Raw genomic sequence first — 57,671 nt, 5'->3', positions numbered from 1 at the left:
GGAATAAGATTTATCGGAATAGAGAAGAATTCCGTTTTAAGCGCTAAAGCACCCCCCATCATATTGACTATATTGGGGTGGATTAAAGCCCCGCCAATTGCCATACCAACATAAGGGTTACCACCAAATTTTTTCACCGCAGAAAAACCTAAAATTAGTGGTAAGTAGTAAAAAGGCGCATCAGCAATGGCAAATAAAAAATTATAGGTTGGTGTCGCAGGCTGAACAAGATTCAATACTTGCAATAATGATATAAGGCCTTTTAAAATACCGCCCGCAACGATGATAGCTAATGCAGGGATAAATATACCAGAAACTAAATCAATTAATTTAGATAAAATGCCTGATTTTTTACCCGATGAGCTGTTTGGTTGAGAAATTTCATTTAATTTGGTTAACTCCATAATATCGTTGAACACATCAGCGACATTGTTACCAATAACGACCTGAAATTGCCCACCACTTTGCACTACAGTAATCACACCTTTTTGTTTTTTTAAAATATCGGCATCAGCTTTATTATCATCTTTCAATACAAAGCGTAATCGAGTTGCACAATGCACTAAACTGGTAATATTCTCTTTACCGCCAACATGTTGAATAATTATTTCGGCAAGCCCTCTGTTTTTCATACCTTATCCTTATTAAAAGCAAAAAAAAACCTAACCGCCTTTGTTCAAGGCGGTTAGGTTTTGCTTGCATAATTCATTGCTATATTATGCAATAACAATCCAAAAATTATGGAGTTAGGCTAACATAAATTGCAACTAGTGAATATATATTTTTAAAAGTCATCACAAAAATGTGATCTGTTTCACATTATTGCTTTTTAAGTTCATTACGTAATCGTTCAATGTGAATGGTTAAATATAAACTTTCATCATCAGTAAGTGGATGTTGGTATTGTTGAATTAAATGTAAGTCTATTTGTTTAGTACAGAGGTAAGCATGTTCATATTTTTGCCGTATTATCTGATACAATGAAGCATCTTGTTGTACTTGTTTGCTTTGGCTTAAAATTCGGTGAGCAAAAAATTTTAAATGCGTTATAAATCGCTGATAAGATAAGCTGTCTTCATCATATTCAAAGTTAAAATGATATTTTACAATATTAAGAATTTCACGCATGATTTTTGTCATTGTCACAATATTCGGCATGGTATCATTTAGTTGTGCATTAATAATATGAAAAGTGATAAAGCCGGCTTCATCTTCTGGTAATTCGATATTTAGGCGATCTTTTATTACCGATAAAGCATATAAACCCATCTGGAATTCTTTAGGATAAAGTTTTTTAGTTTCCCATAAAAAGTTATTTGGGATGTCAAATCCTTGCTTGTGACGCTCTATGGCAAAATGAATATGATCTGTGAGTGAAATATAAATACTATCTTGTAGTTTACCTTCCATAAATTGCTTGGCATGATTAATAATAATTTCTGAAGTGGTGAGTACTTCAATTGGAATTTCAGAAAGTAATTCAGCAAATTTGGGCAAAGTTTCTTTATTGGTTAATGAAAACTGCTTTTCAATTAGGGTAGAATCAATTAAATCACCTTCACGTTTTTTAAAGCCAACGCCTCGGCCTGTTATAATTAATTCATTGCCTTTTTCATCAAGGGTAACGACTACATTATTATTAAGTATTTTATGAACTTTCATAGCTTAGGATTTAATTTTTCGGTTAAAGTATTATGAATAGCTAATCGAAAATAGAAAGTTAAAATATCAAAAAATGTGATATTTATCATAATTCCAATAAAATATTATTGCTTTTTGATAAAAAATAAAAACCCGATACTTTGCAAATATCGGGTTTACACTTTAAGCTAAGATTAAAAGATTATTGTGCAAGTAACTTATTCATGGTCTGAATAAATTTACTTGGATCACTTAGCGAACCTTTTTCGGCAAGCAGTGATTGATCTAATAATAATTCGATCCAATCTTTAAAGGCAGCTTCATCTTGGGTATCGGCAACGCGTTTAACCAAGCTGTGATCAGGATTGATTTCGAATGTATATTTTATCTCTGGCGCTTTTTGTCCTGCTGCTGCAAAGAGTTTAGCCATTTGTGTTGTCATTTCATCAGCTGCGGTAGTAACAATTGCTGGCGTATCAGTTAAGCGATGTGTTAATTTGACTTCTTTAACTTTATCACCTAATACTTTTTTAACTCTTTCAATAAATGGTTCAAGTTCTTTTTCAACTTGTTTTTGCTCTTCACTGTCTTGATCGGCTAATTTTTCGATTGATTCGTCTGATTTGCTGATTGATTGGAATTGTTTACCATCAAATTCAGTTAAATTGCTCATCATCCATTCATCAATACGATCAGAAAGTAATAAAACTTCAATGCCTTTTTTACGGAATAACTCAAGATGAGGACTATTTTTCGCTGCGCCATAACTATCAGCAGTAATATAGTAAATTTTTTCCTGACCATCTTGCATACGGCTAATGTAGTCTTCTAATGAGACAGTTTGCGCATCACTATCAGTATGGGTTGAAGCAAAACGCAATAATTTAGCTATCGCTTCACGATTAGCGAAGTCTTCACCTGTACCTTCTTTTAATACTAAACCAAACTCACTCCAGAATTGTTGATACTGTTCTTTGTCGTCTTTTGCTAATTTTTCAAGCATCTGTAATACACGTTTGGTACACGCATTACGTAGACTTTGGGTAATTTTATTGTCTTGCAGAATTTCACGCGATACATTTAGTGGTAGATCATTTGAATCAATTAATCCTTTCACAAAACGTAAATAGTTAGGCATAAATTGTTCTGCATCATCCATAATAAATACGCGTTGAACATAGAGTTTTAAGCCGTGTTTGTTATCACGATTCCACATATCCCAAGGTGCTTTAGATGGGATATAAAGTAAACTAGTATACTCTTGTTTACCTTCAACGCGATTATGACTCCAGCTTAAAGGATCGGCAAAATCGTGAGAAATATGTTTATAAAACTCTTTATATTCTTCATCAGTAATTTCAGATTTGCTTCTTGTCCAAAGCGCTTGAGCTTTATTAACTTTTTCCCATTTAACTTCTTTACTTTCTTCGTCTGTGGTTTGTACTTCAACAGGAAGAGATATGTGATCAGAATATTTACTGATAATCGAGCGTAAACGCCAGTCATCTAAAAACTCTTTTTCATCGTCTTTTAAATGTAAAGTGATTTCTGTTCCTCGGGTTTCTTTATGATCATCAGAAATAGTGTATTCACCTTCTCCCGCTGATTCCCACATGACAGCTTCATCTGCATTTGCAGTAGCAGCGCGCGTTCTAACCGTTACTTTATCAGCAACGATAAACGCGGAGTAAAAACCGACACCAAATTGACCAATTAACTGACTATCTTTAGCTTGATCACTACCAATTGATTCTAAAAATGCTTTGGTACCTGATTTAGCAATAGTGCCAAGGTTTTCAATGACTTCGTCACGAGTCATACCAATACCGTTATCCGAGATTGTTAGCGTACCAGCATCTTTATTGGTTGAAATACGTACGCCTAGTTCACCATCACCGGCGTATAGATTTGGGTTTTCTAATGCTTTAAAGCGAAGTTTATCAGCAGCATCAGATGCATTAGAGATTAGTTCACGTAAAAATATCTCTTTATTAGAATATAAAGAGTGGATCATTAAATGAAGAATCTGTTTAACTTCGGATTGAAATCCTCGTGTTTCGGTTCCTTGCTTACTCATTGACTAGTACCTCTTACTCTATTAAGTAAATTCAATTAACGATTGTGACCATAATGATTGTTAACTGATTGTTATACTTTAACAATTATTTTCAAAAAAATATCAATACAATAAGGCATTAACGTTAATCGAATAACATTGTTTTAAACATATGATTTATTGTTGTATTGCTATATGGGAATAAAAAAATAGTTTTCAATAGAAGTTTGCAAATTTAGTCGGTAGTTTGCTGGTTTTTTGTAAAGTTGCCAAAAAAAAGCCCTGACATTACTTCAGGGCTGATTAACAACATTTCTAATGATTATTCTGGTGTAAATCCAAAAATAAGAATAGCGATAATTGCTACCGGAATAACAAATCGTGTTAATAACGTCCAAACCATAGTCCAGAATGGATTTAAGTTAAGCTCTTGACGGATGCGTTTTTGATTCATCATCCATGCACCAAAAATAACAGTACCAAGTCCTGTGACCGGCAACATAATTTTACTGGTTAAGTAGTCAAGAATATCAAAAATATTTTTGCCAAATAGTGTGACATCGGCCCATTTGTTGAACGATAAAATACAGGCAATACCTAATGCCCAAATAATGATACTACTAACAGCGGTTGCTGTTTTGCGGCCCATATGTGTTTTTTCTTCTAACAATTCAACTGTTGGTTCAAGTAAAGAGATAGAAGAGGTTAACGCGGCAAAAGTTAAAAAGATAAAGAATAAAATACCTAAAATTAAACCACCACCCATATTACCAAATGCAATTGGTAACGTAACAAATATTAAGCCTGGACCAGAACCTGGAGTCAGATTATTAGCAAAAACTAATGGGAAAATAGCTAAGCCAGATAAAACAGCAACAATAACATCTAATATTACTACTGTACGGGCGGTTGATAACAAGTTAACATCCTGTCCTAAGTAAGAGCCATATGCCATCATAATGCCCATACCTAATGATAGACTGAAAAATGCATGTCCTAATGCCGCTAAAATAGCTGTGCCGTTTAATGCTGACCAGTTAGGTGAGAATAAGAATTCACAAGCCACACCAAAAGACGGTCCACTTGCATAAGCCGCATAACCAACTAAAACTAATAGTAAAATGCCTAAACCTGGCATCATTATTTTACATCCACGTTCTAAGCCGGCGCCGACACCTAATGCCACAATAAATGCAGTTGCAAACATAAACACGGTATGCCAAGTAAGTAGGCTAGTCACATTACCAAGGAAGTTAGTAAAAATTTGACCGGTAATTTCGCCTGTTGCGTTTTCAAATGTCCCTTCTGCTGCTAGCACAATATAATCTGTAGCCCATCCACCGATTACACTGTAAAAAGATAAAATTAAAAATGAGCCAAGTACACCTATAATACCAACCCAACGCCATGATTTAGAACGTCCTTCAGAAGCGGCGACATCTTCCATTGTGTGAATCGGATTTTTTTGTCCACGACGACCAATCAACCATTCTAAAACTAAAATTGGTAGTCCAATCATGAACATGAACAGTAAATAGGTGAGTACAAATGCTGAACCACCCATTTCACCTGCCATATATGGAAACTTCCAAATATTACCTAGACCCACTGCAGAACCAGCCGCTGCAAGCATAAATCCCATGCGAGAGCTCCACTGTGAGTGATTTTTCTTCATAGTACCTGTACTCATGAATATTTTTTCCTTTACTCTTAATTAAACGTTTAATTTTAGTGTAAACAAATGCTCAAAAAGCTTTTTTATTAAATAAATTAAGCGTTAGATCATGCCATGAAACCAAGCTATAAACAAGAAAACATTACTTTATTTACTATATCTGTCTAAAATTTTAGCTTGACGTTATTAGTAAATTAGCATCTATTACTGAATAATTTCCATATTAATTATTCTATTAGATTGACTTTTCTCATTAAATTAATGTCAGTAAATATAACCCACAAGTAGAATATAAAAAACTTATTTTGATAATAAAAATAAAAGATAGAGTGCGTGTATAGCTAGCTGTAATCTCTATTAGGTTTTTATTATAGTCGTCATAATTAATGAAATGAGAATAGTTTGGGCTATTTGTTGATAATTACTGATAGTTAGAATATAGTAATTTTCAGTTTTGATAATCTTATAAAACATAATCATGTCACAAAATATCGATATTAATGAAATCAATAAATTTTCACAGATGGCTGCCCAATGGTGGGATCCCAATGGTAAATGTAAGCCACTACATATTATTAATCCATTACGCGTAGACTATGTTAAGCAAAAATGTGGCTCATTAGAGCAAAAAAATGTATTAGATGTAGGCTGTGGTGGGGGTATTTTATCTGAAAGTTTAGCTAAACTCGGTGCTAATGTTACGGCAATCGATCTTGCTGATGAATCATTACAAGTGGCTAAATCTCATGCACAACAAAGTGGTCTTTCTATTACATACTTAAAACAGACCGTTGAACAGCATGCTGACCAAAAAAGTGATTACTATGATATGATTACGTGTATGGAATTATTAGAACATGTTCCCGATCCCTTTTCTATCATTAACGCTTGTGCAAAATTACTTAAACCCGGCGGAAAACTATTTTTATCAACTATTAATCGCAATTATAAAGCTAAAATGATGTTGATTTATGGCGCTGAATATATTGCAAGACTAGTCCCAAAGGGCACACATGACGCCAATAAATTTATTCGCCCGTCAGAGTTAATGCTATGGGTAGAACAATCAGGTTTAGAGGTTAAAGATATTATTGGAATGGAATATCATCTACTTAAAAATCAATTTACATTAGGATCGAATGTCGATGTAAATTATATTATGATGGCGCAAAAAGAGGTTAGTAACAATTGTTAACAAATTAAATTTTTATATGGTTGTGAACAAACACTCAATAAAATATTAAATTTAACTAGTTTTTCATAAAAAAGAAAGGTAGAATACGTCGGCAATATTTTATCAACAATTCAACTCAATGGTGAATATTGTCATGTCTCGTATCGTAAAAGAAGCCCTCACATTTGATGATGTGTTATTAGTTCCCGCTCACTCATCTGTATTACCTAACACTGCTAATATCAGTACTCAATTAACGAAAACAATAAAACTTAATATTCCAATGCTGTCAGCTGCAATGGATACTGTTACCGAATCCGATCTGGCTATAGCCCTTGCTCAAGAAGGTGGAATTGGTTTTATTCATAAAAATATGCCAATAGACGTTCAAGCAAATCATGTCAAGCGTGTTAAAAAGCATGAAAGTGGTATTGTACAAGATCCAGTTTCAGTGTTACCAACAGCAACAATACAGCATGTTATTGATCTTGCTAAAGAGTATGGCTTTGCCGGTTTTCCTGTTGTTACAAAATCGCAAGAATTAGTGGGGATTATTACTGCTCGGGATGTGAGATTTGCCACCGATTTGTCGTTACCTGTTACTGCGGTGATGACCCCTAAAGAACGTTTAGTAACTGTCAATGAAGGTGAAAAACGTGAAAGTGTTCTGCAAAAAATGCATGAGCACCGTGTTGAAAAAGTATTAGTTGTTGATGATAAATTCCACTTAAAAGGCATGATCACCGTTAAAGATTACAACAAAGCAGAGCAAAAACCGAATGCTTGTAAAGATGAAAAAGGACGCTTGCGTGTCGGGGCTGCGGTAGGTGCTGGTGCTGGAAACGAGGAGCGCATCGCTGCCTTAGTTGAAGCAGGTGTAGATGTGCTGTTAATTGACTCTTCACATGGTCACTCCGAAGGCGTTCTTGAACGTATTCGTCAAGCTCGCAAAGCGTATCCTGATTTACAAATAATAGGTGGTAATGTTGCAACTGCCGAAGGTGCAAAAGCCTTGATCGAGGCGGGTGTGAGTGCTGTTAAAGTTGGGATTGGTCCTGGTTCAATTTGTACAACGCGTATTGTCACTGGTGTGGGCGTGCCACAAATTACTGCGATTATGGACGCTGTAGAAATGGCTCAAAAATACAATATTCCAGTTATTGCCGATGGTGGCATACGTTTTTCCGGTGATATTGCTAAAGCGATTGCAGCAGGTGCTTCATGTGTTATGGTTGGATCGATGTTTGCTGGAACCGAAGAAGCACCCGGCGAAATTGAATTATTTCAAGGTCGAGCTTATAAATCTTATCGTGGAATGGGGTCATTAGGTGCAATGGCGAAAGGTTCTTCAGATCGATATTTCCAAACTGATAATGCTGCTGATAAATTAGTACCTGAAGGGATTGAAGGACGAATCGCTTATAAAGGTTTATTGAAAGAAATCGTCCATCAACAAATGGGCGGATTACGCTCTTGTATGGGGTTAACTGGTTGTGCCACTATTGATGAATTACGCACAAAAGCTAAATTTTATCGTATTACTGGTGCGGGCATGAAAGAAAGTCACGTACATGATGTACTTATTACTAAAGAACCACCTAACTATCGTGCAGGTGTTTAAAATCTAATAATACAGGGATCATTGATCAAATGATCCCAATCTAACATGATTAACTCTCTATAAAACAATGTATTATTTTTAAATAAATTGTTTCAGTCATTGCATATTTGTATTTCCTACTCTTGACGAATCTAGAAAAAATTTAAATATCAATCTATCTGTTATATTCTTTTAAAACTCAAAACGTTTGCCTAATTTACTATCAATCATTTAATAAATCTCACAGTTTGCAAGTAAGATGTCAAAAAATTGTAAACTTAAAATAATTAACAATCATTGACAATTTTTAACTCAAATAACCGTTACAGGTGATATTAATTACTTTATGATACCCAAATCATTTCTGTTTTTATAGTATTGAAATATATAAAGAAAATTAAGTTTCAAATTAAACAAAAATAACCTTATAGATTTCTGCCAAAAACAACTATATCGTTACAAGGAGCGGTAAAAATATGATTAAAAAGGGATATCGTTTTATATTATTTAGTCTTAGATTTTGTTTGATCCCCAGATTTAAAGGTTTAACAAGAAACCTATTATTTACTTACTCTAAAGCGACGTTATTAAAACATTTTTCTATTTCTCTTAAACTTGTTAACAAACCTATACGTTTAATGCGTAATACGCTTGATCTTCATCTCTTTTTTAAAAAGACAACCATAATACTTGTTGGCTTATTGCTATTACCTGTTACTTGTGCCAACGCATTGATCGCAGCGACAGCGAAAGCAATAGAAGGGAATGCGCCGCAAGTCGCCAATATAGATTTGGCCGCTAGTAAACATGGATTTACCGTAGGTGGTGTATTTTATAGTGAAGCAAGCAGCAATTTGAAAGGGAATGGAGTTAATCTTTTTGACGGTAATTTAAAACCATCAAGTTTTTCAGTTAAAAACTTTTACTATGATTCGTTAGATAATAAATTAAATTATGCGGATAAAGATGGCGATGGGATAGATACTTATAAACCTTTTCTACTCAGTTTCACGAGTTCTAAATGGTATGATGCAAATGGTAAAGCTTTAACAAATATTAGTCAAAGATTGGCTTGTGATAATGCTTATACGCTGCCATTAACCTTAGAAATTACCGCACAATTAAAAACTTATTCTAAATATGGCATTCCTAAAGAAAGTGATTATGTGCCAGTGACTAAACGTTATCAAATTTCTCATAAACCGACAGTTTGTTACGCACAACCTAATTTAGCAAACGATTCAAGTAATAATACCGAATATCAAGATTTAGATGGTCCCGATTGGGGCAAAGGAAAAGGATTTATTCCACAAGATATTAATACAGCTGCTAAAAATTTTCCAAGTACTGGTTCAGATAATTTAAGATTTTATTTGTTATTAAGTGGAATAACACCGCAAGAAGTCGTCAATATCAATGGTAGCACAATTAAATCAAGTTCAGGTGATGTTACGTTATTGCTATCAGCGGAAAATACGCCGGGTTGGGGTAATAGTACTAGTGTAAGTGGGGTAAAAATAGTACTAAAAGGACCAACAACTTCAACTGCCCCTAAAAGTTTTTCTCCTGTTACTTTTCAGTTATATTCTGACAAAGCTAAGCAGAATAAACTCTACAGTTTTACTATACAACGTTGGTATATCACCCCATCAGCCGATCTTGTTTCAAATCAAAATGGCGCAATATCTTATTGTCGAGGCATTGGTTATCGACTGCCGAGTGTGGCTGATTATACTAATGCTAATACTTCGATGTGGTCTGGCGGAATACCGGGTCGTAATATAAATGGTTACCGTCGTCAATTAAGTTATAGAGGAACGAACGGCAAATGGATAGGCGGATTATTTAACGAATGGGGAACCATGTTTAATCAACCTATTCATTATCCTGGCACAAACTGGGCAACAAGGCATCCTATTGATTGGTATTGGACTATCGATACTTATCAAGGTAACCCATTAAGAATTGATGCTGGTGATGGTGATATGTGGTATGACGATCCAAGCTATAGCTCACATCAAATTGCTTGTGTTAGTCCATAACTGTGATGATATTATAGCCTCAATTTTGTTATTAATTGTTTTATATACTGAATTGAGGTGGGGTATTACAAAAATAAAAAAACACATTTTGGCTTTATAGACAATTTACCACTTTTCAGATAATTTTGTTGTGTGCTTTATACTCTAAAAAACTTGATAATCGAGCCCTGATGAGGGCAAGATTGCCAACAAACTTAGAATCTATCATTTTAAAATGAGTGAAGTAAAAAATTTGCCCAGACACAAATAGTGATCTGGACAGAATTTTTATTGCGGTACAAATTATTATGAACACGACAAACAACTCAATAACCTTTGCTGATTTTAAGCTAAATCAGCAAAGTATGTGTCAGTTATTTGATAGCTTTGGCAACAATTTCTTGCGCTTCTTTTTGTAATGTTGCTAAATGATCGTTACTGATAAAACTTTCAGCATAAATTTTGTAAGCGTCTTCTGTACCTGAAGGTCTAGCTGCAAACCAACCGTTTTCAGTTATCACTTTTAATCCACCAATCGGTGCATTATTTGCCGGCGCCGTGGTTAAACATTGGGTAATTTTTTCACCTGCAAGCTGATCTGTCGTTAACTGGCTGGCATCAAGTTTAGCTAATTTTTGTTTCTCAGTAAAAGAGGCCGGTGCTTGGAGCCGTCCATAATATGAAACACCAAATTTTGCTTCAAGTTCTTGGTATTGTTCTTGTGGATTTTTTCCTGTTTTTGCCGTCATTTCAGCTGCTAGCAAACATAAAATAATACCATCTTTATCTGTTGCCCAAACTTTTCCATTTGTTCTTAAAAAAGAGGCGCCAGCACTCTCTTCACCGGCAAAACCTAATGTTCCATTGTAAAGACCATCAGCATACCATTTAAAGCCAACTGGATATTCTAAATATGTTTTATTAAGGCTATTAGCAACGCGGTCGATCATTGAACTCGTTACTAATGTTTTACCAATAGCTATGTCTTTATGCCATTGTGGACGATTTTGGAATAAATAATTCACACAAACCGAAAGGTAAGCATTTGGATTCATCAATCCTTTTGGCGTTACAATACCATGACGGTCAAAATCGGTATCGTTACCAAACGCTAAGTCAAACTTATCTTTTAATTGCAATAATCCCGCCATTGCCCAGCGGCTAGAACAATCCATTCTAATTACTTCATCATGATCGAGGTGCATAAAGCTGAAAGTTGGATCGATTTTATTGTTGACAATATTAAGTTTGATACCATATTTGTCAGCAATTCTTGGCCAATAGGTGATACCAGCTCCCCCTAATGGATCAACGCCAATATTAAGATCAGAAGATTTAATTAATGCTAAATCTAAAATGTTTTCAAGATCATTTACATAATCAGTTTCGTACTCTTTAGTATGTATGTAAGAGGAGTTAATCGCTTTTTCTAAAGAAACACGTTTTACACCATTGAGTTTATTTTTTAGTAATTCGTTAGCGCGATTTTCGATTTGCTTAGTGATATGCGTATCGGCAGGGCCACCATTAGTCGGATTATATTTAATACCACCATCTTCAGGCGGATTATGCGAAGGCGTAATTACAATACCATCAGCCAATTGTGATTGTTTGCCAAGATTATAGGTTAAAATAGCATGCGAAATAACTGGAGTTGGAGTAAATCCCCAATCGCGGGCGATAACAACGGTTTGTTCATTAGCGACAAACACTTCTAGTACTGATTTTAATGCTAACTCTGACAAAGCATGAGTGTCTTGACCAATAAAACATGGACCGGTGATATTATTTGCCTGACGATATTCTGCTATAGCTTGAGCAACGGCTAAAATATGATCCTCATTAAAGGTACCTTTGTTAGAACTACCGCGGTGACCTGAGGTACCAAAAATCACTAATTGACTTGCGTTCTCTATATCAGGGCTAATGCTATAGTAATTATTTCTTAACGCTTCAACGTCAATGAGATCAGACGGTTCAGCTAATAATCCTGCCCGGCTATGGTTTGCCATTTTATACTCCTCTTTCATAAATTATCTATTTATATCTATGCTACAAGCTATAGTTGTTTATTCTTTAATAAAAGCATGTGATTTTATTTGTTCTGCGATGAAAAAATTTCAATCACTCGATTAATCATATTTTCTGATATACCCATATCACTCATAATTGATTCAATAATATAGACTTTTCTGGCAGTATTGGTATTGCTGATTACCCAATACGGCGTGCCAATTACTTCACGCGGCTTTGTATTTTTACCGGATGTTTCTAATGACTCTTTATCTTTTGCCAAATATTGCCGTTTACTGCCATGCAATGATGTAGCCGCAATTGAAAATAAAGCTGGGTTATAATTGTAAAGCGCACCAAGCAACAGAATGAACCGATTTATAATTGATTTTTCATTAACAAAAGTATCACTCGTTAGTAATTCATTGAATAAAGTATATTGATTGTTTGCTTGACTGGTAGTATTAATTGTTGTTTTTACAGGTTGATTGATCTTTAACAAACGACGCAAAATACTTGATGCATCTTCACCAATATGTTTAGTTTGTGCTGCAATAAATTGATATAATTCTTCGTCTATTTCGATAGTTTTCATTATGTTAATTATGCCTATTAAGTTATTTTACGGGACACCCTTGCGCTGCAATCGCAATATTGTCGAGTTGATGCAAATTATTGCCTGCATTATCTGATAAACAATCTTTATTTTTACTCTCAACAATTGCTTCATTATCTATTTTTTGTTGTTGATTGGTATCATGGCAGGCACATATCATAACTGATAATATTAATTGAAAAAATAACCGTTTCATATACTTATTGTATGGTAGATAAACTATTAACCTGAGTATAACTCAACTTGCTAAGAAATAATATTATCTAGTGATAAAATAGTGAAAATGATATTGTCGTTTTTATAAAAGAATATTATGCTAAAAAATAGTATGAGCATGCTCATACTCAAATTATATGAGGAATAAATTATGAAAAAAATCGTCACTTTAGCTATTTTAGCAGCAATTTTAACGGGTTGTGGTAATAGTGATATATATTCTGGCGATGTTTATACAACAGATCAAGCAAAACAGGTTCAACAAGTTAGTTATGGTACAGTTGTGTCTGTTCGCCCAGTGAAAATCCAAACTAATGCCTCTGATGGTAGAAGTGAAAATATTTTAGGTTCATTAGGTGGTGCAGTACTTGGTGGCGTTTTAGGTAACACTGTAGGTAATGGTACAGGGCAAGCTGTAGCGATTGCAACTGGAGCAATCGGTGGTGCAGTGTTAGGTAGTGCAATTGAAAATCAAGCTAGCCAAACTAGTGCAGTTGAGCTAGAAATTCAGCGAGAAAACGGCGGCAACATCGTTATTGTGCAAAAAGGATCTGCTAATGATTTTTTTGCAGGGCAAAAAGTACGTTTAGTCAGTAATGGTAAACAAATTAGCGCATCGCCTCGTTATAATAGCGAAATTAAGAAGTAATTTTCCCTTTTTTCTAAATAAAATAGACTTTGCTTGTTAGCGTTCTAAGCGAAGTCTATTTTCGCAAAATTATTCATTTAACTATCTGCAGTAAGTCGTTCACCAATAAAATCTTTACGCTTTCTCTTCAATCCACATCATATATTATCAATATGCAAATTCAGGCATAAAAAATTTGATTGGCTCGTTATGAATATATAAAATTATTGAAATCATCATTACTATAAAAGGAACAATAAAGCGATGCGTATATTACATACAATGATTAGGGTCGGAGATTTACAACGATCAATTGATTTTTATACTCGTGTAATGGGAATGCGTGTGTTAAGAACCAGTGAAAATACTGAGTACAAATATTCATTAGCATTTGTTGGTTATGGCGATGAATCAACAAGTTCGGTAATCGAGTTGACTTATAACTGGGGTACAGACAGCTATGAGCATGGTAGCGCTTTCGGGCACATTGCTATTGGTGTGGATGATGTAGCAAAAATGTGCGAAGACGTTAAACAAGCAGGTGGTAAAGTGACTCGCGAAGCAGGACCGGTAAAAGGTGGCACCACCATTATTGCTTTTGTTGAAGATCCTGATGGTTACAAAATAGAATTAATCCAAAATAGCCATGCAGATAAAGCATTAGGTAATTAATCAATTATTTAAGTTGATATCGCCGAATAAAATCGGCGATAGATTAGCTGATTGATGATGATTAATTCATTTTAATATTCATAGTTAACGGTCAACAATGATAAAAAAATATAAATCAATTTGCGCTATTGATTGCATCATAACAGATGCATAATTATTTGCTGAGTAGCTCTTTTAGTAATTGTTGATTGCTAATACTTTGTTTTTGTTGTTCTAAGCTAGCTGCAGTAATAATGGAATTTAATGCATTTAATGAACAATCGAAATCGTCATTGATAATCACATAGTCATACTCGTTATAGTGTGAAATTTCAGCCTGCGCTTTTTGCATCCGTTTTTGAATCACATTGGCGTCATCTTGTCCTCTTTTTACTAAGCGGTTTTCAAGCTCTTTTAAAGAAGGCGGTAAAATAAAGATACTTTTTGCTGACGGCATTTTTTTTCTGACTTGCTGCGCGCCTTGCCAATCAATATCTAAAAATACATTGATACCTTGCGATAAACTTTCTTCAATTTCGGCTTTTGACGTGCCATAGTAATGATCGAAAACATGGGCATATTCAACAAAAGCTTGATTATCAATTAACGATTCAAAGTGCTTATGATCGATAAAGTAATAGTGTTGGCCATGTTGTTCGCCCGGTCTAGGGTCGCGAGTGGTATGCGAAATTGAGACTTTAGCCGGATGTTGATTATTCTGTGCTAAATAAGCCCGAATTAAACTTGATTTACCCGCACCACTTGGTGCTGAAATAATAAACAAGGTTCCTGTATACATAAAATTTTATCACTTAGTAAGAAAAGGTTGATTAGATAACTAAATTAGATAACTAAAACGAAATAGAGATATTATAACAAAATAATTTGCTGGATTGTGGTATAGCGAACATAAAATTACTTATGTTTATACTTGATGTAATGATATGTTATTAAAATTATTGCAATGTAATGAGTTAACAGTATGCTGACGATACATCAAAACGACTATAAAAAATAATTAAATTTTATTATGTGGATCAGAAAGATAAATTTGATCAACTGCTAATTTTAGCAGCAATTTTTTATGGTATGGATATCACAATATAGTTTTGATGAAAGTATAAATAAAATACTACTCAAAAAATAATAATTGCAAAAATTTTATGTGCCATATGCATGTCTTGGTTATCTTTATTTAGCAATAAAATTTTTAAGTATCATTTAATCTATGGTAAATAATATAGCCCATATACCCCTATAACACTATTTCTATTCGTTTAACCACGTTATATCAAGCAGCGAAAGGCTAAAGATAAAATCACTGGTCAATGTTGAAAAACATAATATTAATTAGAAAGGATAACAATTAATATGACAAATACTAAAATAAAGAGATTAAGTTAATCAACAAAATCAATTTAAAAATAACTAATTAAAATGATTTGATTTGTTACTAATCAAATTTTAGTTAAAACTGTGATGACTCTATGTCATAATACTGTCATTTAAACCAAAGCTAAGTGGAGTGAATTATGCCATTAAAATATTATGGTGCTAATGCAACGCTTTCAACAATAAATACGACCTCATTTAGCCTTTCACCTATAATAAAAACTGAATATAAAGCGAATAAGACTATGACTGAAGATAAAAAAATGCCAATAAATGCCCAATCTAGTCCTGAAGTTGAAAAAAAATCCAATTTATCAGCTACTAAAAATAATTCAAATAAAGTGCCCACATCAAAGTTAGCCATCTTGGCGATTGCTTTAACCATTGGTTTAGGCGGCTTTGTTTTTTATCATGGACATTTGCAAGTCGAAAATCAAAAAAAGACAATTGCAAGTCTACAAGTTGAACTTGCCAATTTGAAACAAAGTACCAAAGATAGTATTGTTCATGATTTGCAAAATAGCATCACCGATGCGGTAAATAAGCAAAACCAACAATTTTCATCTTTGGAACAGCGAGTTGATCGCCAACTTAATGACCAACAAAAAAATCAACAAGAGTTAACCAATCAAATAAATGATGCTTCAAAATTAAATGAACAAAATTTCCATAATTTAAACGAGCGCCTTTCGGCTATGTCAACAACAGATAACAGCGTGTGGTTGATATCTCAAGCAAATTATCTGGTACATTTAGCGGGTAGAAAAATTTGGAATGATCAAGATTATACAACCGCTCGATTATTGCTTAAAAGTGCAGATGAAAGTTTAGCGCAAGCTGATGATCCTAGCTTGATACCGGCAAGACAAGCGATTAATCAAGATATTACTTCACTGTCAAAAGTTAGTTTTATTGACTATGATGGTATTGTGATGAATTTAATTGGACTTTCTGAATCCCTAACAGAGTTACCGTTGGTTGGAAATTACAAAGAAATAGATTTAGGGATGACACAATATAATGATGACATATCATCAGCGCAATCAGTTAATGCTCCATCGACTTCAAAAGAAGTAACCGAAGAGCCAACAGAGAAAAATAATCATCACGAAATAACGTCGTCTGTTTTCGATTGGTCAAAAAATTTATTAACTAATGCTGAGTCATTTTTAGATAAATTCATTACCATTGAAAAAATTGACGAAAATGAGAAAAATTTTGCAACTTGTTTATCTAAAGCTCAAAAAGATGAAAAACAGATTGTGAGATGTCAAATATTGAAAACACCACTAAATTTAGAACAATCACTCTATTTACGTGAAAATATTCGTTTTCGTTTATTGATTGCAGCTCAGGCTGTACCAAGACATCAAGATCTTGTTTACCAACGAGCTTTGAGTGATGCTGCATTATGGGTTAATGCTTATTTTGATGGTAATGCGCCTGATGTTAAGGCTTTCTTAGATGATCTTGAGAATTTACAAAGTCAATCAATCAGTAATCAATCTGTTCCAGATAAATTAGCAAGCGCGACGGAATTAGAAAAATTAATGCAATCGCGTGTGCGTTCAATGTTGGCTAAATAGGAGAATAATAATGCTAAAAATATTGATTATTTTCTTAGTGTTGGTGGCGGGTTTTTTGTTAGGTCCGTTATTACAAGGTCATCAAGGTTCAGCCGTTTTTGAAGTTGCAAATTATAAAGTCAGTATGTCATTTAATTCATTTGTCATACTTGAGTTATTAGCTTTATTTTGCTTATATATTGTTTATTGGTTTTTAAAGAAAATTTTTAATTCCAAAACAATTTTAGGGGAATGGTTACGTTCAAAATCACCTAAAAAAGTTGTTAAACGGCTTGAGATGGCACAAATTTCACTTCTTGAAGGCGATTATCAACAAGCTAGTAAGTTTTTTATGAAATCAGCTAAAGTGTCGAACAATTCGGCATTATCTTATTTGCTTGCTGCACAAGCGCAAATAGATAATGATGAATTGGTTTCAGCCAATCAATCTTTGGAACAAGCTGCACAAAACTGTCAACCTAATGAGATATTTGCTTTCAAACTGGTACAGATACGTTTACAAATTAAAAACCGTGAATATGCTTTAGCGCGAAAAACAATAGAGCAGCTATTGAATGAAAAACCACGTCATCCAGAAGTATTAAGACTTGCCGATCAACTCTTTTATGATATGGGTGATTATCAAGCTGTGATAGATTTAATGCCTGCTATGTACAAAGTTAAGGCTTATAGTGAATCTCAATTAGATCAATTTAAACAAGCCGCTTATATTGGTCGTATTAAGCAATTGTCAGCTGATAGCGATCCATTAGCATTAATAAAATGGTGGAAATCACAACCTAAAGCAATTCTAAATAATATGGCTTACCAAAAAGCAATGGCGAATTACCTTAATCAAGTAGGACAAACAGCCGAAGCTAATAAGATTATAAATGCTATCAATAAGCTTGAAAATAAAGAGAGAACATAATAAGCAGGACGGTTGTCCTGCCTTTTTGTGAAATAACAACTACAACTATTAGTTCAAAAAGTAACGAATTACAGACATCGCACACATGCCTGTTACCACAATTAACATTAGGTTTTTTGTTAATAGTGCCACAATAATTGTTGGAATCGCCGCTAAGCAATATTCAAGATTAAACTCAGGAAACGAGCCAGATCTTACAATAAACAGATTTTGTACAAATAAAGCAGTTAATATACATATCGGAACATAGGATAAAAATCGAATTACCATATCAGGTAATTGTAATTTTCGTACTAATATGAATGGAATAATTCTGGGTAACCAAGTCACTAATCCTGATCCTAATATAATCAGTAAACTATAAATACTCATGCTTTACGCTCCATGGCAACGCCGATAAAACATCCCGCAAACGTACTGACCAGTATTGCCAATTCAGCGGATAAAAATCGTAATAAAAAAATTAATACAATAGTTACAGTCAACATTGCTAATAACCGATTTTTCATGCTTTTATTTTTATCACTTATAAGTTGTAAATATAAAAGACCAATAAACATAGCAACTAAGGCATAATCTAAGCCAAACTGTGCAGGATCGGGTAACCATTTACCAATTAATGCTCCAATCAAACAAGATAAAATCCAAGCAAAGTAAGCGGTTAAATTCAGGCCATGCATCCATGCACAATTGATTGTTTTTTTATTCGCAATTGCATTCATTGCTACCGCAAAACTTTCATCGGTTAATAAGCTACCTATCGCAATATTATTCAATAAAGAATACTTTTTAAACGTTGGTGCAGTTGCCATGCCCATTAAAAAATGGCGAGAATTAACTAAAAAAACAGTAAAAATAATTGCTGAAATTGGTGTTGCAACAATCATTAAACCGGTAATAATAAATTGCGCCGCACCAGCATAAACCATTATCGCCAATAGCGTGACTTCTAAAATTGATAAATTTGCTGCTTTACCTACAGCTCCAGCTGCAATGCCAATACCAATATAGCCAAGTAATGTTGGAATGCATGCTCGAACACCGTCATTAAATGTTAATGCCATCGTACTCTCGTTATCGTTAAATTTTTATAATTCAAAAAATATAGCTAATCAATTAGTAAGTATTTTCGCTTTTATAATATCAAAAGCAATTATTTATTGAGTAACAATATTTGTTAAATTCATTCTATTTTTAAATTTTTAGTTACTTAACCGATGTATTTTTATTTTATTATCGATTAATTCTTTTCGGTATTAATCGGCCATTTGCCTTCTGCATTTAGTTGTTTGATATCACATGGCAGAACTACCTGCGGCATCTTCAATTACGTGGTTTTTATGGTATCCATTTTGGATTTATTTTTATGGTAATTCGCCATTGATGTGATACTTGTGCCGGCATACACAAATTTTGGCAAAATAGTTTTACGTTCCGAATTGCGTCCTTACGCTATGGTGACATGTGTGATGAATATTTACTTACAAGGTAAAAATGTATCGCGATATTCGTGACTTTACCAAAATCACTGCTGGCTGATGGGGGGGGGTGGTGGCAATGGCATTTTGGTCGAATCACTTTCATCATGAGCTAAATTCATGCTAAATTAATTTAACGCGTTTATTCTCTAACCTAGATATGGTAAGACTACCCAATAAATCTTCATTGTCATACTGGACGTCCATTTAGCTCTTAATGCCGCAGTGCTACAGTTTGATCCGCACCATCCCTTTGCCACATCATAATCAACAATTTCTAGGGGGTCTGGGAAGCAACCACCATCAACTCTGCCACCACTAAGATTTTCGTAATTATATTCAATCGCTTCCACTGGTGCGGCATAGGTTTTGTTTTTACCGGAAGTGATGCCAACAAATGGTTCAAATTGATTTGAGCAACCTGTCATTGCTAGCGGTACAAGCAGTAAGGTAAGCCAGCACCAGTAGGTTTTTAATTTAGCACTTTTAAAAGTTACTGTTTGATTTGTGATCTTCATGACTCTTTCCTTATATCGCTTATTTTTTATCGCTCACATCAGCATTTATATCATTTTATTATTTGTTGTAATGATTATTTTTTAAGTTACTTTATTGTTTTGCTATCACCGCTATTTTTTATCACTACTAACGGGTAATTTACCGTCTTGTTCTAATTGTTTGATATAGCGTGGTAAAATGATTTGTGGGATTTTTTCTCGTTCGGCTTTAATGGCATCCATTTTGGCTTTGTTTTTTCGATAATCTGCCATTGATTTAATGCTTGGACGCGGCGTGCATAGTTTTTGGCTTTCAGCAAATAGTTTCCAGTGTACTGGATTACGTCCTTCTTCTATGGTGCCATAAGTAATAAATATCTGATTACATGGTAGAAAGTGCACGGTGATATTAGCGACCTGACCAAAATCATCGCCGGCTGACGGTGGTGGTGGAGGTAATGGGATTTCAGTTGAATAATATTCTTCATACTTAAGGATAATCTCTTTCTCTTTTCGATCTACGTTTACTCCTGGTAGATTTAATGCTTTAGGTCGCCATCCAGGATAAGGTAATAAATCCCATGAAATTTTCATGCTCATGCCGGGGGTCCATTTTGCCCGCAAAGCGGCTGCACCACAAGTTGAACCACCACCGTAGCGTTTTTTACCAACTAAATAATCATCAATTCCTGGTGTATTAGGAATACAACCACCACCAATACTGCCGCCACTAAGATTTTCATAATTGTATTCAATCGCTTCCACTGGTGCGGCATAGGTTTTGTTTTTACCGGAAGTGATGCCAACAAATGGTTCAAATTGATTGGAACAACCAGTTATTGCTAGCGGTATAAGCAGTAAGGTAAGCCAGCACCAGTAGGTTTTTAATTTAGCACTTTTAAAAGTTACTGTTTGATTTGTGATCTTCATGACTCTTTCCTTATATCGCTTATTTTTTATCGCTCACATCAGCATTTATATCATTTTATTTTTTGTTGTAATGATTATTTTTTAAGTTACTTTATTGTTTTGTTGTCACCGACTATTTTTTATCACTACTAACGGGTAATTTACCGTCTTGTTCTAATTGTTTGATATAACGTGGTAAAATGATTTGTGGGATTTTTGCTCGTTCGGCTTTAATGGCATCCATTTTGGCTTTGTTTTTTCGATAATCTGCCATTGATTTAATGCTTGGACGCGGCGTGCATAGTTTTTGGCTTTCAGCAAATAGTTTCCAGTGTACTGGATTACGTCCTTCTTCTATGGTGCCATAAGTAATAAATATCTGATTACATGGTAGAAAGTGCACGGTAATATTAGCGACCTGACCAAAATCATCACCCGCTGACGGTGGTGGCGGTGGCAAAGGTATTTCGGTAGAATAGTATTCATCATATTGATGAATTAAATTGGCTTCGTTTCTATCAACATTTAAACCTGCTGTATTTAAAATTCTAGGTTTCCAGCCTGGATAGGGTAATAATTCCCATGAAATCTGCATGGTCATGCCAGGTGTCCAATGCGCACGCAGAGCAGCTGCGCCACAGGTTGAACCACCGCCATAGCGTTTTTTACCAACGTCATAATCATCAATTCCTGATGTATTGGGAATACAACCACCACTAAGATTTTCGTAATTATATTCAATCGCTTCCACTGGTGCAGCATAGGCTTTATTTTTTCCGGAAGTAATACCAACAAATGGTTCAAACTGATTGGAACAACCAGTTATTGCTAGCGGTATAAGCAGTAAGGTAAGCCAGCACCAGTTAATTTTTAATTTAGCACTTTGAACGGTTACTGTTTGATTTGTGATCTTCATGACTCTTTCCTTATATCGCTTATTTTTTATCGCTCACATCAGCATTTATATCATTTTATTATTTGTTGTAATGATTATTTTTTAAGTTACTTTATTGTTTTGCTATCACCGCTATTTTTTATCACTACTAACGGGTAATTTACCGTCTTGTTCTAATTGTTTGATATAGCGTGGTAAAATGATTTGTGGGATTTTTTCTCGTTCGGCTTTAATGGCATCCATTTTGGCTTTGTTTTTTCGATAATCTGCCATTGATTTAATGCTTGGACGCGGCGTGCATAGTTTTTGGCTTTCAGCAAATAGTTTCCAGTGTACTGGATTACGTCCTTCTTCTATGGTGCCATAAGTAATAAATATCTGATTACATGGTAGAAAGTGCACGGTAATATTAGCGACCTGACCAAAATCATCACCCGCTGACGGTGGTGGCGGTGGCAAAGGTATTTCGGTAGAATAGTATTCATCATATTGATGAATTAAATTGGCTTCGTTTCTATCAACATTTAAACCTGCTGTATTTAAAATTCTAGGTTTCCAGCCTGGATAGGGTAATAATTCCCATGAAATCTGCATGGTCATGCCAGGTGTCCAATGCGCACGCAGAGCAGCTGCGCCACAGGTTGAACCACCGCCATAGCGTTTTTTACCAACGTCATAATCATCAATTCCTGATGTATTGGGAATACAACCACCACTAAGATTTTCGTAATTATATTCAATCGCTTCCACTGGTGCAGCATAGGCTTTATTTTTTCCGGAAGTAATACCAACAAATGGTTCAAACTGATTGGAACAACCAGTTATTGCTAGCGGTATAAGCAGTAAGGTAAGCCAGCACCAGTTAATTTTTAATTTAGCACTTTGAACGGTTACTGTTTGATTTGTGATCTTCATGACTCTTTCCTTATATCGCTTATTTTTTATCGCTCACATCAGCATTTATATCATTTTATTATTTGTTGTAATGATTATTTTTTAAGTTACTTTATTGTTTTGCTATCACCGCTATTTTTTATCACTACTAACGGGTAATTTACCGTCTTGTTCTAATTGTTTGATATAGCGTGGTAAAATCACTTGTGGGATTTTTGCTCGTTCGGCTTTAATGGCATCCATTTTGGCTTTGTTTTTTCGATAATCTGCCATTGATTTAATGCTTGGACGTGGTGTGCATAGTTTTTGGCTTTCAGCAAATAGTTTCCAGTATACTGGATTACGTCCTTCTTCTATGGTGCCATAAGTAATAAATATCTGATTACATGGTAGAAAGTGCACGGTGATATTAGCGACCTGACCAAAATCATCGCCGGCTGACGGTGGTGGTGGAGGTAATGGGATCACTGTACTATAGGATTCATCATATTGGTTAATAATATCTAATTCTTTATGGTCAATTGCTATCCCTGGTAGATTTAATACTTTGGGTAGCCAGCCTGGGTAGGGTAATAATGTCCATGAAATCTGCATGGTCATGCCCGGCGTCCAATGCGCACGCAGAGCAGCTGCGCCACAAGTTGAACCACCGCCATAGCGTTTTTTACCAACATCATAATCATCAATTCCTGATGTATTGGGAATACAACCACCACCAATACTGCCACCTACAATATCTTCATAATTGTATTCAATCGCTTCCACTGGTGCAGCATAGGCTTTATTTTTACCTGAGGTAATACCAACAAATGGTTCAAATTGATTGGAACAACCAGTTATTGCTAGCGGTACAAGCAGTAAGGTAAGCCAGCGCCAGTAGGTTTTTAATTTAGCACTTTTAAAAGTTACTGTTTGATTTGTGATCTTCATGACTCTTTCCTTATTATCACCTATTTTTTATTGTTCACATCAGGGCTTATATTGTCTTATTTTTGCTTTAGTGATTATTCTTTTAGGTGCTTTATTGTTTTGTTGTCACCGACTATTTTTTATCACTACTGACAGGTAATTTACCTTCTAGTTCTAATTGTTTGATATAACGTGGCAAAATCACTTGTGGGATTTTTGCTCGTTCAGCTTTAATGGCATCCATTTTGGCTTTGTTTTTTCGATAATCTGCCATTGATTTAATGCTTGGACGTGGTGTGCATAGTTTTTGGCTTTCAGCAAATAGTTTCCAGTATACTGGATTACGTCCTTCTTCTATGGTGCCATAAGTAATAAATATCTGATTACATGGTAGAAAGTGCACGGTGATATTAGCGACCTGACCAAAATCATCGCCGGCTGACGGTGGTGGTGGAGGTAATGGGATCACTGTACTATAGGATTCATCATATTGGTTAATAATATCTAATTCTTTATGGTCAATTGCTATCCCTGGTAGATTTAATACTTTGGGTAGCCAGCCTGGGTAGGGTAATAATGTCCATGAAATCTGCATGGTCATGCCCGGCGTCCAATGCGCACGCAGAGCAGCTGCGCCACAAGTTGAACCACCGCCATAGCGTTTTTTACCAACATCATAATCATCAATTCCTGATGTATTGGGAATACAACCACCACCAATACTGCCACCTACAATATCTTCATAATTGTATTCAATCGCTTCCACTGGTGCAGCATAGGCTTTATTTTTACCTGAGGTAATACCAACAAATGGTTCAAATTGATTGGAACAACCAGTTATTGCTAGCGGTACAAGCAGTAAGGTAAGCCAGCGCCAGTAGGTTTTTAATTTAGCACTTTTAAAAGTTACTGTTTGATTTGTGATCTTCATGACTCTTTCCTTATTATCACCTATTTTTTATTGTTCACATCAGGGCTTATATTGTCTTATTTTTGCTTTAGTGATTATTCTTTTAGGTGCTTTATTGTTTTGTTGTCACCGACTATTTTTTATCACTACTGACAGGTAATTTACCTTCTAGTTCTAATTGTTTGATATAACGTGGCAAAATCACTTGTGGGATTTTTGCTCGTTCAGCTTTAATGGCATCCATTTTGGCTTTGTTTTTTCGATAATCTGCCATTGATTTAATGCTTGGACGTGGTGTGCATAGTTTTTGGCTTTCAGCAAATAGTTTCCAGTATACTGGATTACGTCCTTCTTCTATGGTGCCATAAGTAATAAATATCTGATTACATGGTAGAAAGTGTACAGTGATATTATCGACCTTACCAAAATCATCGCCCGCTGACGGTGGTGGTGGAGGTAATGGGATCACTGTACTATAGGATTCATCATATTGGTCAATAATATCTGATTCTTTACGGTCAATTACTACACCTGGTAAATTTAATATTTTGGCTTGCCAGCCTGGGTAGGGGAATAATGTCCAAGAAATGCGCATTGTCATACCTGGCGTCCAGTGCGCACGCAGAGCAGCTGCGCCACAAGTTGAACCGCCACCGTAGCGCTTTTTACCAACATCATAGTCATCGATTCCTGGCGTATCAGGAATGCAACCACCACCAATACTGCCACCATTCATATTTTCATAATTATATTCAATCGCTTCCACTGGTGCAGCATAGGTTTTGTTTTTACCGGAAGTGATGCCAACAAATGGTTCAAATTGATTTGAGCAACTGGTAAGTAGTAGTGGAGAGATTAAAATGAGTAAGCTGAGTTTCATTTTCCATCCTTATTTTTAATAAAATATGCAACTTATTAAACTTTTATCGTTTTATATTGTTATGAGTAGTGTAACTCGACAACATTTAAAAGATTTTGATTATTTGCGCCATTTACTAATAAAACTTTTTGCCATTGATACTGTTTTGCTGCGTTAAATATTCGTTGGCTAGTTACCAATAGTTGAGTCAGCTGTTTATGTTGAAAACTGCTGTATCGTTCGAGTTGATTTAAGTGTTCTAAGCTAGTGATAATGATTATTTGTTTAGCTATATTACTCGATAAAATATTAGTTGGGTAATTTATTGGCTCGCGATAATAGCATTCAATTGATTTTACATTGGCTTTTTGAATAGTCAGAGTTTGTGCCAATAATTGTCGACCTGCGTTACCACATAAAATTAAAATAGTATGGTTTTGGACTGATTGTTGTTGAATTTTGGCTAATAGTCCTTCGCTGTTTTCTTGAGCGGGATAATTGACTGTCGCCGTTGTTAATTGGTTAAATAATTGTGCTGACTTTTTGCCAATTGCAAAATAACGAATGTCAGTCGGTAAGGTTAACTTGGGAAGATAGTTGTTAATAATATAAGCGACTTGTGGTGAAACGACAAGCACCATATCATTAGGATGAAGTTTATTGAGTTGTTCTTGTAAATTTTGAAGATCGTGTCCGGGTAAAATTTTAAAAAATGGAAGATGTTGTGCAGGCAAGTTTGCTTGGTTTAATAATTGGGTTAGTTGTTCACCCTCAGGTGAGGGTCTAGTGACAAAAATCATCCGTCCTTTAATTCCTGTAATATAGATTTGGCACCTTGTTCTAGTAAATGTTCAGCCAGTGTTTGCCCTATTTTTTCTGGTTCACTAATGCTACCTTCTACTGTTGCTTGGATAATTTTAGAACCATCAATACTTCCAACTAGACCTTGTAATAATAATATATCATTGTTTAATTGGCTATAGCAGGCGATAGGGACTTGGCATCCTCCTTGTAAAGCTTTATTCATCGCTCTTTCAGCTTCGATGCAAATCCGGCTATTTTTATCATCAAGTACAGATAGAATTTCTAACAATGGTTTATCATTTGCTCGAGTTTCAATACCAATGGCTCCTTGACCAACGGCAGGTAAAATTAAATTGGTATCAATATATTGTTTAATTCTATCTTGTAATCCTAAGCGCTTTAGACCAACAGATGCTAAGATAATTGCGTCATACTCTTGGTTATCAAGTTTTGCTAAACGAGTGCCAACGTTACCACGAAGATCTTTAATGTGTAAATGGGGGTATTTAGCGCGTAACTGACATTGGCGGCGTAAGCTTGATGTACCGACAATTGCGCCTTTAGGTAGTTCATCTAAATTGGAATAGCGATTAGAAATAAAGGCATCACGCACATCGTCTCGTTGACAAATTGTCGCAAGGGTTAAGCCTTCAGGAAATTGTGCAGGAATATCTTTTATTGAATGAACCGCAATATCGGCTTGGTTAGTTAATATAGCTTGTTCAAGCTGTTTAACAAAAAGACCTTTACCACCAATTTTGGCAAGTGGACTATCAAGAATGATATCGCCTTGAGTCATCATTGGTATAAGCTCGACAGTTAAATTTTTATGTGCCAAAAGTAGATTTTGTTTAACAAAATTAGCTTGCCATAAGGCTAAAGGACTTCTTCGAGTTGCAATGCGAATCTTCAATTGATTTTCCTATTGTATAACTAAGTATAGTGATTTTTTAGTTTAAATTAGTTGATAGCTTAGTCTGAAAAGCAAAATGCTATTACTATTCAGACTATTTTTAAATGATTAAAGCTTATCTACAAAATTCACCGCATAACCAATGTAATTAGCCGGTGTTAGCTGTTTTAATCGAGTTTTTTCGTCTTCAGGTAAATCTAAGGATTCAATAAACTGTTTTATGCCCTCAGCATCAACTCGTTTACCACGTGTTAATTCTTTCAATTTTTCGTATGGCTTTTCTATACCATAGCGGCGCATTACAGTTTGGATCGGTTCAGCTAATACTTCCCAATTACGGTCAAGTTCGTCAAGCAAGTATGTTTGGTTAACTTCTAACTTATTTAGGCCTTTTAAAGTTGATTGGTAAGCGATAATCGCATAGCCAATTCCAACACCTAAGTTTCGTAATACAGTCGAATCGGTTAGATCACGTTGCCAGCGAGAAACCGGTAATTTACCGCCTAGATGATTCATAATGGCATTGGCAAGACCTAAATTACCTTCTGAATTTTCAAAATCAATTGGATTGACTTTGTGCGGCATGGTTGATGATCCGATTTCACCAGTTACAGTTTTTTGCTTGAAGTGATTTAAAGCAATATAGCCCCAAACATCGCGATCGAAATCGATCAAGATAGTATTGAAACGCGCAACACAATCAAAAAATTCAGCGATATAATCGTGTGGTTCTATTTGGGTTGTGTAAGGATTCCATTTTAGACCTAATGAACTAACAAACTCTTCGCTTAAATTGTGCCAATCAACATGTGGGTAAGCAACCATATGGGCATTATAGTTACCGGTAGCCCCATTTATTTTTCCTAATATTTCAACGGATTGAAGCTGGTTTAATTGGCGTTTTAATCGATAGACAACATTGGCAAACTCTTTCCCGATAGTTGTTGGTGTAGCGGGTTGTCCATGGGTTCTAGATAGTAAAGGTAAGTCACAATACTCTTTTGCTTGCAACGTAATTTTATCAATTACTTTTTGCCAATAAGGAATTAAAACAGTCTCTTTTGCTGTTTTTAGCATTAAAGCATAAGATAAATTATTGATATCTTCAGAAGTGCAAGCAAAGTGAATAAACTCATTAATAGCATGGAGTTCTTCATTAGTACTGACTTTTTCTTTAAGAAAATATTCAACGGCTTTTACATCGTGATTGGTTGTTTTTTCGATCGCTTTAATGCGTAATGCGTCGTCTTGATTAAATTGTTCAATAATTTGGTTTAAATGATGAGTAGCTGACTGACTTAGTGCTGGAATTTCAGGAATATTCTCTTGTGAAGCTAATTTTTGTAACCAACGAACTTCAACTTCAACGCGGTATTTTAATAATCCAAATTCGCTAAAAATGGTACGTAATTCTATTGTTTTATCACCATAACGACCATCAATAGGTGAAAGGGCTGTAAGTGCAGATAATTCCATCGGTTCAACTCCGTGACTCTATTTAAGTATCATATTGAAAATATAAATTAAATTGTTGTATTGATATCTTGTAATAATTGTTGTGCCGCATTATTGATTCGTTTACGACAAAATAAAAACTGTAATCGACCACCTCCAACTTGATACCATAAAATTGCAGAACGAACACAACCCAGTAGCGATGTTCTTACTTTAGCTTGCACTAGTGAGTTTTGTAAAAATTCTGGTTTACCTATAACTTTTATTTTGGTCGCTAAAGGACTAATAATATCGGAGTAGATCCCCGCTAATGAGTATGATAAATCTTCAATATTGCTATTAATGGTATCAATATTTGTATCAGGATAAAGACTTGCAATGCGTTTAAGTCGCTGATCGATCTTATCTAAAGCATCATTATTTTTTAATAATTTGCTGGTAATATTTAATGTACCAAAAAGATAACGAATAATTTCGATCTGCTCTTTCTGTCCAGAAGATAGCAATTGGATTAGTGTTTGTAATCCTGTTTTTATGTTTTCAAGTCCATCATAAACATCTGCTGTTGTTCTGGGCGAAGTTTCAAACACGCTTTTAATTGATCGTTCATAAAGTGAGTTACTGCATACCCCTGTATTGGCCAGTTGAGGAATTAATATCGCACTTTGAGCAACACCAGCAAGGGCTATAGCAATATGATGATATTTATTATTCATTCTAAAACTCCTTATTGCCCATAATTCTCTCTTCTATAATACCACCCCCAAGGCAAACTTCACCTTGATAAAAAACAGCGGATTGTCCTGGTGTTACGGCGGCAACAGGATGGGCAAAGATCACTTCAATTTTATCCTCAGATAAAGGATTTACACGGCAAATAATATCTTCTTGGCGGTAGCGAGTTTTTACCGTGCAATTAAATGGCTCAGTGATGACTTGTCTATTTACCCAATGCAATTGACTGGCAATTAATCCATTTGAAAATAGGGCAGGATGATCGTGTCCTTGCGCTACAATTAATTCATTATTGATAAGATCTTTATCAACAACATACCAAGGCGTATCATCGGCTTGTTTTAAACCACCAATGCCAAGTCCTTTACGTTGTCCTAATGTGTGATACATCAAACCTTGATGTTGACCAATGACTTTGCCATCCACGGTTCTGATAGGTCCTGATTTAGCCGGTAAATAGCGTGCGAGAAAGTCAGTAAATTTACGTTCGCCAATAAAACAGATTCCTGTTGAGTCTTTTTTGGCAGCAGTGGCTAAACCTAATTGTTTCGCTATTTCACGAACTTGAGGTTTTTCAAGCTCACCAACAGGGAAAAGGCTTTGATGAATTTGTGCTTCGCTTAGTGTGTAAAGAAAATAGCTTTGGTCTTTATTGTTGTCGATGCCTCGCAATAATTCGACTTTGCCATTGTGTTCACGTTTGCGCACATAATGTCCTGTTGCAATAAAATCTGCACCAAGATCTTCGGCTGCATATTCCAAAAATGCTTTAAATTTAATTTCTTTATTGCATAAAATATCGGGATTAGGGGTTCGACCTGCTTTATATTCAGATAAAAAATGTTCAAATACATTGTCCCAATATTCAGCGGCAAAATTGATTGTGTGTAATTTAATATTCAATTTATCACATACGGCCTGAGCATCAGCTAAATCAACTGATGCAGAACAATATTCTTCTGTGTCGTCTTCTTCCCAGTTCTTCATAAATAATCCAACAACTTGATAACCTTGTTGCTGTAATAAATATGCTGAAACAGAAGAGTCAACGCCGCCAGACATGCCGACAACAACTTTTTTGGATGAATTTAAATTTGGCATAATAACAAAATAATTAGACTAAAAAATTAGGTTAATTCTATCATATTTGGATAAAAAAGCATAAAGCTATACCAGTATCAATTTGGCTAATTCAGCAGAGCTTTTTGCAATATTTGGGCGTTCATAATATTTTAAACATTTTTAAACGTGATTTTTGTTCGATATTTGCGCGGAAAAAAACGAGTTTTTCTTTTTTGAGTCACTCATTCAATCATGAATAAGTGACTTTATTTACTATAGTTAATTTAGTTTTTTCAAAAGATAAACAACATGACCAATAATTTCAAAATCGAGTGGTGAATTCTTATCAACCATAATAGTTGGATATTTCGAATTGTCACATAATAAGGCTAAATTAGAACCTTGATTTTGAATTCGCTTTATACTGATTTGGTCATCGTACTGCACTGCATACAAATAACCATCAATAGGTTTGCAATATGTTTTATTAATGATAAGAATGTCATGGTTTGCGATTGTAGGTTCCATGCTATCACCTTTAGCCCATACCGCTGTTAGATCATCATTATGACAATCTTGATGTTTAAGTAAGCTCGTTTCGAAAGGAATAGATTGAATGTCGGCTAAAGAATTACTCGTTTTATTTAGGTTGTGGAAAGGTATATTTATTGATCCTCGATTTTGCGATTCACTTAACAATCTACATTCGCCTTTTCCTGTTGCTAACCACTCTATTGGAACTTCACACTTGTGCGCAATAATGGCCAAGCGATTAAGTGAAGGATAAGTTTTACCAGATAAATAATCTCGGATTACTGCTTCAGACATGCCTACTTTTTTAGCAAAAGCATTACCTGATAGTCCTTCTAATACTAATGTTAATCGATTTTTGAAATTTATTACTCCTGTGTTTATTAAAATCGACGTTTTTTCTTGCTCATTAAGTGTTTTAAAGTTCTTTTTGTTCATTTTCTATTCCATTTCATGTGTTTTTTTTGTTTTTGTAGTTTTGTTTCGTTTTTTTATATGTTATTCTCTGCCGGTAAATTCATATCAATTCAGCGTTGTAATACCGATAATCATTACAATAGCAAAAAAATTAACCAATAGAGGATCTCATAATGAGAGAACAAGATCAAGACTGGTCACCATCAAGAGTCGTGGGCGAAATTAAAATTAGAGGTGGAAATTTAAGAGCTTTATCGAGAGCAAGTGGATTACAAGCTGATACTTTAAGAAATGCACTATATCGTCATTGTCCTAAATACGAAAGAATTATTTCTGAATATTTACAAGTTCCGGTCGAAACTATTTGGCCTTCTCGTTATGCCCCAGCTGGAAAAAAATAGTTTACATAAAATTCTATAAAAAAGACGCCTTTGCAGGCGTCATTAAATTATTTTTTAGCTTGTTCTGCTGCTTTTACAATCGCTGCAAACGCATCGGCTTTTAGCGATGCACCACCGACTAATGCACCATCAATATCTGGCTGAGTAAATAACTCTGCTGCATTTTTATCATTTACTGAACCACCGTATTGGATGATAACTTGCTCAGCAACATTAACATCTTGTTTAGCAATATGTTCACGAATAAATTTATGTACAGCTTGTGCTTGCGCAGGCGTAGCTGATTTACCTGTACCAATTGCCCAAACCGGTTCATAGGCAATAACTGCACCATTAAATGCTTGTACACCTAATGCTTTGATAACCGCGTCAATTTGACGAGCACAAACCGCTTGTGTTTGTCCTGCTTCGTTTTCAGATTCTGTTTCACCAATACAAAGTACTGGCACAAGTCCTGCATCTTTTAACACGCCAAATTTTTTAGCAATATACTCATCTGATTCTTTATGATAAGTGCGTCGTTCAGAGTGCCCAATAATAACATGTGTTACACCAATTTCTTTTAACATGTTAGCTGATACTTCACCCGTAAATGCCCCTGAAAGATTCACATCTACATCTTGCGCACCTAAAATGATATTTGAACCGCCCAACTGATGTTTAACAAAATCAAGATAGACAACTGGTGGTGCTATAGCGATACTGCATTCAATATCAGTAGATAACTCATTTCGAAGTCCTTCTACTAAGTTTTTAGCCATATCAATGCTACCATTGAGTTTCCAATTCCCCATGACTAGTGGTTTACGCATAATTTTCTCCAACTTAAAGTTTAAAATAGTGTTGATTTTAGAATGAATTCGCTATAATGGTTTGCATTATACACCAAATATTTTGAGCTTGAGGAAAAATATGTCATTAGAAATTTTGAACCAATTAGAAAATAAAATTCAACATACTGTTAATACAATCACTGCTTTGCAACAAGAAATTGCAACATTAAAACAAGGTAATCAAGAGTTAGAACAATTAATTAATGATAGTTCTGACGAAATGAAAGCATTGCGAGACGAAAACGAAAAACTTAAACAAGATCAACAAATATGGCAACAACGTATTCAAACTTTATTAAGTAAAATTGGTGAAATTACACAATAAGTTGTTATATCTAATTGTTAACGCGACATATGTCGCGTTTGTTTTTGTTATTCATTAAAGTGATGGCGAAAATTATACACAATGCGTGAAGAGTTAAAATCATTATGGATTGCTCAAACTATTCATTTAATTGAACAAGAATCTGGGCGTTTTGCGGATCAAGACATTAATCGACAAGTAAGAGCTTCTCAAACTTCATCTATTAATCGCATTGTGATGCGTGCATTAATGTTGTCTAAAAAAAATGGCTTATTTTCAGCCCAACAGACATTATTACGGGCAGCAAATCTCTCTTTTATTATATTAATTTTTCTTTCTATTATTCTTGGTGCCTCATTGGCGTTAAGTGCCTTAAGTCAAAATCCGATTAATTTATATTGGGCGTTATTTAGTCTACTTGGCGTGCATTTAATTACCTTAGTGGTTTGGTTGATTTCTTTTTTCTTTTTTTCAAATTTGGGTGGCAGTATATTGGTTTACTGTTGGTTATGGTTAACTAAAAAATTTTCACAAAAAAAGACTGTACAACAACTTATTCCCGCTTTTGTTGAATTATTTGGTGGTCAAATTCGCTGGTTAATTGGTTTTGTGCTCAATCTTTTTTGGACTTTTATATTAACGAGTGCACTGGTGGTATTAGTTGTACTGTTTTCAACTGAACATTATCGTTTTGAATGGAAAACAACTTTATTAAGCTCTGCTACTATTGTTGATTTAACGCATTATTTAGGTTCGATACCTGCTTTAATTGGTTTTGCCATCCCTAATGATGATGTTATTCGGGCGAGTGAGCACGCATTAAATGCTGGTGATGCGCGTTTTGCTTGGGCAGTATGGTTATTAGGTGTATTTATTGTTTATGGCGTAGCTGTTCGATTTTTATGTATGATAGTTTGCGCTATTAATTGGTTGATTTGCAGTCGAAAAGTGAAATTGGACACAAAACATCCACATTTTCAGGTTTTAGCTAACGAGCTACAACCTATTTTAGTGAATGTAGAAGATGAAGATAAGCATGGTGAGCGTTCCACAAATTATTTACCTTATCACTATATTGAAAATGCAAAGGGATCTTTTTTAGTCGCAATTGATATCACTGAAAGCTGGACCCCACCAAATTCGGTTACGTTTTTAGGATTTTTAAATACGCGAGAACAGCGTCGCAACATTTTAGATTATTTGCAATTAACGCCAGCTAAGAAGTTATTGATTGCTATTGATACCGATAGAGCACCAGACAGAGGAATGTTAAATTTAATTAATCAGCTTATGAATAAATCACAGCAAAATCGCCTTTGGTTTATCAATAACGGTAAGCAAATGAAAAACTGGCAAGCTTTATCGCTACAATTAGCGACACCCACTTGGTTAAGTGAGGAGTTTTGACATGTTAACAACATTAAAATTAGCTGTAGTCGGTCATGCCAATGTCGGTAAAACGTCATTACTGCGGACTTTAATACATAATAGTCAATTTGGTGAAGTTTCAGATAAACCGGGAACCACAAGGAATGTCCAGTCCATTACATTACCTTTAGCAAATAATCAATCTATCATTTATTATGATACGCCTGGATTGGAAGACAGCTTAGCGTTGTACGATTATATTCATCAATTAACTGTCGATAGCGGTAAACTAGACGGGATCGATAAATTAACGATTTTTTTACAAAGCCCAGAAGCTGAAAATAGTTTTGATCAAGAAGCAAAAGTGATCCGACAATTGCTTAAAAGTGATGCGGCAATCTATGTTATAGACGTGCGCGAGCCTATTTTAGATAAATATCATGATGAGCTTGCAATACTCGCTAGTGGTGATAAACCAATGCTTGCTGTATTAAATTTTACTGCAAGCGAAAAAGAAAATGAAAAGGAATGGAAAAGATTACTCTCACGCGTAGGGATACATGCTATTATACGCTTTGACGCTATAGTTCCGCCCCTAGATGGCGAGGAACGATTATATAAAAGTCTTGCTTTATTGCTCGAACCTGCCAAAAAGATCTTAGATCAATGGTTAGATCAAATTGCACAAATGCGACAATCTCGTAATCAAAATGCTAATTTGATTATTGCTGAAGCACTTGTTGATGTTACTGCCTTTTATAAGATGGCAAAAATTGATGATCAGCAAGCAATTGCTCAAATGCAAGATCAAGTTAGAAAGCGCGAGCAATTGGCAGTAAATGAATTGTTGAAAATTTATCAATTTAATTCTGATTTAGAGCGTTTTGAGGCTTTACCTTTAATAAAAGGGCGCTATAATGCAGATCTATTTAATATTGATGCATTAAAACGAATGGGTGTGCATTTGACAAAAGGTTTTGTGTCAGGTGCAACTATAGGGGCAAGCATAGATTTAGCCACTGGTGGAATTACGCTTGGCTCAGCTGCTTTAATAGGAGCAGCAGTAGGCAGTATAATGCAAACTGCCAAACATTATGGTTCTAGAATGCGGTATCAGCTTTCTGGTTATAGTAAACTAAGTGTTGATGATGTTATTATTTGTTTTCTTTCTTTACGACTGCTTAGTCTGAAAGAAAGTTTAAATCATCGCAGCCATGCGAACACTTATCCTATAAAGTTGTCAAAATTAGAACAACAAGAGTGGGAAAAAGGTGTGTTGCCAAAAGAGCTAAAAATAGCAAGACGCTATTCGCAATGGTCGACTTTAAATAAAGGAACAAAAAGAAATGACAAAAAAAGACAATCGACGATCAAGCATGTTGCCGAACAACTTTTTTAGTGTGAAGAAGCGATTTTTAATAACGACTTTGCTTTTTTCTCTTTTTATGTTATTTGGATGTAGTACAAGTCAAGGGCAGGTATCAACGAAAACCACTAAACCTGACCCGCAAATGTTAGCAAAGATTGAATCTCACTATAAAAAATGGCAAAAAACCCCGTACCGGTTCGGTGGAACGACATTATCTGGTAGCGATTGTTCTGGTTTAGTTGTTAATTTTTTCAAAAATAAACTTTCTAAGACATTGCCTCGAAGTGCATCAGCTCAAGCTCAGTTAGGTTATAAAGTTACTCAACCTAAAGCAGGTGATTTAGTATTCTTTAAAACTGGTCGTAGCCAAAGTGGTCTACATGTTGGTATTTATTATGCTGATGGTAAATTTTTACATGCATCGACATCTAAAGGTGTAATTTATTCTAGTTTAAATGAAGATTATTGGAAAAAACATTATTGGATGACGCGTCGCTTAACAGATGGTTAGTCAAATCAATTGATTACAAATTAATTAAAAAGCTCTCTAAGTTAACTGATTTAGAGAGCTTTATTATTTTTGATAGTTGCTAATTAAATCTTACCCTGTTCTTTCAATTCACGCATTACATTAGCTACATAAAGCATTTCACCTGGTGTTCCAAGTGATATTCGACACCAGTTTGTAGCCGGTGCAAAATCTCTACCGATTAATATAAATTTTTGTTTCATCAATTCTCGATATTCATTCAAATTAATCGGTGTTTGGTGAAATATAAAGTTTGTTTCTGATTTAAGATAATGTAGCCCAAGGTCTGATAATGTTTTTTCCATAATTTCCCGCGATACATCAACCGCTTTTTTGGAATAAGTCAGATATTGTTTATCTTTCATCGAAGCCAAAGCAGCACAAACACCACAATAATTCAGTTTTTCACCAGCGACATATTGTGAAATATTTTTTATGTGAACTTCGCTACTAACAACATAACCAACACGTAATCCCGCCATTGCATGTATTTTTGAAAATGTCTTGAGTAATACAATGTTTTCGTAACCTTGATTAATAAAATTATCAGCAGATTTGAAAGTTGGGTCATTAACAAATTCGGCATATGCTTCATCAAAAATGAAAATAGTATTGTTAGGTTTGCTCGCTATCCATGATTCAATTTCAGGTAAACCAAAAACAGTAGACGTTGGATTATTAGGATTAACTAAATAAACAATTGAGAATCCTTGATAAGCTTCAACGGCTTTTCTTAACCCATTGATATCAATTTTCCAGTCATTTAAACAAGGTACTTTGGTTATTTTCAAATTAAAAATTTTAGCAAATTGTTCACCATCACTGTAGGTAAGTTCAGGTATAACTAGCTGAGTATTAGGTTTTACAAAAGCAGCGATGGTACTTCTAATACCTTCAGATGAACCGGCAGTCAAGAGTATCTGTTTTTCACTGACATTATGATGTTCTGCTATTGACTGACTTAAAATGGGCATCTCCGCTTTAGCATAGCGGTTAGCTTTAGGAACCGCATCAATTGCTGCTTGTTTGGCTGAAGGTGACATACCTAAAGCATTTTCATTAAAGTTAAGTCTTACCGGATTATTTACATCAGGTGTAACAACTGTATCAAGCATAGGCAATGAAAAAGCGATCGATTTTTGCACTTCTTGAGCATAGGCTTTGGACAGTAATTGATTTATTGATAAACCTGCAATTGCCGCACCAGAGAATGTTAATAAACTTCGACGGCTGATATTTAAATTTGCATCCATTATTCACCTCACCATTAGTTGATCTTCTGTCGGTAATAGTTTGATGCAATATTTATACCAGTTTCGATTGCCGATTATGTAATGCTTAATTTTGCTATATAAGTCAAGAACATTTGTATTTATTGCATTGGTGAGTGTGAGTAGGGGAAATGTTGAAATGCACTTTATTGGTGCTTTTTTGCACAATTAAATCTTTTTTTAAATACTGCGCTTATTTAACAATGATAAATAAGCACAGTTAATTTTGGTTAACCTTGATAAGATTAGTTAACTATCAGCAGGCGTTTCAATATCTGAATAGGTTGATAACATCTGCAAAAACTTATACTTCGAGTTAACCATTTTTGTTGAACGTTCATGTAAAGTATTCGCGACAGCAGGCTCTAATGTTTCTAATCGTCGGAATCGTTGTTCTTTCAATAGGATATCTGACAATGATTCACTATTTGGTGATTTAGAGTCTAATACTAATCCGGGTTTTCCTTCTGCTACGCGGCGTGGATCATAACGGTAAAGCGGCCAGAATCCAGATTTGACTAAATCTTTCATCTGTTCATGTGATTTAGCCAGATCATAACCATGTTCTTCACAAGGACTATACGCGATAACAAGTGAAGGTCCATCATAGGCTTCGGCCTCTTGTAACGCTTTAAGTGTCTGATTGAGTTGAGACCCTAATGCTATTTGCGCAACATATACATGACCATACATCATTACGCTTATGCCTAAATCTTTACGTGCTTTGTGTTTCCCTAGATCGGCAAATTTAGATACTGCACCCATTGGTGTTGCCTTCGATTGCTGACCACCTGTATTTGAGTAGCATTGTGTATCTAATACTAAAATATTGACGTTATCAGTTAAGCTCATTACATGATCAAGCCCACCAAAGCCAATATCATAAGCCCAACCATCGCCACCAATAGCCCATACTGACTTATCAATTAAATAGTCTGCATCTTGCATTAATTCATTTGCTTCAATCGAATCCATGTGTGCTAATTGTTCACGTAATATAGCAATTTGTGCGCGTTTATCTGCAATTGAAACATCTGCTGATTGCAAGGCTAGGGTAATTTCGGGGGAGATTTCACCGCCAACATGCTCCAATAATCGTAAAACGCGTTTTTTATGTTGATCATAAGTAATACGGTAACCTAAAGCAAATTCAGCATTATCTTCAAATAATGAGTTAGCCCAAGCGGGTCCACGACCACTACGATCGGTAGTATAAGGGGTAGAAGGTAAATTCCCACCATAAATCGATGAACAGCCGGTTGCATTGGCAATGGCTAAATGATCACCATATAGCTGGGTTAACAATTTAATATAAGGTGTTTCACCACAGCCTGCACATGCTCCCGAGTATTCAAATAGCGGTGTTAGCAATTGTGATGTACGGATATCAATACGTTCAAGTGTTTTGATATCACGATCTGGTAACGCCGAGAAATAGTCATAATTGGTTCGCTGGGTATCGAGGTTTTCAATACGCGGACGCATATTAATTGCTTTAATATCGAAGTTATTTCGATCTCGGGCTGGACAAACTTCAACACATAAATTACAACCAGTACAATCTTCAGGTGCAACTTGCAATACATAGCGTTGACCTTTCATGTCGCGTGCTTTAACTTCGAGCGAGCTAAGCGACTCAGGTGCATTAATCATATCATCTGGTGCTACAACCTTAGCTCTAATGGCTGCATGTGGACAAGCTACCGCACAATGGTTACATTGTGTGCAAAGCTCGGGTTGCCAAATAGGTATCTCTTCAGCAATATTACGTTTTTCCCATTTTGTTGTTCCGGTTGGCCAAGTGCCATCAGGGGGAAAAGCCGATACCGGCAAGCTATCACCAAGTCCTGCTAGCATTGTTGCTGTAACCATTTTAACAAAATCAGGTGCGTTATATGGCACAATAGCTGGGCGTGATGTGCTACTTTCATCAACACAACTTAATGGGATTTGTTCAAGTGATGCGATAGCTAAATCAAGCGCTTTCCAGTTATTTTCAACTAATTCTTGCCCTTTACTACTGTAACTTTTGGCAATGACTTCTTTCAATTGAGCAATACTGAAGTCATTTTTAAATATTTCTGAAAGATGAAAAAAAGCAGCCTGCATTACGGTATTAATTCTTGCACCTAAGTTACATTCACGTGCTATTTTAGCTGCATTAATGATATAAAAGTGCGCTCTTTTTTTAATTAATTGTATTTGAACTTCTTTCGGTAAGCGATGCCAAATTTCATCTTTACTATAAGGGGTATTGAGTAAAAAAATACCATCATCTTTAAGTTTTTCAACAATCTGATATTTATCAATAAATTGATCTTGATGACAACCGATAAAGTGTGCACTCGTAATTAAATAAGGTGAGTCTATCGGTTCTAAATTAACACGTAAATGAGAAGTCGTTAAGCCACCGGCTTTTTTAGAGTCATAAACAAAAAATCCCTGAACATAAAAGGGCGAACTATCCCCAATAATTTTGATATTATTTTTTGTTGCCGAAACTGTGCCATCACTGCCAAGCCCATAAAATAGTGCTTCAAGAGCAGATTTTTGAGGAATAGACTTTTCAGGTAAGGTTAAAGATAAACCGGTAATATCATCATAGATACCCACAGTAAAACGAGGGCGAGGGTTTTCTAATTGCAGTTCTGTAAAAATAGCGAGAACACAGCAAGGATCAAACTCTTTTGATGATAAACCATAACGTCCACCAATGATTTTAGGTATATTGCTTCGTTCACCTTGACTAAAGCTTTCTGCAAAAGCTGTCATTACATCTAAATAAAGTGGTTCAGCTTGAGCACCTGGTTCTTTAGTTCTATCTAACACCGCAACTTTTTTAACACTAGTAGGAATAACTTCCAGAAAATGTTTGGCGGAAAAAGGGCGATATAGTCTAACAATTACCACACCCACTTTTTCATCGTTTTTATTCAAGTAATCAACGACTTCTTTACTAGTACTTGCACCCGAACCCATGATAACTATTACTCGCTCAGCATCATGAGCACCATAATATTCGAATGGCTGATACTTTCGACCTGTTTGTTGTTCAAAAGCGTCCATCGCATCGACAACATGCTGATAAGTGTTATTGTAATAAGGATTGACTGCTTCACGGCATTGGAAAAAGGTATCTGGATTAGCTGATGTACCTCGTATAGCCGGTTTATCCGGTGTTAAAGCTCGAGAACGGTAAGCTTTAATGGCTTCATGTGGTAAAAGCTGATGGATATCTTCGTCAGTCAATGGATAGATTTTATTGACCTCGTGTGAGGTTCTAAACCCATCAAAAAAATGTACAAATGGTACTCGACTGTTAAAGGTTGCCATTTGCGCGATTAACGCTAAATCTTGTGCTTCTTGTACCGAGCTTGAGCAAAGCATCGCAAAACCAGTTTGTCTGATTGACATCACATCGGAGTGATCACCAAAAATTGATAGAGCATGAGTAGCAACGGTACGCGCAGCAACATGTAATACAAATGGTGTTAGTTCCCCAGCAATTTTATACAGGGATGGAATCATGAGTAGCAAACCCTGCGATGAGGTGAATGAGGTAGCTAATGCTCCCGTCATCAACGCACCATGCACAGTTGAAATCGCGCCTGCTTCAGATTGCATTTCAACCACTTTAGGGATATCCCCAAACACGTTAGGTTTATTGAATTCAGCCCATGTACTAGCTTGTTCTGCCATTGATGAACTTGGTGTTATTGGATAAATAGCAATGACTTCGTTTGCACGATAAGCGACGGAAGATACCGCACTATTAGCATCTGATATGATCATTAAAAAACCTTGTATTCTAGAGTATTATGACATTACTTAGTTATAATAATTAGTATTATTGTACCAGAAAGTAAGATAGCTTTTAGTTATTTTTATGTTAAATTTTTTGTTTAACTCTTTGAATTTTTGAGTGACTGAAATTGATATTAATATAGTTGAAAATTTAAAAAAGGGCATAATTAATCAATCAAATAGGCAATAAAAAATAACTGTTAGTGATTTATCAACATAACGATAAAATCTTCTAATAATAAAGATGTTTTTCTATTAGATTCTACCGATTACTTATTATTATCCAACCTTTATGGTTGGATAATAATAGTGTTAACCACTTGGCTATTTTATTATTACACGTTCGTTTGACGTTGAGTGTTTGATTTCACCCAGTAACCAAGCCTTTTCACCTTGATTATTAAGTAGGGTAATGGCTCTATCAGCAAGTGATTTGGGTAGCGCAATTATCAATCCAACTCCACAGTTAAATGTTCGGTACATTTCGTGGCGATCCACATTACCCGCCTGCTGTAGCCAATTAAAGATCGCTGGCCATTGCCAACTGTTTTCATTAATTATCGCTTGAGTATTATCGGGCAGAACGCGTGGAATGTTTTCCCAAAATCCACCACCAGTGATATGTGCTATGGCATGCACATCAATTTGCGCAATTAAGTTTAGAATCGATTTTACATAGATTTTTGTTGGTGCAAGTAAGTGATCGGCAAGCGTTTTGTCTTCTAATTGTGTCTTTGCTGGATTTACCCCACTCACTTCGATAATCTTCCGTACCAGCGAATAGCCATTGGAGTGTGGCCCACTCGATGCTAAAGCAATTAACGCATCACCATCTTGTACTTTGCTGCCATCAATCATTTCCGTTTTTTCAACAACACCAACACAAAATCCCGCTAAGTCATAATCATTACCATGATACATGCCCGGCATTTCAGCTGTTTCACCGCCAACTAATGCACAACCAGCTTGTTTACACCCTTCAGCAATCCCTGTTACAACGGTAGTTGCCACATCAACGTTGAGTTTACCTGTGGCATAATAATCAAGGAAGAAAAGTGGCTCAGCACCTTGTACAATAAGATCATTAACACACATTGCAACTAAATCAATGCCAATTGCGTCATGTCGATTTAAATCCATGGCTAGACGGAGTTTAGTACCAACGCCATCTGTTCCAGATACTAAAATAGGTTCTTTGTATTTTTGCGGAATTGCACATAGTGCACCAAATCCGCCTAACCCCCCCATGACTTCTGGGCGTTTAGTCGCTTTTACTACTGATTTGATTCGATTAACGAGTTCGTTACCGGCATCAATATCAACGCCAGCATCTTTATAACTTAGAGAGTTGTTATTTGACACGAGAAGTAATCCTTACAATAGAAAAATTGCTGATATTTTAGCAAGGAAGCAATTGAATGGCGATCTATAATTATATGAAATAACCAATTAATTAACATAATTAATTGGCTTCAAACCAACTTTCTAGAATGATAATCGCTGATGTTGCATCAACATGCCCCTTTTCAAGAGCTTTATAACCGCGAGAAGCAAAAATATGAGATTTAGCTTCAACGGTAGATAGCCGTTCATCTTGCAGATGGACTTGATAACCAAACATACCATGCAAACGATTAGCGAATTTACGTGCTCGAGCAGTTAACGGTTGTTCAGTCCCATCCATGTTAAGTGGTAAGCCTACAACCAAATAGTCAGGTTTCCACTCATTTAAAATTTTTTCAATTGCTTGCCAATTCGGAATACCATCACGCGCTTTAAAAGCGCATAATGGATTTGCTGTTTTGGTAATATCTTGCCCAATCGCAGCGCCAATGCTCGCGGTTCCAAAATCAAATGCAATTATTGTTGCCATTTATTATGCATTTCCCATTTGGTGCGAAATCGTATTTATGTTAATACCGAGTGATTGCGCTGCTTTTTGCCAACGATCTTCAATTGCGGATTCAAAAATAATTTTTGGATCAACATCTGTCACTAACCAATCATTACGTGCTACTTCAGCTTCTAATTGCAGTGACTGCCACCCGGAATAACCCAACGCTAAAAACATATCTTTAGGTTGCTCGGGTGAACCGATTGATTTAAGTAGATCAAGCGATGTAGTAATCATTACATCATCCGAAATTTTTATGCTAGAGGCGAAGCCTTGCTGGGGGGTATGCAAAATAAAACCTTGTTCTTCAGCGATAGGTCCACCAGCGAAAACAGGATGTTCAAGTTCAGCACAGTTTTTACTTGCAGTAATTTCAAGTCGAGTTAATACTGCGGCTACATTAAGATCTTGTATTGGTTTATTAATAACAATCCCCATTGCCCCATCACGATTATGTTCGCAAATATATACAACAGATCGGCTAAATGTTGGATCATTGATAGTTGGCATTGCCACAATAAAATGATTTTTTAGATTCATATGCTCACATTTCTATAATTTATAATGCACATTTGCCAATTTTTACATGATGTTGGATATCACAACGCATCAATAATTCAGGCTCGTTACTCTCTTCATTGATTGATTCGTTGATAATTTCAAATTGTTGCGATAAAAAAAAGTTAATTGCAGAACTATTTTTCTTATAAACATGTATTAGTAACTCACTATGGCGTTGCTTAGCTTTTTCAACTAGTGCTTTACCAATGCCTTGTCCACGATATTCAGGTACAACAAATAGACCCGAGATGTAATTTTCGGTTACGCCAATGAAACCTTTAACACCGTTAAGATCTTGTACATAGACCGTTGACATCGGAATTAACATTTTGACAATATCATAATTTTGTTTAAAAAATTGCGGATCAATAAAGCTATGTGCTTGTTGGTTTCCTTCAAGCCATATATTCATCACTGTATCTAAATCTTTACTTTGAAATTCTCTAATCATTTTTTTGCTCTACTTATTTAATCGACGTTCAATCGCATCCATTAACATACCGGTAATAGAAAGTTCTGGGTTTTCAGCTTCAATCTCACGTACACATGTTGGACTTGTGACATTGATTTCAGTTAGTTTATCACCAATAATATCTAAACCAACAAATAGTAAACCTTTTTGTTTTAAAACTGGAGCGATGCTTTTAGCAATCAGCCAATCACTTTCACTTAATGCTCTAACTTCCCCATGTCCACCGGCAGCAAGATTACCTCTGGTTTCGCCTTTTTGCGGGATTCTGGCTAAACAATAAGGAACGGGTTCACCGTCGACAACTAAAACTCGTTTATCACCGTCTTTAATAGCCGGTATGTAGGTTTGAGCCATGCAGTAACGGCTATTATGTTCTGTAAGTGTTTCAATAATTACCGTGACATTAGGATCGCCCGCTTTTATTCTGAAAATCGAGGCACCGCCCATACCATCAAGGGGCTTTAAAATAATATCGCCGTATTCTTGATAAAACGATTTTAGTTGATTGGTTTGACGGGTAACGAGTGTTTTTGGCGTAAATTCAGCAAACCACGCAGTGAATAACTTTTCATTACAATCTCGCAAACTTTGTGGTTTATTTACTACCAGTACACCTTTTGCTTCAGCCCGTTCGAGAATATAAGTTGCATAGATAAATTCAGTATCAAATGGTGGGTCTTTTCGCATCAATATTACGTCGAGTTCACTTAATGGCAGAGTTTGTTCATCTCCCATATCAAACCAGTGAGAATAGTCGTTATGAACGGTTAAAGTACGAGTGGTTGCATAAGCTTCACCGTTTAGTAAGAACAGGTCGTTCATCTCCATATAAAAAAGTTGGTAGCCTCGTTTTTGTGCTTCATCTAACATGGCAAAACTGGTGTCTTTTTTTATTTTTATTTGGCTAATTGGATCCATTACAATACCAAGCTTAATCATGGTAACTCCTTACTGATTTTTATTGGTTTTACTAATACGATATTACGTTGTGCGATTTTATACCGTTTATAAGGTATGTTTGAAACATTATTGATAAATGGTGTTATAAAATAGCATTTAAATATGCTGGCAACTATCATACTCGTTACTCAATGAGATGCAAATAAACATTTATTATCACGCTTTTTTATTGATTATCCCAAATCACCAAAACGAACTTGTAATGCAGTTATGGCTGTTAGCGCTGCTGTTTCGGTGCGTAAAACTCGTGGACCGAGTAATAGGTCAGTAAAATGATATTGATGAGTCAAATTTATTTCGTCATCTGAAAGCCCACCTTCAGGACCAATAAGTAGATTAAGGGTGTTATGTTTGCAAGATAATTGGTTAATACCTTGCTTAGCTTTAGGGTGAAGATTAAGTTTTAGCCCGTCAGTTAAATTTGCACACCAATTTTCTAATTTCATAACTGGATTTATTTTAGGAATAATATTACGTCCACATTGTTCACAAGCAGAAATCACGATTTTTTGCCATTGTTGGACTTTTTTTTCCAGCCGTTCTTCATCGAGTTTGACTCCACAACGTTCAGAAAGTAAAGGTGTAATACTTGCAACACCTAGTTCGACTGATTTTTGGATAGTAAACTCCATTTTTTCGCCACGAGACATGACTTGTCCTAAATGGATATTTAAAGGTGATTCACGATCATCTAAAATCAAAGCTTTTGTTGTTACCTTTACAGATTTTTTATTAATCTCGTGTATGATAGCGGGCAAAATATGGTTTGAACCATCAAAAAGGGTAATCTCTTCACCGACTTTCATTCTTAAAACACGAATAAGATGATTGAACGCGTCATTATTTAATTCTATTAGGCTATTTTGGGCTAGAGGGTAAGGTTGAAAAATTCGGGTCATAATGTTCGTTATTTAATATTATTTGCAATAAATTATAGCGTAAATTCTCAATATTCGGTAATCTCTATTTTTACGCAATTAAGCTTTCGGAATTTGAGATAATGAGTGTACAGAGCAAAGATAGGGTATTGATTGAAGGATTAACCACATTAGCAACGATTGGCGTATATGAGTGGGAAAAAACCATCAAACAAAAACTAATACTTGATCTAGAAATGGCGTGGGATAATCAACCTGCTGGCGAAAATGATGATGTTGCACTTTGTTTGGATTACTTTAAAGTGAGTCAAGCTGTAACAAATTTTATCACTTCAACCGCATTTGAATTAATTGAAAGTGTTGCTGAGCGTGTTGCACAATTAGTCATCCAGCAATTTGCTGTTAAATGGATAAAAATCAAAGTCTCCAAACCAAGCGCAATTGCCAATGCAACTAATGTAGCGGTTGTGATTGAACGGACATCTCGTTTTTAATAACATAAGTATAGATTTTATTATGAACAATATACATGATGCCATTTCTAATCAATGCCATCGAACCGCAAAAGGTTTTCAAAATGAACAACCATTTAAAATAAAATTACGGGATATTTGGCGTTGGCATCGACAACGAAAAGTTTTACCACCAAAAATGGGGTACGATGCATTTAGACAAACGTGGTGTGAAAATATAGATTTAACGTTGAGCGGTGACCGCGTATGGTGGATAGGGCATTCAACAACATTAATTCGCTTAAATAACAAAATAATATTGACTGATCCTATTTTTTCACAGCGAGCATCACCCTTACAATGGATGGGACCTAAACGTTTAACCCCTGCTGCAATAAGTATTGATAAGCTTTCTCAGCTTGATTTTATTGTTATTTCGCATAATCATTATGATCATCTAGATTTTACTAGTATAAAAAAGCTTATTGTACGGTTTGCTAATGTTACCCTGCTTGTTCCGCTAGGATTGAAAACTAAATTAATCAAATGGGGAGCAAAGAATGTAATAGAATTGGATTGGTGGGATTCAATTAATATCAATGATATTACGTTTACTGCTACGCCGGCTCAGCATTGGAGTAAGCGGGGCCTATTTGATACCAATAAAGTATTATGGTGTGGTTGGATGATGCAGTCTAATTGTGATGGCTTAACTAAGACAGTTTATTTTATGGGCGATACCGGATATTCACCCAGTTTAAAAAAAATTAATGAACGTTTTAGCAAAATTGATTTAGCCTTAATTCCAATAGGTGCTTATGCGCCAAGGTGGTTTATGCAATCACAGCATATCGATCCAGCGCAAGCAGTGCAGTTATATGATGAACTTAATTGTCAATCTGCCATAGCTATTCATTGGGGAACATTTGAATTAGCCGATGATCCATTAGATGAGCCTCCTGAATTATTAAGCTCACTTAAGCACTCGCGTCAGTTTTATTTATTGAAAATAGGCGGTAGTTTAGCTATTAATCCCGAGAATTATGAATTAAAATAATATTAATCAACAATAATATGAATAAATTAAAAAAAGCCATTGGCCTAGAATATTGAGGAAACATATGAAATCTAATCTTATTGCATTGTCCTGCTTAGTAATGAGTTTAACTTTAGTTGGTTGTGGTGGCAAAAATGATGAAGGCAAAAAATACCATTGGTCAAAAGCACATGGCGTTTTAGAAGATTGCCGTGGTGTGATGAATAAATCACAACAGTGTGAAACTAACGGTAATAATCAACAATATTTGTTTCAAATAGATAGGTATTAATATGAGTGCTTGGCTCATTTATGCATTATTGTCGGCAATTTCGGCTGCTTTTGTCGCTATTTTAGGTAAAATTGGTTTACAGCATCTTGATGCCAACACCGCAACTGCTATTCGTGCAATTGTAATGGCTATCTTCTTAGTGGGCGTTGTGGTAGTACAAGGTAAACTGAACTTGATTAGTACTTTTTTGAACGACAAAAAAGCGTTATTTATCATTGCACTTAGTGGTATTGCTGGCGCTTTATCTTGGTTGTTTTATTTTATGGCAATCAAAGAGGGCAAAGTATCTCAAGTTGCCCCTATAGATAAGCTGAGTGTCGTTTTTGCTGTTATCTTTGCCGTCATTTTATTTGGTGAAAAAATTTCCTTTCTTGCCAGTATCGGCGTTTTAATGATTGCCGCTGGTGCAATTTTAGTTGCACTATTTTAGTAGTGCATTAAATAGCTCAACGGTAACAAGTTCGCCTTTTTTAACATTGCCCCGTTCTTGTTCAAGCAAAATAAAGCAGTTAGCGCTATTGAACGATTGTGTTATGTGTGATCCTTGTTGACCTGTTGTGGTGACGGCTAACTCACCTTGATCATCAATGTATAGTTTGCCGCGTTGAAAATCCATCCGGCCGATACTTTTTTTCAAATCACAGGCAGTTTTGACGGTAAAAGATGTATTGATCGATAAGCGTTGTTGTCCACCCAACATTAAAATTATTGGTTGAACTAATTGATAAAAAGTCACTAATGTTGAGACCGGATTACCCGGTAATCCACAAAATAATGCATCGCCAATTTTACCTAGTGCAAAGGGTTTTCCGGGTTTGATGGCAATTTTCCAAAAATCAATTTCGCCCAATTGTTCTAAAGCTATTTTGGTATAATCGGCATCACCAACCGATACTCCACCACTTGTAATGATTAAATTAGCTTGTTTAGCGGCATTAGATAACGCCTGTTTGATTTGCATGGGATCGTCAGGAATAATACCTAAGTCGATAATTTCGCAATTTAGTTTTTGTAATAATAATCTTAAGGTGAAACGGTTACTATCATAAATACTAGTGTTATTAGATAAAGGCTCACCAATAGAGGTTAATTCGTTACCAGTAGAAAAAATAGCTACTTTCAATTTTTTAAATACGGTAAGTTGATTAATTCCTAGCGTTGCAAGGGTTGATAGGGTTGGTATGGTTAATTTAGTGCCACACTCAACGGTGATAGCATCTTTTTTTATGTCTTCTCCACATCGACGAATGTTATCACCGCTTTTTATTTCATTTAAAAATGTAATTCCTAAATCCGATTTTTCGGTTTGCTCTTGCATGACAACTGCATCTGCATCATTAGGTAAGGCCGCACCTGTCATAATTCGTAAACATGTGCCTTTTGGCCAATGAAGATTGTCAATATCATCGCCTGCATAAATAACGCCTGCTACTGGTAGAGGTTTTGACTGTTTAATATCTGATAATCTTACCGCATAACCATCCATGGCTGAATTATCAAAGCTTGGCACATTCATTGGCGATATTACCGGTTTTGCCGTTATCCGATCGAGGGAGTCAAGCAAACTCACTTGCTCACAATTGGGTAATTTTACGGATGATATGGCTTGCAGAATTTTTTGTTTGGCTTGTTCAAAAGTGAGTAGCATAAAAATGAGCCTTGCTTAAATTTAAAAATCCATTTTGTTATAACTAACAAGTAGAGTTAACTAGTAAATAGCTTTTAATAAAACATGATTTGTTATCAATTTATGGTTAAATTCGTTTAACAAATCGCCGCCTAATGGCGACGATATAAGCAGGATTAGACATTAAATAAGAAATTCATAATGTCACCATCTTGTACGACATAATCTTTACCTTCAGAGCGCATTTTACCTGCTTCTTTTGCGCCTTGTTCACCACCATATTTAATAAAATCATCAAAAGCGATAGTTTGTGCGCGAATAAAGCCTTTTTCAAAGTCGGTATGAATTTTACCGGCTGCTTGTGGGGCGGTATCCCCGACCGAAATCGTCCATGCACGAACTTCTTTAACACCCGCTGTAAAATAGGTTTGTAAATTAAGTAAGCTGTAGCCTGCGCGAATGACTCGATTAAGCCCTGGTTCAGTTAAACCAAGGTCTTGCATAAATTCATCACGATCGGCATCATCAAGTTCGGCTAATTCTGCTTCAATAGCTGCACAGACCGGTACCACTACTGATTTTTCTTGAGCAGCTATAGCTTTAACTTTTTCTAAATACGGGTTATTTTCAAAACCATCTTCATTTACATTAGCAATGTACATAGTTGGTTTTAACGTTAAAAAACTTAGGTATTTAATTGCTTCGAGTTCTTCTTTACTTAAGTCTAAAAGTAATAATTTTTTCCCTTGCTCTAAATGTGGTAAACATTTTTCAAGGATTTCTAACTCAAATTTGGCATCTTTATCACCGCCTTTAGCTCGTTTTTGTACACGAGTTATCGCACGTTCACAGGCTTCAAGATCGGAAAGTGCTAGTTCAGTATTGATAATTTCGATATCTTCTGCGGGATCAATCTTACCAGCAACATGGATAATATTGTCGTTTTCAAAACAACGAACAACATGACCAATAGCTTCAGTTTCGCGAATGTTAGCTAAAAATTGATTACCCAAACCTTCACCTTTTGATGCGCCTTTCACTAAACCGGCAATGTCAACAAACTCCATCGTTGTGGGTAAAGTGCGCTGTGGTTTAACAATTTTAGCCAATTCATCTAAACGTGGATCGGGCATAGGTACAACACCAGTATTGGGTTCAATTGTACAAAATGGAAAGTTAGCTGCTTCAATACCTGCTTTAGTTAATGCGTTAAAAAGAGTTGACTTGCCAACATTTGGTAGTCCGACAATACCACATTTAAATCCCATACTTTTAATTACCTTTTATTCTAAAATAGCTTGAAAATAGAGGCTAATTATATACTAAATCGTGCCGATTGTGCCAATGTTCTTAGTGTTGAATGCAAAGTTAACAAAATTATTCGGAGGTTTATTTAATAACCGTGCTTTAGTTGATTGCAACAAGCAAGACCTATATCGCTATTTGTTTATGGTTAATTCTCAACAGTTAAACCGAGTTGATAAAGTTGATTTTTTTTAAGCCCATAAATTTCAGCTGTTATGGCAGCCGCTTTTTTTAGCGGTAACTCTTTTTGCAATAATTTTAAGGTATTAATCACGTTTTCATCGATATCCTCATCGCTTTTAGTGTGACCTTCAACAATCAAAACAAATTCGCCTTTTTGACGATTAGTATCTTCATTCAACCAATTAATTAACTCTGCAATAGGGTAACTGACTATGGTTTCCCAAGTTTTAGTCAGTTCTTTGGCAAGCACAATCATTCTTTCATGACCAAATACAGTTTGCATATCGTGTAATGTATCTAACAAGCGATGCGTCGATTCATAAAAAATCATTGTGTGTGATTGATTAACTAATTTAACCAAACTATCTTGCCGTGCTTTCGTTTTAGCCGGTAAAAATCCTTCATAACTGAATTTATCAGAAGGAAGACCTGCAACCGAGAGCGCAGCAATTGCTGCACAAGCGCCAGGAATAGGCACGACTTTAATATCATTTTCACGACAAGCTTTAACTAAATGATAGCCTGGATCATTAATTAACGGTGTACCCGCATCGGATATTAATGCGATGGATATTCCTGATTTAAGTTTTTCAATCAAAATTTGGGCTTTTTGCTGTTCATTATGATCGTGTAAAGAAAACAGTTTAGCTTTAATCGCTAAATGTTGTAAAAGTAAACCACTATGGCGGGTGTCTTCAGCTGCAATAAGATCAACACTTTTAAGTGTTTCAATTGCTCTTAGGGTAATATCATCCAGATTACCGATAGGGGTTGCAACAATATATAGAGTCATTATGTTAAGTCACATTCAATTTTGGTTGAAAAATACGATAAATATACTATACGAACTAGCATTTTATTGTATATACTCACCACTTTCAAAATAAATCCTATTTAGGATCGAATAATTGATTAATTCAATGTTGGTAAGATATTAATCATATGTAGGGCAATCAACGATATTGTTGAACAACAAATGGTATTTTTGTGCTAAATTAATAGCTAGAAAGTAGAAATTAAATCGAACAATATTCACTACTTTGATTATGACATTGGAACAGCATAATAAATAATCAATATAATAGCTTTTTACGATAAAAGCGATAAAATATGCACATAAAAAATATATGAATGAAGGGTGTTGCTTTGAAAAAGATTCTTACATTAAGTTGTTTAAGTTTATTGATTGTGGCTTGTACACAGTCAAATCCTGCTGAAATTGAAGATATTTCTGATTCATCATCAAGTAATGGTGTGACACAGGGTTATAAAAAACCACCAGCTAATATTTCAACCGGTGGTAGAATATCAACGCCTGTGAGTTCTCCAACAACTTATTCGACGCCTTCATCAAGACCTGTTACTACAACCACAACCAGTGTTCATAATAATGTTTTAACGACTAATGAACGAACCGTTTATAACCGTAATTATGATGAAATTCCTAAAGGTGGTTACAAAGGCGATACCTATACAGTTAAACGTGGTGATACACTATTTTATATTGCATGGGTAACGGGGAATGATTTCCGATCTTTAGCAGCTAAAAATAATATTAAAGAGCCTTATGCTGTCAATGTTGGGCAAGTACTCGATGTGAGTGGCGGCACAACAGTTGTAACACAAACACAAACACAAAAGACAACATCTAATCATACTCCTTCTATGGTTTATATGGATGATGATAAGACTACCGCAGCGGCACAAGCCAAAACTAAACCGGTAATGACAACAACCACTACCACGACAACTACAACATCTGGTAATAACCAACCACCTAAAACTACTCAAAAAACTGAAACAGTGACTGAGCCACTCAATAATACGCCTAGCCCTAACATCAGTGCGAGTAGTTCAGCTAACACATTTTTACCAACCTCGCCAGTGTCAAATGTGGCGAATATTGCGTGGCAATGGCCAGCAAAAGGTAAGATTATTGAAAAATTCTCTAATGCAAGCAAAGGTATTGATATTGCTGGTTCATTAGGTGACAAAGTTGTTGCTGCCGCTGACGGTCGTGTTGTTTACTCAGGTAATGCTTTACCGGGTTATGGTAATTTAATCATCATTAAACACAATGATGACTATTTAACTGCCTATGCACATAACCAATCAATTTTAGTAAAAGAACAACAAGCAGTGAGAGCAGGTGAACAAATTGCCACAATGGGTGCAACAGGGACTTCATCGGTAAGACTGCATTTTGAAATCCGCTATAAAGCGCAATCTGTTGATCCATTGAAATACTTATCAAAATAATTAAAGTTTTATGTAAGCTTTATTGAGGCATAAAACACATAATGCACGGTGTGTTCCGTGCATTATTATGAATATAAATTTAACCATTTTATTCTACGAAACAAAGGAGCTATACTCATGGCAGTAAAAAAATTAGTGCTTATTCGACACGGAGAAAGTGTTTGGAATCAAGAAAACCGTTTTTGTGGTTGGACAGATGTTGATTTATCTGAGAAAGGTAAAAAAGAAGCAGCTGAAGCTGGACAACTTCTAAAAAAAGAAGGGTTTACTTTTGATTTTGCTTATACATCTGTTTTAAAACGCGCAATCCATACTTTATGGCATGTTTTAGATGCAGTTGATCAAGCATGGTTACCGGTTGAAAAAAACTGGAAGCTTAATGAACGTCACTATGGTGCATTACAAGGTTTAAATAAAGCAGAAACAGCGGCTAAATATGGTGATGAACAAGTCAAATTGTGGCGTCGTGGTTTTGCAATTACGCCTCCAGCACTTGAAAAATCAGATGAACGTTTTCCTGGACATGATTCACGTTACAGCAAATTACCTGAATCAGAATTACCATTAACAGAAAGCCTTGCATTAACGATTAAACGTGTGCTTCCTTATTGGGAATCAACTATTGCACCACGTGTTGCTAAAGGTGAGCGTGTGATTATTGCAGCGCACGGTAACTCTTTACGAGCATTAGTCAAACACCTTGATAACATCAGTGATGATGACATTATTGAACTAAACATCCCAACTGGTGTGCCGTTAGTGTATGAATTTGATGACAATATGAAAGTTGTTAAACACTATTATTTAGGTAATGCTGATGAAATTGCTGCAAAACAAGCAGCGGTTGCAAATCAAGGTAAAGCTAAATAATAAATATTTAATTTATACTTAAAAAGGTAGGTATAGTACTTACCTTTTTTATTATCTTAACAATCTCTTTTTTATCTATTTCACTTTACTTCTTGAGAGTCTTATTTTGTCGAAAATATACTATATTTATGCCGTGATGAATGCGGGAAAATCAACCGAGCTATTACAAATAGATCATAATTATTTAAGTAACAACATGCAGACTTTATTACTTAAGTCGTCTGTTGATACACGTGATTCCGCGGTAGAAATTGTATCGCGATTAGGGTTGCGTAAAAAAGCATTATTGCTTGACGATAATAGTGTTGATGAGATCATTGCACTTATCAAAAAAAATAATTATGCCTGTATATTGATTGATGAAAGCCAGTTTTTATCTAAAAGTACTATATGGAAACTATCGGATGTCTGTGATGAATATGGTGTACCTATGATGTTTTTTGGCTTAAAAACCGATTATATGGGACATTTATTTGAAGGCTCAAAAACCTTACTTGAAATTGCCGATAATTTTCGCGAATTAAAAACTGTTTGTTGGTGTGGTAAAAAAGCAACAATGAATTTGCTAGAAGGACAAGATGGTAAAATTGTTAAATTTGGTAATTCAATTCATCTTGGCGATAGTGAGTTCCATTCAGTTTGTCGTAAACATTGGAAAGCAGGTCAAGTTAGGCCAAAAAGCTAATTTCAGCAAGTTTTACTGTATGTGTGTATAACTTTGTCTAACGTTATTTGATTTGAAAAAAATGTGAATGACTTCTCATTTTTACGATATTGTTTTATTGATTCCTTTAATTTTGTGTCATATTAACTGAACCGATTCAGTTTCGTTTTATTCATTATAAGGAATCACTATGAAAATCAAAATTGTTTCATCTGCTCTATTACTTGGTCTGCTTAGCTATAATGCCAGTGCAAAAGAGTTTGTCTTAATCGATAACGAAAAAGGTATTGCAGAAGGTAACTGGTCGATTTTTAGCAAAGATTTGGGTGTAAAAAATGAAAAATTTACTATTCAAAACACGGTGCTTAAAGGCGGTAAACAAGAAGGAACTGAATTACTAACAATAACAAGTGATGTTTTGACTATTAAATTAATTCCTACGCGTGGCTTAGGTATTTTATCGGTAGAAAGTGAGGGGATTCGTTTAGGCTGGGATTCGCCTGTTAATGAAGTTGTTAACCCTAAATTTATCAATTTAGAAAGTCGCGGTGGCATCGGTTGGTTAGATGGCTTTAACGAAATGATGGTTCGTTGTGGTTTTGAATGGACTGGACATGCCGTTCAAGCCGATGGCATGATGTATACGCTTCACGGACGAGCACAAAATACGCCTGTATCAAAATTAATTGTCACAATCGAAGATAAAGCGCCGTATACTATTAATATTAAAGGTCTGATAAAAGAAAACACATTCAAAAAAAGTCATTTAGAAACGTGGGCATCACTTAGCTATGTGCCAGGAAGTAATGATTTTACCGTACATGATGTCGTTACAAATAAGAGTGATTATACCCGCGATTATCAAATCATTTATCATAGCAACTTTGGTACGCCAATTCTTGAAGAAGGCGCTAGATTTGTTGCGCCAGTTAAAGAAATTTCACCTTTTAACGATTATGCAAAAGAAGGATTAGCGACGTGGCAAACTTATTTAGGCCCAACTAAAGGTTTTGATGAAATGGTCTTTAACGTTTATCCATTTGCTGATGCAAATAATCACACACAAGTAATGGTCACCAATAAAGCAGGAGATAAAGCAGCAGGTATCGCTTTTAATACCGAACAATTACCAGTACTTTCTCTATGGAAAAATACCGATACCCTTAAACAAGGCTATGTGACGGGGCTTGAGCCTGGTACCAGTTTTGCCTATCCTGTAACTATAGAGCGAGAACAAAAACGCGTTCGTCAATTGGCACCGGGTCAAAGTACAGAGTTTACTCTAACGTATAGTTTATTATCGGGTAAAGATGCTGTAAGTAAATATGAAGCGCAAATTAATGCAATTCAGGGTGAACAACAAACCCAAGTTGTTACTCAACCTATGGCCAAAGAATAACTAACCAATTTTGCTACCAACGCACAGTTGGTAGCTATCTCATCTATCTATTTTTTGATGTTTTTCATCTCTAAAATTATCATCTAAATAAAAGTAGTTTGAAAATGTATTGCTGGTTGATACTTGATTCGCTTTTAATTGGTAGGTATAGTCGGTAAAATTATGTCTATATATGACTGAAAACTTGAACGATGATTTTACATTGCTAGTGCTAAAATAGTAATTCACTATTTATGTAATTTTACTGAAAGATAAGGATAGAAATGGCAAACCGACGAATAATAATTGGTATTAGTGGTGCAACAGGAATTGCTTATGGTATTAAAGCGCTAGAACTGTTAAAACCGTTAGATATCGAAACGCACCTTGTTATTTCTAAAGCTGCACAAATAACCTCTAGCTACGAAGTCCCCAATATGAGTATAAAACAGATTCAAGCATTAGCAGATAGTGTTTATTCCATTAATAATATTGGTGCAGCGATAGCCAGTGGCTCTTATAAAACTATTGGTATGTTAGTTGCTCCCTGTTCAATGCGCTCTCTATCTGCAATTGCGAATAGTCTATCTGATAATTTACTTACTCGAGCGGCTGATGTGGTACTTAAAGAGCGTCGTCGCTTAGTCTTAATGACGCGAGAAGCCCCATTACATCTAGGACATATTAAAAATATGGAAGCGGTGACATTAATGGGAGGAATTATTTTTCCACCTGTTCCTGCCTTATATCAACATATTGAAAGTGTTGATGATATGATAACGCATAGTGTTGCAAGAGCCTTAGACTTGTTTGATATTGATATGCCATGCCTACCTCGTTGGGGTGAAGATATGCAACTCAATAGTAAAATAATTGAATGATATGATAAGCAACAAATTTTGTATGCAACCTAATCGTAAGATCATTGAATTTATCAAAAAACAGCATGTACTTTCGTTAAGTGTGATTTTATCAAATAATCAACCTTGGGCATGTAATACCTTTTATGTATTTGATCAAGAGTTGATGAATTTATATTTTCTCACTGAGCTAAAAACTCAGCACGCTAATGCAATGCTAAACCAGCCACAGGTAGCAGGTACAATTAGTATCACGCCTAGAACTGTTGCTCAAATTCAAGGTATACAGTTTGTGGCAATAGCAAAACAGCTAAGTGATCAACACGCTATGCATGCTTATTCACTGTATTATCAAGCTTTTCCATTTGCTAAATTAATGAAAGCGCCAATTTGGTCACTGGAATTACAGTACATTAAAATGACCAATAATTTACTCGGTTTTGCGCATAAAGATATTTGGACAAGAAACTAATCTTTTCCCCGTCAGGTTAATCAGTTTTTCTATTTTTATCCGTTTTTATATCCATTCAATTCGTTCAAATTGAGTTTTTTGAATCGCTATTCTTATCCCATAATTCAAATTTACCGCGTTTAAGTAAGATGATTGGCAATCTTTAAAGATTAACCTTGTTATAAAAAAAAATTATAAATATA

Annotated in this window: 57 protein-coding genes (1 of these 57 running past the window's edge); 22 read left to right on the top strand and 35 right to left on the bottom strand. The window is 35.4% G+C overall.

What is annotated here, in order from left to right; genetic code table 11:
• The 4 genes from A9G09_RS02975 to A9G09_RS02960 form a co-directional block, all read right to left on the bottom strand.
• Positions 1-632, bottom strand: partial view of a beta-glucoside-specific PTS transporter subunit IIABC gene (locus tag A9G09_RS02975; protein WP_065633430.1) — the 5' portion only. Its footprint begins 1,258 nt before the window's first position; only the first 632 of its 1,890 coding nucleotides appear in the window; the start codon lies at positions 630-632; its stop codon lies off the left edge, out of view.
• Between the two features lie 187 nt (positions 633-819).
• On the bottom strand, positions 820-1,662 hold the full coding sequence (licT, locus tag A9G09_RS02970; RefSeq protein WP_065633429.1) for a BglG family transcription antiterminator LicT: 843 nt from the start codon (positions 1,660-1,662) through the stop codon (positions 820-822).
• Between the two features lie 181 nt (positions 1,663-1,843).
• Positions 1,844-3,718, bottom strand: a complete 1,875-nt coding sequence (gene htpG / locus A9G09_RS02965; protein ID WP_065633428.1) for a molecular chaperone HtpG — start codon at positions 3,716-3,718, stop codon at positions 1,844-1,846.
• Positions 3,719-4,019: 301 nt separating this feature from the next.
• Positions 4,020-5,387: a sodium-dependent transporter gene (locus A9G09_RS02960; protein WP_218056807.1), complete on the bottom strand. Its 1,368-nt coding sequence runs from the start codon at positions 5,385-5,387 to the stop codon at positions 4,020-4,022.
• A gap of 463 nt (positions 5,388-5,850) precedes the next feature.
• Between A9G09_RS02960 and ubiG the strand changes: the two genes are divergently transcribed.
• From ubiG to A9G09_RS02945, 3 genes are all read left to right on the top strand, one after another.
• A complete protein-coding gene (gene ubiG, locus A9G09_RS02955) occupies positions 5,851-6,567 on the top strand; it encodes a bifunctional 2-polyprenyl-6-hydroxyphenol methylase/3-demethylubiquinol 3-O-methyltransferase UbiG (RefSeq protein WP_065633427.1) in 717 nt (238 codons plus the stop codon).
• Positions 6,568-6,700: 133 nt separating this feature from the next.
• Complete coding sequence (guaB, locus tag A9G09_RS02950) at positions 6,701-8,167, top strand: IMP dehydrogenase (protein WP_065633426.1); 1,467 nt, start codon at positions 6,701-6,703, stop codon at positions 8,165-8,167.
• A 455-nt stretch (positions 8,168-8,622) separates the two neighbouring features.
• Positions 8,623-10,188, top strand: a complete 1,566-nt coding sequence (locus A9G09_RS02945; RefSeq protein WP_065633425.1) for a hypothetical protein — start codon at positions 8,623-8,625, stop codon at positions 10,186-10,188.
• 353 nt (positions 10,189-10,541) lie between these two features.
• On the opposite strand, the gene pgm is transcribed toward A9G09_RS02945, so the two are convergent.
• The 3 genes from pgm to A9G09_RS02930 form a co-directional block, all read right to left on the bottom strand.
• Positions 10,542-12,179 carry a phosphoglucomutase (alpha-D-glucose-1,6-bisphosphate-dependent) gene (pgm, locus tag A9G09_RS02940; RefSeq protein ID WP_065633424.1) on the bottom strand — a complete coding sequence of 546 codons (1,638 nt, stop codon included), beginning with the start codon at positions 12,177-12,179 and terminating at the stop codon, positions 10,542-10,544.
• Between the two features lie 83 nt (positions 12,180-12,262).
• Entirely contained in the window at positions 12,263-12,775 is a 513-nt protein-coding gene (locus A9G09_RS02935; RefSeq protein ID WP_065633423.1) for a hypothetical protein, read from the bottom strand.
• A 22-nt stretch (positions 12,776-12,797) separates the two neighbouring features.
• The gene (locus A9G09_RS02930; protein ID WP_065633422.1) at positions 12,798-12,992 is read right to left on the bottom strand and encodes a hypothetical protein; all 195 of its coding nucleotides are present in this window, start codon (positions 12,990-12,992) and stop codon (positions 12,798-12,800) included.
• A 168-nt stretch (positions 12,993-13,160) separates the two neighbouring features.
• Between A9G09_RS02930 and A9G09_RS02925 the strand changes: the two genes are divergently transcribed.
• Both A9G09_RS02925 and gloA read left to right on the top strand, forming a co-directional pair.
• Positions 13,161-13,661, top strand: a complete 501-nt coding sequence (locus A9G09_RS02925; protein WP_065633421.1) for a glycine zipper 2TM domain-containing protein — start codon at positions 13,161-13,163, stop codon at positions 13,659-13,661.
• Between the two features lie 243 nt (positions 13,662-13,904).
• Positions 13,905-14,312, top strand: coding sequence for a lactoylglutathione lyase (gene gloA / locus A9G09_RS02920; RefSeq protein ID WP_065633420.1), 408 nt, complete (start codon positions 13,905-13,907; stop codon positions 14,310-14,312).
• A gap of 154 nt (positions 14,313-14,466) precedes the next feature.
• On the opposite strand, the gene gmk is transcribed toward gloA, so the two are convergent.
• Positions 14,467-15,090, bottom strand: a complete 624-nt coding sequence (gene gmk, locus A9G09_RS02915; protein ID WP_065633419.1) for a guanylate kinase — start codon at positions 15,088-15,090, stop codon at positions 14,467-14,469.
• Positions 15,091-15,823: 733 nt separating this feature from the next.
• On the opposite strand from gmk, the gene A9G09_RS02910 reads away from it, so the two are divergent.
• Both A9G09_RS02910 and A9G09_RS02905 read left to right on the top strand, forming a co-directional pair.
• Complete coding sequence (locus A9G09_RS02910; protein WP_065633418.1) at positions 15,824-17,269, top strand: uroporphyrinogen-III C-methyltransferase; 1,446 nt, start codon at positions 15,824-15,826, stop codon at positions 17,267-17,269.
• Positions 17,270-17,279: 10 nt separating this feature from the next.
• On the top strand, positions 17,280-18,179 hold the full coding sequence (locus tag A9G09_RS02905; protein WP_065633417.1) for a heme biosynthesis HemY N-terminal domain-containing protein: 900 nt from the start codon (positions 17,280-17,282) through the stop codon (positions 18,177-18,179).
• Positions 18,180-18,227: 48 nt separating this feature from the next.
• Here the strand turns inward: A9G09_RS02905 and A9G09_RS02900 are convergent, their stop codons facing one another.
• From A9G09_RS02900 to A9G09_RS02830, 15 genes are all read right to left on the bottom strand, one after another.
• On the bottom strand, positions 18,228-18,551 hold the full coding sequence (locus tag A9G09_RS02900; RefSeq protein ID WP_065633416.1) for an AzlD domain-containing protein: 324 nt from the start codon (positions 18,549-18,551) through the stop codon (positions 18,228-18,230).
• Positions 18,548-19,243: an AzlC family ABC transporter permease gene (locus A9G09_RS02895; RefSeq protein ID WP_065633415.1), complete on the bottom strand. Its 696-nt coding sequence runs from the start codon at positions 19,241-19,243 to the stop codon at positions 18,548-18,550. Before A9G09_RS02895 ends, A9G09_RS02900 begins: the two co-directional genes overlap by 4 nt.
• A gap of 563 nt (positions 19,244-19,806) precedes the next feature.
• On the bottom strand, positions 19,807-20,175 hold the full coding sequence (locus A9G09_RS02890; protein WP_065633414.1) for a hypothetical protein: 369 nt from the start codon (positions 20,173-20,175) through the stop codon (positions 19,807-19,809).
• A gap of 111 nt (positions 20,176-20,286) precedes the next feature.
• A complete protein-coding gene (locus A9G09_RS02885; RefSeq protein WP_065633413.1) occupies positions 20,287-21,084 on the bottom strand; it encodes a DUF3304 domain-containing protein in 798 nt (265 codons plus the stop codon).
• Between the two features lie 112 nt (positions 21,085-21,196).
• Positions 21,197-21,979, bottom strand: coding sequence for a DUF3304 domain-containing protein (locus A9G09_RS02880; RefSeq protein WP_065633412.1), 783 nt, complete (start codon positions 21,977-21,979; stop codon positions 21,197-21,199).
• Positions 21,980-22,090: 111 nt separating this feature from the next.
• Positions 22,091-22,873 carry a DUF3304 domain-containing protein gene (locus A9G09_RS02875; RefSeq protein ID WP_065633411.1) on the bottom strand — a complete coding sequence of 261 codons (783 nt, stop codon included), beginning with the start codon at positions 22,871-22,873 and terminating at the stop codon, positions 22,091-22,093.
• 111 nt (positions 22,874-22,984) lie between these two features.
• A complete protein-coding gene (locus tag A9G09_RS02870; RefSeq protein WP_065633410.1) occupies positions 22,985-23,782 on the bottom strand; it encodes a DUF3304 domain-containing protein in 798 nt (265 codons plus the stop codon).
• Between the two features lie 112 nt (positions 23,783-23,894).
• Positions 23,895-24,692 (bottom strand): DUF3304 domain-containing protein, encoded by a 798-nt coding sequence (locus A9G09_RS02865; RefSeq protein WP_065633409.1) that lies wholly within the window; start codon positions 24,690-24,692, stop codon positions 23,895-23,897.
• A gap of 112 nt (positions 24,693-24,804) precedes the next feature.
• Complete coding sequence (locus tag A9G09_RS02860; protein WP_065633408.1) at positions 24,805-25,551, bottom strand: DUF3304 domain-containing protein; 747 nt, start codon at positions 25,549-25,551, stop codon at positions 24,805-24,807.
• Between the two features lie 59 nt (positions 25,552-25,610).
• Positions 25,611-26,330: a uroporphyrinogen-III synthase gene (locus tag A9G09_RS02855; protein WP_065633407.1), complete on the bottom strand. Its 720-nt coding sequence runs from the start codon at positions 26,328-26,330 to the stop codon at positions 25,611-25,613.
• Positions 26,327-27,247 carry a hydroxymethylbilane synthase gene (hemC, locus tag A9G09_RS02850; RefSeq protein WP_065633406.1) on the bottom strand — a complete coding sequence of 307 codons (921 nt, stop codon included), beginning with the start codon at positions 27,245-27,247 and terminating at the stop codon, positions 26,327-26,329. Before hemC ends, A9G09_RS02855 begins: the two co-directional genes overlap by 4 nt.
• Before the next feature lie 108 nt (positions 27,248-27,355).
• Entirely contained in the window at positions 27,356-28,723 is a 1,368-nt protein-coding gene (purB, locus tag A9G09_RS02845) for an adenylosuccinate lyase (RefSeq protein WP_065633405.1), read from the bottom strand.
• A 47-nt stretch (positions 28,724-28,770) separates the two neighbouring features.
• Positions 28,771-29,418: a high frequency lysogenization protein HflD gene (gene hflD, locus A9G09_RS02840; RefSeq protein WP_065633404.1), complete on the bottom strand. Its 648-nt coding sequence runs from the start codon at positions 29,416-29,418 to the stop codon at positions 28,771-28,773.
• A gap of 1 nt (position 29,419) precedes the next feature.
• Entirely contained in the window at positions 29,420-30,538 is a 1,119-nt protein-coding gene (mnmA, locus tag A9G09_RS02835; protein WP_065633403.1) for a tRNA 2-thiouridine(34) synthase MnmA, read from the bottom strand.
• A 240-nt stretch (positions 30,539-30,778) separates the two neighbouring features.
• Complete coding sequence (locus tag A9G09_RS02830; protein ID WP_065633402.1) at positions 30,779-31,468, bottom strand: LexA family transcriptional regulator; 690 nt, start codon at positions 31,466-31,468, stop codon at positions 30,779-30,781.
• A gap of 152 nt (positions 31,469-31,620) precedes the next feature.
• Here A9G09_RS02830 and A9G09_RS02825 point away from each other — a divergent pair, with 152 nt between their 5' ends.
• On the top strand, positions 31,621-31,848 hold the full coding sequence (locus A9G09_RS02825) for a helix-turn-helix domain-containing protein (RefSeq protein ID WP_065633401.1): 228 nt from the start codon (positions 31,621-31,623) through the stop codon (positions 31,846-31,848).
• A 47-nt stretch (positions 31,849-31,895) separates the two neighbouring features.
• Here the strand turns inward: A9G09_RS02825 and tpiA are convergent, their stop codons facing one another.
• Positions 31,896-32,660: a triose-phosphate isomerase gene (gene tpiA, locus A9G09_RS02820; RefSeq protein ID WP_065633400.1), complete on the bottom strand. Its 765-nt coding sequence runs from the start codon at positions 32,658-32,660 to the stop codon at positions 31,896-31,898.
• A 100-nt stretch (positions 32,661-32,760) separates the two neighbouring features.
• On the opposite strand from tpiA, the gene zapB reads away from it, so the two are divergent.
• From zapB to A9G09_RS02800, 4 genes are all read left to right on the top strand, one after another.
• Positions 32,761-33,006: a cell division protein ZapB gene (zapB, locus tag A9G09_RS02815; RefSeq protein ID WP_065633399.1), complete on the top strand. Its 246-nt coding sequence runs from the start codon at positions 32,761-32,763 to the stop codon at positions 33,004-33,006.
• 81 nt (positions 33,007-33,087) lie between these two features.
• Positions 33,088-34,392 carry a DUF2868 domain-containing protein gene (locus tag A9G09_RS02810; protein WP_065633398.1) on the top strand — a complete coding sequence of 435 codons (1,305 nt, stop codon included), beginning with the start codon at positions 33,088-33,090 and terminating at the stop codon, positions 34,390-34,392.
• A gap of 1 nt (position 34,393) precedes the next feature.
• A complete protein-coding gene (locus A9G09_RS02805; RefSeq protein WP_065633397.1) occupies positions 34,394-35,752 on the top strand; it encodes a DUF3482 domain-containing protein in 1,359 nt (452 codons plus the stop codon).
• A complete protein-coding gene (locus A9G09_RS02800; protein WP_081297457.1) occupies positions 35,700-36,233 on the top strand; it encodes a C40 family peptidase in 534 nt (177 codons plus the stop codon). Before A9G09_RS02805 ends, A9G09_RS02800 begins: the two co-directional genes overlap by 53 nt.
• 83 nt (positions 36,234-36,316) lie before the next feature.
• Here A9G09_RS02800 and A9G09_RS02795 read toward each other — a convergent pair whose 3' ends face one another.
• The 8 genes from A9G09_RS02795 to rsmE all read right to left on the bottom strand — a co-directional run bounded on the left by A9G09_RS02795 (position 36,317) and on the right by rsmE (position 46,112).
• Positions 36,317-37,504: a histidinol-phosphate transaminase gene (locus tag A9G09_RS02795; protein WP_065633396.1), complete on the bottom strand. Its 1,188-nt coding sequence runs from the start codon at positions 37,502-37,504 to the stop codon at positions 36,317-36,319.
• Between the two features lie 267 nt (positions 37,505-37,771).
• A complete protein-coding gene (gene nifJ, locus A9G09_RS02790; RefSeq protein ID WP_065633395.1) occupies positions 37,772-41,314 on the bottom strand; it encodes a pyruvate:ferredoxin (flavodoxin) oxidoreductase in 3,543 nt (1,180 codons plus the stop codon).
• A gap of 336 nt (positions 41,315-41,650) precedes the next feature.
• Positions 41,651-42,688 carry a phosphoribosylformylglycinamidine cyclo-ligase gene (gene purM / locus A9G09_RS02785; RefSeq protein WP_065633394.1) on the bottom strand — a complete coding sequence of 346 codons (1,038 nt, stop codon included), beginning with the start codon at positions 42,686-42,688 and terminating at the stop codon, positions 41,651-41,653.
• A gap of 100 nt (positions 42,689-42,788) precedes the next feature.
• Positions 42,789-43,199, bottom strand: a complete 411-nt coding sequence (ruvX, locus tag A9G09_RS02780; RefSeq protein ID WP_065633393.1) for a Holliday junction resolvase RuvX — start codon at positions 43,197-43,199, stop codon at positions 42,789-42,791.
• Positions 43,200-43,202: 3 nt separating this feature from the next.
• Complete coding sequence (locus A9G09_RS02775) at positions 43,203-43,760, bottom strand: YqgE/AlgH family protein (protein ID WP_065633392.1); 558 nt, start codon at positions 43,758-43,760, stop codon at positions 43,203-43,205.
• Positions 43,761-43,779: 19 nt separating this feature from the next.
• Positions 43,780-44,232 (bottom strand): GNAT family N-acetyltransferase, encoded by a 453-nt coding sequence (locus tag A9G09_RS02770; protein WP_065633391.1) that lies wholly within the window; start codon positions 44,230-44,232, stop codon positions 43,780-43,782.
• A 9-nt stretch (positions 44,233-44,241) separates the two neighbouring features.
• Positions 44,242-45,192, bottom strand: coding sequence for a glutathione synthase (gene gshB / locus A9G09_RS02765; protein ID WP_065633390.1), 951 nt, complete (start codon positions 45,190-45,192; stop codon positions 44,242-44,244).
• A gap of 194 nt (positions 45,193-45,386) precedes the next feature.
• On the bottom strand, positions 45,387-46,112 hold the full coding sequence (gene rsmE, locus A9G09_RS02760) for a 16S rRNA (uracil(1498)-N(3))-methyltransferase (RefSeq protein ID WP_065633389.1): 726 nt from the start codon (positions 46,110-46,112) through the stop codon (positions 45,387-45,389).
• A 101-nt stretch (positions 46,113-46,213) separates the two neighbouring features.
• On the opposite strand from rsmE, the gene folB reads away from it, so the two are divergent.
• From folB to A9G09_RS02740, 4 genes are all read left to right on the top strand, one after another.
• Entirely contained in the window at positions 46,214-46,585 is a 372-nt protein-coding gene (gene folB / locus A9G09_RS02755; protein ID WP_065633388.1) for a dihydroneopterin aldolase, read from the top strand.
• 22 nt (positions 46,586-46,607) lie between these two features.
• A complete protein-coding gene (locus A9G09_RS02750; protein ID WP_065633387.1) occupies positions 46,608-47,600 on the top strand; it encodes an MBL fold metallo-hydrolase in 993 nt (330 codons plus the stop codon).
• A gap of 64 nt (positions 47,601-47,664) precedes the next feature.
• The gene (locus A9G09_RS02745; protein WP_065633386.1) at positions 47,665-47,871 is read left to right on the top strand and encodes a hypothetical protein; all 207 of its coding nucleotides are present in this window, start codon (positions 47,665-47,667) and stop codon (positions 47,869-47,871) included.
• 1 nt (position 47,872) lies between these two features.
• The gene (locus tag A9G09_RS02740; protein WP_065633385.1) at positions 47,873-48,301 is read left to right on the top strand and encodes an EamA family transporter; all 429 of its coding nucleotides are present in this window, start codon (positions 47,873-47,875) and stop codon (positions 48,299-48,301) included.
• Here the strand turns inward: A9G09_RS02740 and moeA are convergent.
• The 3 genes from moeA to rsmI form a co-directional block, all read right to left on the bottom strand.
• Complete coding sequence (gene moeA / locus A9G09_RS02735) at positions 48,293-49,519, bottom strand: molybdopterin molybdotransferase MoeA (RefSeq protein ID WP_065633384.1); 1,227 nt, start codon at positions 49,517-49,519, stop codon at positions 48,293-48,295. The genes A9G09_RS02740 and moeA overlap by 9 nt on opposite strands.
• 155 nt (positions 49,520-49,674) lie before the next feature.
• Positions 49,675-50,766, bottom strand: coding sequence for a redox-regulated ATPase YchF (gene ychF / locus A9G09_RS02730; RefSeq protein ID WP_065633383.1), 1,092 nt, complete (start codon positions 50,764-50,766; stop codon positions 49,675-49,677).
• A 185-nt stretch (positions 50,767-50,951) separates the two neighbouring features.
• Positions 50,952-51,779 carry a 16S rRNA (cytidine(1402)-2'-O)-methyltransferase gene (gene rsmI / locus A9G09_RS02725; RefSeq protein WP_065633382.1) on the bottom strand — a complete coding sequence of 276 codons (828 nt, stop codon included), beginning with the start codon at positions 51,777-51,779 and terminating at the stop codon, positions 50,952-50,954.
• 353 nt (positions 51,780-52,132) lie between these two features.
• Between rsmI and nlpD the strand changes: the two genes are divergently transcribed.
• The 6 genes from nlpD to A9G09_RS02695 all read left to right on the top strand — a co-directional run bounded on the left by nlpD (position 52,133) and on the right by A9G09_RS02695 (position 57,489).
• Positions 52,133-53,245, top strand: a complete 1,113-nt coding sequence (nlpD, locus tag A9G09_RS02720) for a murein hydrolase activator NlpD (protein WP_218056806.1) — start codon at positions 52,133-52,135, stop codon at positions 53,243-53,245.
• 117 nt (positions 53,246-53,362) lie between these two features.
• Positions 53,363-54,115 carry a 2,3-diphosphoglycerate-dependent phosphoglycerate mutase gene (gene gpmA / locus A9G09_RS02715; protein WP_065633380.1) on the top strand — a complete coding sequence of 251 codons (753 nt, stop codon included), beginning with the start codon at positions 53,363-53,365 and terminating at the stop codon, positions 54,113-54,115.
• Positions 54,116-54,221: 106 nt separating this feature from the next.
• Complete coding sequence (locus A9G09_RS02710; protein ID WP_065633379.1) at positions 54,222-54,800, top strand: thymidine kinase; 579 nt, start codon at positions 54,222-54,224, stop codon at positions 54,798-54,800.
• Positions 54,801-54,969: 169 nt separating this feature from the next.
• Complete coding sequence (locus tag A9G09_RS02705; RefSeq protein WP_065633378.1) at positions 54,970-56,178, top strand: aldose 1-epimerase family protein; 1,209 nt, start codon at positions 54,970-54,972, stop codon at positions 56,176-56,178.
• A gap of 263 nt (positions 56,179-56,441) precedes the next feature.
• On the top strand, positions 56,442-57,038 hold the full coding sequence (locus A9G09_RS02700) for a UbiX family flavin prenyltransferase (protein ID WP_065633377.1): 597 nt from the start codon (positions 56,442-56,444) through the stop codon (positions 57,036-57,038).
• 22 nt (positions 57,039-57,060) lie between these two features.
• On the top strand, positions 57,061-57,489 hold the full coding sequence (locus A9G09_RS02695) for a pyridoxamine 5'-phosphate oxidase family protein (RefSeq protein ID WP_065633376.1): 429 nt from the start codon (positions 57,061-57,063) through the stop codon (positions 57,487-57,489).
• Positions 57,490-57,671: the final 182 nt, after the last annotated feature.

Source organism: Gilliamella sp. wkB292 (assembly GCF_001690235.1).
GTDB classification, from domain to species: domain Bacteria; phylum Pseudomonadota; class Gammaproteobacteria; order Enterobacterales; family Orbaceae; genus Gilliamella; species Gilliamella apicola_F.
Note: the sequence above shows the minus strand (reverse complement) of the source record. Positions and strands in the feature narration are given on the sequence as shown.

Coding starts and splice junctions, on each gene's coding strand:
- licT (WP_065633429.1), bottom strand. CDS start 1,662: ATGAAAGTTCATAAAATACTTAATAATAATGTAGTCGTTACCCTTGAT.
- htpG (WP_065633428.1), bottom strand. CDS start 3,718: ATGAGTAAGCAAGGAACCGAAACACGAGGATTTCAATCCGAAGTTAAA.
- A9G09_RS02960 (WP_218056807.1), bottom strand. CDS start 5,387: ATGAGTACAGGTACTATGAAGAAAAATCACTCACAGTGGAGCTCTCGC.
- ubiG (WP_065633427.1), top strand. CDS start 5,851: ATGTCACAAAATATCGATATTAATGAAATCAATAAATTTTCACAGATG.
- guaB (WP_065633426.1), top strand. CDS start 6,701: ATGTCTCGTATCGTAAAAGAAGCCCTCACATTTGATGATGTGTTATTA.
- A9G09_RS02945 (WP_065633425.1), top strand. CDS start 8,623: ATGATTAAAAAGGGATATCGTTTTATATTATTTAGTCTTAGATTTTGT.
- pgm (WP_065633424.1), bottom strand. CDS start 12,179: ATGGCAAACCATAGCCGGGCAGGATTATTAGCTGAACCGTCTGATCTC.
- A9G09_RS02935 (WP_065633423.1), bottom strand. CDS start 12,775: ATGAAAACTATCGAAATAGACGAAGAATTATATCAATTTATTGCAGCA.
- A9G09_RS02930 (WP_065633422.1), bottom strand. CDS start 12,992: ATGAAACGGTTATTTTTTCAATTAATATTATCAGTTATGATATGTGCC.
- gloA (WP_065633420.1), top strand. CDS start 13,905: ATGCGTATATTACATACAATGATTAGGGTCGGAGATTTACAACGATCA.
- gmk (WP_065633419.1), bottom strand. CDS start 15,090: ATGTATACAGGAACCTTGTTTATTATTTCAGCACCAAGTGGTGCGGGT.
- A9G09_RS02910 (WP_065633418.1), top strand. CDS start 15,824: ATGCCATTAAAATATTATGGTGCTAATGCAACGCTTTCAACAATAAAT.
- A9G09_RS02905 (WP_065633417.1), top strand. CDS start 17,280: ATGCTAAAAATATTGATTATTTTCTTAGTGTTGGTGGCGGGTTTTTTG.
- A9G09_RS02900 (WP_065633416.1), bottom strand. CDS start 18,551: ATGAGTATTTATAGTTTACTGATTATATTAGGATCAGGATTAGTGACT.
- A9G09_RS02895 (WP_065633415.1), bottom strand. CDS start 19,243: ATGGCATTAACATTTAATGACGGTGTTCGAGCATGCATTCCAACATTA.
- A9G09_RS02890 (WP_065633414.1), bottom strand. CDS start 20,175: ATGAAGATCACAAATCAAACAGTAACTTTTAAAAGTGCTAAATTAAAA.
- A9G09_RS02885 (WP_065633413.1), bottom strand. CDS start 21,084: ATGAAGATCACAAATCAAACAGTAACTTTTAAAAGTGCTAAATTAAAA.
- A9G09_RS02880 (WP_065633412.1), bottom strand. CDS start 21,979: ATGAAGATCACAAATCAAACAGTAACCGTTCAAAGTGCTAAATTAAAA.
- A9G09_RS02875 (WP_065633411.1), bottom strand. CDS start 22,873: ATGAAGATCACAAATCAAACAGTAACCGTTCAAAGTGCTAAATTAAAA.
- A9G09_RS02870 (WP_065633410.1), bottom strand. CDS start 23,782: ATGAAGATCACAAATCAAACAGTAACTTTTAAAAGTGCTAAATTAAAA.
- A9G09_RS02865 (WP_065633409.1), bottom strand. CDS start 24,692: ATGAAGATCACAAATCAAACAGTAACTTTTAAAAGTGCTAAATTAAAA.
- A9G09_RS02860 (WP_065633408.1), bottom strand. CDS start 25,551: ATGAAACTCAGCTTACTCATTTTAATCTCTCCACTACTACTTACCAGT.
- A9G09_RS02855 (WP_065633407.1), bottom strand. CDS start 26,330: ATGATTTTTGTCACTAGACCCTCACCTGAGGGTGAACAACTAACCCAA.
- purB (WP_065633405.1), bottom strand. CDS start 28,723: ATGGAATTATCTGCACTTACAGCCCTTTCACCTATTGATGGTCGTTAT.
- hflD (WP_065633404.1), bottom strand. CDS start 29,418: ATGAATAATAAATATCATCATATTGCTATAGCCCTTGCTGGTGTTGCT.
- mnmA (WP_065633403.1), bottom strand. CDS start 30,538: ATGCCAAATTTAAATTCATCCAAAAAAGTTGTTGTCGGCATGTCTGGC.
- A9G09_RS02830 (WP_065633402.1), bottom strand. CDS start 31,468: ATGAACAAAAAGAACTTTAAAACACTTAATGAGCAAGAAAAAACGTCG.
- A9G09_RS02825 (WP_065633401.1), top strand. CDS start 31,621: ATGAGAGAACAAGATCAAGACTGGTCACCATCAAGAGTCGTGGGCGAA.
- tpiA (WP_065633400.1), bottom strand. CDS start 32,660: ATGCGTAAACCACTAGTCATGGGGAATTGGAAACTCAATGGTAGCATT.
- zapB (WP_065633399.1), top strand. CDS start 32,761: ATGTCATTAGAAATTTTGAACCAATTAGAAAATAAAATTCAACATACT.
- A9G09_RS02810 (WP_065633398.1), top strand. CDS start 33,088: ATGCGTGAAGAGTTAAAATCATTATGGATTGCTCAAACTATTCATTTA.
- A9G09_RS02805 (WP_065633397.1), top strand. CDS start 34,394: ATGTTAACAACATTAAAATTAGCTGTAGTCGGTCATGCCAATGTCGGT.
- A9G09_RS02800 (WP_081297457.1), top strand. CDS start 35,700: ATGACAAAAAAAGACAATCGACGATCAAGCATGTTGCCGAACAACTTT.
- A9G09_RS02795 (WP_065633396.1), bottom strand. CDS start 37,504: ATGGATGCAAATTTAAATATCAGCCGTCGAAGTTTATTAACATTCTCT.
- nifJ (WP_065633395.1), bottom strand. CDS start 41,314: ATGATCATATCAGATGCTAATAGTGCGGTATCTTCCGTCGCTTATCGT.
- ruvX (WP_065633393.1), bottom strand. CDS start 43,199: ATGGCAACAATAATTGCATTTGATTTTGGAACCGCGAGCATTGGCGCT.
- A9G09_RS02775 (WP_065633392.1), bottom strand. CDS start 43,760: ATGAATCTAAAAAATCATTTTATTGTGGCAATGCCAACTATCAATGAT.
- A9G09_RS02770 (WP_065633391.1), bottom strand. CDS start 44,232: ATGATTAGAGAATTTCAAAGTAAAGATTTAGATACAGTGATGAATATA.
- gshB (WP_065633390.1), bottom strand. CDS start 45,192: ATGATTAAGCTTGGTATTGTAATGGATCCAATTAGCCAAATAAAAATA.
- rsmE (WP_065633389.1), bottom strand. CDS start 46,112: ATGACCCGAATTTTTCAACCTTACCCTCTAGCCCAAAATAGCCTAATA.
- folB (WP_065633388.1), top strand. CDS start 46,214: ATGAGTGTACAGAGCAAAGATAGGGTATTGATTGAAGGATTAACCACA.
- A9G09_RS02750 (WP_065633387.1), top strand. CDS start 46,608: ATGAACAATATACATGATGCCATTTCTAATCAATGCCATCGAACCGCA.
- A9G09_RS02745 (WP_065633386.1), top strand. CDS start 47,665: ATGAAATCTAATCTTATTGCATTGTCCTGCTTAGTAATGAGTTTAACT.
- A9G09_RS02740 (WP_065633385.1), top strand. CDS start 47,873: ATGAGTGCTTGGCTCATTTATGCATTATTGTCGGCAATTTCGGCTGCT.
- moeA (WP_065633384.1), bottom strand. CDS start 49,519: ATGCTACTCACTTTTGAACAAGCCAAACAAAAAATTCTGCAAGCCATA.
- ychF (WP_065633383.1), bottom strand. CDS start 50,766: ATGGGATTTAAATGTGGTATTGTCGGACTACCAAATGTTGGCAAGTCA.
- rsmI (WP_065633382.1), bottom strand. CDS start 51,779: ATGACTCTATATATTGTTGCAACCCCTATCGGTAATCTGGATGATATT.
- gpmA (WP_065633380.1), top strand. CDS start 53,363: ATGGCAGTAAAAAAATTAGTGCTTATTCGACACGGAGAAAGTGTTTGG.
- A9G09_RS02705 (WP_065633378.1), top strand. CDS start 54,970: ATGAAAATCAAAATTGTTTCATCTGCTCTATTACTTGGTCTGCTTAGC.
- A9G09_RS02700 (WP_065633377.1), top strand. CDS start 56,442: ATGGCAAACCGACGAATAATAATTGGTATTAGTGGTGCAACAGGAATT.
- A9G09_RS02695 (WP_065633376.1), top strand. CDS start 57,061: ATGCAACCTAATCGTAAGATCATTGAATTTATCAAAAAACAGCATGTA.